Here is a 56,932-nt window from a genome sequence, read left to right as displayed (position 1 = left end):
CGCTGACTCAATTTTGGATCGGCCGAAATAGCCCACCAAGAATGCATAACAGGCCCACGGCCATCCATCGGAAAAAACAAGATTCAGAGTGTCGCAAACGGGATTGTCCCATTTTTCTGTAAGGGGACCCGCTAGTCCAAGTAGCAAACCTGCCCCGAGGGACACTGCGAGCGGCGCAACGCGAGGGCGCGGAAAGTGTGCGATTTCTCTTCCCTGTTCCGTGATGAACTCAAAGTAGGAAGTGGCGCCACTCAGAGCCTGCGCGGGCGACCGAACAAGACCCGAGTGGCGCACCAACCCACCAATACCGAAGGGTTGACTCCAGAACCTAGGCAAGACTGTAGTACGTGGAGCAGGTGTAGGCAGCGCCCGCCGTCATGTGGGCGTAGGAGGTCTCGCCAGCACGCGCCCCAGCGGTATACGAGCCTCCGGCCATCTTCACCGTGGACCTGTGGAGCTTAGTGGAGTGGTAATAGTTCGAGTAGCAGTACTTACCATCCGTGGTCAGGTCGTAGCCGTAGCACCATTTTCCGCCACTGGCACCGATGCAGGCCTGCGCCGTAGAGGCCGAACCCTCCACCTTGATCACCATCGCACCCCATTCAGAGGGGTTACCCAGCTCTGCGGGCGGCTTCGTATCGTCACCACGTTTGTGGAGGGTGACATGGCCGACCTCAGAACCATCCGCGACGACGATAGTGCCGTTCGCCGTAACGGTGGCAGCCCGAGTGGTATCCGCGGCGGCCGGCGTAGCGACGCTAAATACTACGAGTAGCACGCTCACAAAGCCGGGAACTATCGATCTACCGGATAAATTCACGGTATTCCTCCCCCAACTCCCCCAGTGAGAGTTTACGGAGCGATCTTGAACGAGGGGGGTGGTCGCAGTCAATGGCCTCGACAGGGATTGTCCGAAAAAGAACTGCCCCAATAAGGACTGTCCGAACAAGGGCTGTAGTACAGCATTCGGCGGGGTGTGGCCGGTTCGCTGTCCGGGCTGGGTGATCGCTAAGCTGTTGCCGTGGGGGAATCCGCCGAACCGGTGGTGAACAAGCCCGCGAAGAGGGCGGCCCCCGCCCGGTCACCGCGATCACGGGGGGCGACCGCCCGGCACGTCATCATCGCCTCACAGACGAGCCGACCGCAGGGCTTCGCCGTGCACCCGTGCCCCGGGAACGGCCGTGCAGAAGGTCACAGCTCGGCCACGGGACATCGTCTGCGAATTGCAGAAGCAATATTCCGTGACTCCTCCTTGTTCAGGGTTGCAGCCGGCAGTGAAGGAGGATCATGGCCCTTCCTATTTTTCCGCGGATGCCGAGGGGGCCGGTGACACGGTTGCGGGGGTACGGATGGGTCTGTCTGTGGGCGGTTCTCATCGCGGCGGTTCCGGTGGCCGACCACTTCCTGCCCCCGGACATCCACCTCGCCCACCTCCTGGTCGTCCCGCTGGCCTTCGCGGCCGTCCTCACCGACTTCCGCCGCACCGCGGTCACCGCGGTCCTCGCCGTGGCCGGTCTTCTCGCCGCCGCCGTCGAGCGGAACGCGCTCACCACCGAGAGCGTGCTCGTCGAGCTGCTGTCCCTGGTGCTGATCTCGCTGCTGCTCCTGCTCGTGGTGCGGCTGCGCGACGAGCACCGGATCCGGCTCGCCGCGGCCCGCCGTGTCTCCGAGATCACCCAGGCCGTGCTGATGCCGCAACTGCCGCGGCACGCGGGAGCGGTGTCGGTCGCCGCGACGTACGCCTCCGCCGACACGGAGGCGCGCATCGGGGGCGACCTCTACGCCATCGCCCGTACGCCCAAGGCCACCCGGCTGATCATCGGGGACGCCCGCGGCAAGGGCCTGGCGGCCATCGGGGACGTCGCCACCGTCCTCGGCGCCTTCCGCCTCGCCGCCCACCGCCCCACCACGCTGTCCCGGCTGGCCGCCCATCTGGAGGCCAGTTTCGGCCACGGCCTGGCGGCGGAGACGGCGGCCGGCGGGGAGGGCGGGACGGACGAGCGCTTCGTGACCGCGGCCCTGCTGGAGATACCGGACGACGCCCCCTACGCCCGCTTGATCAGCTTCGGCCACACACCGCCGGTACTGCTGCGGGACGGCACCGCGACGGCGATCGAGGTTCCCGACCCCGCTCCCCCGCTGGGCCTGACGGCCCTGGCCCCCGCCGTCCACGGCGCCCTGACGTTCCGCTTCGCTCCCGGCGACAGCCTGCTGCTGTACACCGACGGCCTCACCGAGTCCCGCGATGCCGCCGGCGCCTTCTACCCGCTCGTCGAGCGCGCCGCGGCATGGGCCGGCGAACACCCCGAGGCGCTGGTGGAGAGGATCGGCGAGGACGTGCGCGCCCATCGCGGCGCAGCGCAGCACGACGACATGGCCATCGTGGCCCTGCGGCGCAACCACTGCGTGGACGGGCACTGACGCGGGCGGCGGCGTGGCCGCGGGGCCGGCGCCGCCTCCGGTGCGCCGCCATCCCGGTTCCAGCGCCTGTCCGGCCCCGCGCGTGCGTCGCCGCGGGGCGGCAGGCGCGGCGTCGCCCGCGGGACCGCAGGCACGGCGTCGCCCGCGGGACCGCAGGCACGGCGTCGCCCGCGGGACCGCAGGCACGGCGTCGCCCCGCGGGGCGGCGGACGGGAGCGGCCGGGCGAGCGCACCGGGCGGGCGCTACCGGCGAGCCGTGCGGAAGCGGCGCTGGTAGGCGGTGGGGCTGAGGGACAGCTCCCGTGCGAAGACCCGGCGCAGGCTCTCGTAGCTGGGGAAGCCCGCCAGGGCGGCCGCCCGGGTCGCGGTGTGTCCCTGGACGAGGAAGGCCTTCGCCAGGTCGAACCGGATCGACTCCACGTACCGGGCCGGTGTGGTGGACAGCTCCTCACGGAACAGCCGTGTGAGGTGGCGGGCGCTGAGGTTGAGGTGCCTGGCGAGGCCGCTCGGCGAGTGGTCGCCCGCGGGGTCGGCCTGGACCAGCTCGACGACCCTGCGCAGTGCGGGCGAGCGCGGCGGCGGGGTCCGCAGCGGGGCGGAGAACTGCGACTGGCCGCCCGCGCGCTGCAGGTAGACCACCAGGGCCCGGGCGACCTCCCGGCTCACCTCGCTGCCGTGATCCTCCTCCACGAGCGCGAGCGCCAGGTCGATGCCGGCGGTGACGCCCGCCGACGTGTACGTGCTGCCGTCGCGTACGTAGATCGCGTCCGGCTCGACCCGGGTCGTCGGGCAACGGGCGGCGAGTTCGTCCGCGACCTTCCAGTGGGTGGTGGCCCGCTTTCCGTCCAGCAGGCCGGTGGCGCCGAGGACGAACGCCCCGGAGCAGACGGAGGCGACCCGGCCGGAGCGGGCCGCCAGGTCCTTCGCGGCCCCGGCGAGTTCGGGCGTGACGGGAGTGCGCGGATAGACGTCCCCGCCCGGCAGCACGAACGTGTCCGGGGCCGGCTCGTCCTCGGGGCTGCCGTCGACGGCGATCCGTACGCCGGCCGAGGACCTGACGTCGGCGCCGGTCGTCGACAGCAGGACGATGCGGTAGTCCGCACCGAGACCGTTCGCTTCGGCGAACACCTCGGCCGGGCCGGCCACGTCGAGGAGTTTCACCCCGTCGTAGACGAGGACGGCGACGCGGTGGGATGCGTCGGTGTGCACTGCCGCCTCCTTCGGGCGTCGGGCGTCGGGCGTGGATCGTGCTGGGCGGGCCCGCGGCGCCGCTGCGGCGAGGCGGGCCGTCACGGTTCGCGGTCGGCCGGGGTCCGCTCGTTCGGCCGGGGCCCGCTCGCCCCCGGGGTCCGCTCGTCCGGCGGGGGTCCGCTCGTGCGGCCGTACGTGCCGCGCCCCGGCGCCGTGCGGAGGGCCGGCTCACGCCACGCCTACTCGGCCCACGGCGAGTCCAGGATGGTGCGGACGAAGTCGCCGCGCTCGAAGTCCGGCACGTAGTGCTCCAGCACGTCGGCCTTGACGTTGCCGAAGGTGCTTCGCGGCCTCGGCCGGATCCCTTCGGTGAACGCGGCGAGGATGCGCCGCTTGAAGTCGGGGCGCGGGTGCAGGGCCACGATCTCCCGCCGGTCCGCCTCCGACAGGTCCTCGTAGCCGATGCCGAGCACGTCGTACTCCACCCCGGCCGTCACCAGCGCCACCTCCGGCTCCATGAACTGCGGGACGCCCGGTGTGGTGTGCAGCGCGATCGCCGTCCACACCCGGCGCACGCTGTCCTCCGGGACGCCGCGCTGCCGCAGGAAGCGCCGGGCCTCGTCCGCGCCGTCCACCTCGAAGCGCCGTCCACCTCGAAGCGCCGTCCACTGCCGCGGAACTCCTCGTTCAGCCCGAGGTCGTGGAACATCGCGCCGATGTACAGCAGCTCCGGGTCGAAGCTCAGGTCCCGGTTGCGGCCCTGGAGGCTGCCGAAGAAGAAGACCCGCCGCGAGTGGTGGTAGACCAGCTCGCTCGTGGTGTCCCGGACCAGTTCCGTCGCCTCGCGTGCCAGGGCGGTGCCGGGCACCCGCACCCCGGCCGGTGCGACCGCTTCTGTGGTCATGAGCTGCTACCTCTGCTTTCCGTCCCGTGGGACTGCCACTGTCCGGCTCACTGTCCGGGCTGTGCCGCCCAGTCTTCTCCGGGCGGCGCCGGTCCGGTCACGCTCACCGGGCCGTACCTCCCACGGATACGGACATCCGCGGGCCGCCTTCCACCCGGAGACCCCGTCGAGGGCGTGGCGGTCCGTCAACGGGCCGGCGCACCGCCGCGGCACAGAGGGACGGGGCCTGCCCCGCACGCACCGTGCCCGGGTGGGACCGACGGGTGGGCGGGGACCGCCTCCCGATGCGCGGTGGAGCTCGCGGTCCCATCCTGAAGTGGCCGGATTCGAGGGACTCGCGGCCGGACCGGTGCGGCGCCCGGGGCCGTGTGGTCGGCACGGTGGGGAACGGACGCACGGTCCACTCGCAGCAGATCGCATCGGAAGGCGCGGAAGATGTCCGACACCATCGCCGGGGTGGAGATTCCCGGCACAGCGGCCGTGGCGCAGGCCACGCACCACATCCGGGAGACGACCCCGCCCCTCCTCTTCGACCACTCCGTGCGGGTCTTCCTCTTCGGCTCGCTGCACGCCCGCGCCCTGGGCCTGCGGCCCGACCCCGAGCTCCTCTACATCTCCGCTATGTTCCACGACACGGGGCTGCTGACGCCGTTCTCGGACGCGGAGCAGCGGTTCGAGGTCGACGGCGCCGACCACGCCCGGAAGTTCCTGCTCGAGCGCGGATTCCCGGACAGCGCCGCCGAGGTGGTCTGGACGGCCGTCGCCCTGCACACGACGCCCGGGATCCCCGGCCGCATGGGCCCGGAGATCGCCGCGACGAACTACGGCGTCCTCACCGACGCCCTCGGCTGGGGACTGGACGCCCTGGAGGGCGATCAGGTGGCGGAGATCGTCGCCGCCCATCCGCGCGGGGACTTCAAGAACGAGTTCCTCCAGGTGTTCGTCGAGGGGCTCAAGAACCGCCCGGACACCACCTACGGGACCATCAACGCGGACGTCCTGGAGCACTTCGTGCCCGGCTTCCGCCGCGGGTCGATGGTCGAGCGGGTCCTCCAGGCGCCCTGGCCGCGATGAGGGGCGGCGCCCACCGATGCGGGCCGTTCCCGCCCTGTCCACCCACTTCCTGAAAGGACTCTTTCGTGCGAGCCATCACTGTCCGGGACCGCGAGGCCGGGATCAACGGGCTGTCCCTGGAGGACCTGCCCCACCCGCACGCGTCCGAGAACGACGTCATCGTGCGGGTGCACGCCGCCGGCTTCACCCGGGGGGAGCTCGACTGGCCCGCGACCTGGACCGACCGCGCCGGCCGCGACCGCACCCCGAGCGTGCCCGGGCACGAGGTCTCGGGCGTCGTGACCGAACTCGGCTACGGGACCACCGGTCTCACCGTGGGCCAGCGCGTCTTCGGGCTGACCGACTGGACCCGCGACGGCTCGCTCGCCGAGTACGTCGCCGTGGAAGCCCGCAACCTCGCCCCGCTGCCCGCCGACGTCGACCACCCGACGGCGGCCGCGCTGCCGATCTCCGGCCTGACCGCCTGGCAGGGCCTGTTCGACCACGGGCGCCTCGTGACCGGCCAGTCCGTCCTGATCCACGGCGCCGCGGGCGGCGTCGGCTCGATCGCCGTCCAGCTCGCGCGCGAGGCCGGGGCCCGCGTCGTCGGCACGGGCCGCTCCGCCGACCGGGAGACCGTCCTCGGCCTCGGCGCGCACGCCTTCCTCGACCTGGAGGGCGACCGGCTGGAGGACGCCGGGCAGGTCGACGTGGTGTTCGACGTGATCGGCGGCGACGTCCTCGCACGCTCGGCGGCGCTGGTACGGGCCGGTGGCACCCTCGTCACGATCGCCCACCCGCCCACCGTGCGCCCCGACGACGGGCGGGCCGTGTTCTTCGTCGTGGAACCCGACCGGGTACGCCTCGCCGACCTCGCCCGGCGGGTGCGGGAGGGGCGGCTCGAGGTGCGCGTCGGCTCCGTCCGGCCGCTGGCCGAGGCGGCCGACGCCCTCGCCCCGGGACGGCGGGTGTCCGGCCGCGCCATCATCCGCGTCGCCGCGGGGTGAGACCGCGGGCGCGCCCCTCGCTGGACGGCGTCGCCCGGCTCAGGACGGCGTCACCTGGCGCGGGGCGGCCTCGCCCGGCGCGGCGGCACCGCGGGCGCAGGGCGTGGGCCCTCCGCCCGCGGTGCGCGGGGCGTTGCCGGTGGTGCTCACCCGCTCAGCGGGTGTTCACCGTGCCGTTGTTCACCGGGACCGTGTTCCCGTTGCCGATGACGATCACGACGTTGCCGGTACCACCCCCGCGACTGTCACGGTCGCCGTGACGACCGTGGTGCCAGTCGCCCCGGTCGTGGTGGTGTCCATGGCCGCCGTGGGCGACGGTCCTGGTCGTGGTGTGCGTCGGCTGCGGGGCGGCGAAGGCGGACGCGGGAACGAGCGCCCCACCCGCGGCAAGAACGGTCGTCGCGGTCAGCATCGCGAAACGCCGCGGGTGAGAAATGAGAGCCATGAGATATCTCCTTCGGATCAACACCTGAACGGTGGACATAACACTGGGCGGAAAAACCGAGGGAACGACTCGCTCGAACCCATGACTCCATCAAACGCGGCGCGAACAGCTCCGTCATGCCCCCGGAATTCGGGGCTTGACAGGCGGCGGCCGGCAACGTAAAAGCTGCCGGCCGCGGAACGGGAACGACGCCGCGGGACCCGCCTGCGGCGACGCATGTCATCTGCCGGGTTGGCGGACCGTGACCTCCTGCAGCAGCCAGCTGTTCCCATCGGGGTCGGCGAAGGCGGCGTAGGAGGCGTAGCTGCGGCGGTCCGGGTCGGGGCCCGGTACTCGTTCCTGGGCGCCCGAGTCGTAGACGTAGTGGAAGGTCTCGCTCACCTCCACGCCCCTGCCCGCCAGGTCGCCGCGGGCCTTCTCCAGGTCGGACACCACCAGGTAGTTGTGCGCGGAGCCCGGCGGCGCGGGGGTGAGACCGCGGCCGATGTGGATCGAGCAGGGGGAGCCCGGGGGCGTCAGCTGGACGATCCGGAACGGCGGGCCGGCCTCGTAGTCGGCGTCCAGGCGCCATCCGAGGCGTTCGTAGAACGCCCGGGACCGGTCGACGTCGGCCACCGGGACGACGGTGACCTCGAGTCCGAAGTCCACCGCCGGTTCAGGCATCGATTCCGTCGTATTCATGCGCGTCCTCCTTGGTTTTCGCCCGTACGGCTGTGGTTTTCGCCCGTACGGCTTTGGATTTCGCCGTACGGCTCAGGTGGCGGGCGTGTCGCGGAGGGAGGGCGCCGAGCGGAGCTGTCTGCGGGAGGTGACTCCGAGCTTGGCGAACACGTTGCCGAGGTGCCATTCCACCGTGCGCGGGCTGATGAACAGCCGGGCGGCTATCTCCTGGTTGGTGTGCCCGTCCCGGGCGAGCCGGGCGATCTGGGCCTCCTGGCCGGTCAGTTCGGTGCCGGCGCCGGAGGTCCGGGTCCGTACGGTCTCCCCGGTCGCCGCGAGTTCCTTGCGGGCGCGCTCGGCGAAGCCGTCCGCCCCGAACCGGGTGAAGGCCTCGTGGGCGGCACGCAAGGGGGCACGGCTGTCCTGGCGGCGGCCCCGGCGGCGCAGCCACTCGCCGTGCAGGAGCCGCGTGCGGGCCAGTTGGACGGCGATCCGGCAGTGTCCGAGGTGTTCGACCGCCTCCTGGTAGAGGGCGCCCGCGGTCTCGTCGTCGCTCAGCAGCGCGCGGCAGCAGGCCTCCGTGCCGAGAGCCCATTCCGTACCGCTCGCCCGGGTGCGTTCGGTCAGCCGGTCCAGCGCCGCGGCGGCGGTCTCCGGGTGCCCGCTGCGGGTGGCCGCCTCGATCAGTTCGGTCAGCGCCCACCCGAAGAAGCCCAGGTCCTCGTGGCGGCATGCGCGTGTCGCGGCCGCCAGCGCGGCGTCGTAGCGGCCGAGGCCGTTGTGCAGCAGTGCGCGCGCGTACTCGGCGAGGCTGAGCGAACGCCCCTCGCCCCTGGCGCGCACCTCCCGGACGGTGGTCTCCATGAGGTCCAGCGCCTGGGGTTCGCGTGCCCGCCAGGCGGCGAGCAGCAACGACGTGGACATCATCGGGACACCGCCCGCGGCCTCGGAGAGCGCCGTGGCCTCGTCGATCAGGGTCTCGGCGGTGCCGAACGCCCCGGTGTGCAGCTCGAAGCAGGCCTGGTAGGTCAGCGCCATCGGGAGCACGGCCAGCGCACCGGCTTCGCGGGCGCTGCGGACGGCTCCGCCGGCGAGCTCGTGCCAGGCCTCGTCGTCCCACAGTTCCGGCGCGATGGGCTCCGGGATCACCCGGAACGCCGGCCACAGCCGGCCCGGGTCCGCGTGCCCGTCCCCGTCCCCGTCCCCGTCCCCATCCCCGTCCCGGGCGCGGATCGCCCGCAGTGCCCGGCGCAGAGCGTCGGCGCCGGTGGCGCATCCGTCCAGAATGCGGCTGACCACGCCGTCCAGCAGGACGTCGAGCTCCCGTGGCGGGGTGGGCGGCGGTGGTCCGGCGCGGGCCGCCTCGGCCACCTCCCGCTCCTGGGGCCCCTCGCTCAGGCCGCCGGCGAAGATCGCCGCGCCGATCGCCTCCAGCAGCGTCTCCCGGGCGAGGGCGGCGTCGAGGGGGGCCAGCCGGTGTGCGGCGTCGAGGAGCAGCCGGGGCGCGTCGCCGCCGCGCGACTGGACGAAGACGAGCCCGGCCCGCAGCCGTTCCAGCCGGGCGCGCTGCAGGGCGTCCAGGGGGGCGGCCTCCGCGGCCGCCAGCAGGGTGCGGGTCTGCTCGGCCGCCCCGGCGTCGGTGGACGCCTGGGCGGCGGCCAGGAGGCGGGCGGCGCGGCGCGCGGGATCGGGCGTCAGTTCCGCCGCCCGCCGCAGGAAGGAGGCGGCAGCGGCGGCTCCGCCCCTGCTCCCGGCCCGGCCGGCCGAGCGTTCCAGGTCCGCGGCGACGCTCTCGTCGGGCCGGGTCGCGGCGTGCGCGCGGTGCCAGGCCCTGCGATCGGGATCGAGAAGGGGATCGGTGGCCTCGGCCAGTGCGTGATGGGCCGCGCGGCGGTCGGGCAGCGACGCCCTCCCGTAGACGGCCGAGCGCGCCAGGGGGTGGTGGAACCGGACCTTCGGACCGAACTCGGCGAAGCCCGCGGCCTCGGCCGGGGTCACGGCGTCCAGGGGTATCCGCTGCGCATGGGCCGCGCGCCGCAGCAGGCCCACGTCTCCGGTCGGCTCGGCCGCGGCGGTCAGCAGCAGACGCCGGCTGTCCGTCGGCAGGGCGCGGAACTGCCGGTGGAAGGCGGCCTCGATGCGGTGCGCCAGGGGACGCCGCCCGCCGGGAAGCCAGAATCCTCCGGCCAGTTCGGCGGGGGCGCGCGGCAGATGGAGCAGGGCCATGGGGTTGCCGTGGGCCTCGGCGACGATCCGGTCCCCTACCGACGGGTCGAGCGGCACTCCGACACGCGCGGCCAGCAGGGCGCGCGCGTCGGGCTCGGCGAGGCCGTGCACGGCCAGCTCCGGCAGGCCGGCCAGTTCCGGCACACCTGCCGGATCACGGCGGTCGTCGGACTCCCGGTCGGCGTCGGACTCCCGGTCGGCGTCGAGCCACTGCGCGTCGTCGGGCTGCCGGTCGTCGTCGGGCTCCCGCACGGCGAAGAGCAGGGCGACCGATTCCGCCGTCAGCCTCCTGGCCGCGAAGGCGAGCACCTGCCGGGATCCGTCGTCGAGCCACTGCGCGTCGTCCACGAGGCAGACCAGCGGCTGCCGCCGCGCCGCCTCGGCCAGCAGGCCCAGCGCGCCGAGGCTCACCAGGAAGCGCTGCGGCGCCTGCCCGAGCTCGCCCTGCCGCAGTCCGAAGGCGACGGACAGCGCGTCGCGCTGCGGTGGCGGCAGCCGGTCGAGCCGGTCCAGCAGCGGAGCGCACAGCTGGTGAAGGCTCGCGAAGGGCAGTTCCATCTCCGACTCGATGCCCGCGACGGCGGCGACGCGGAATCCAGTGGCCCGGGCGGCCGCGTGGTCCAGCAGCGCCGTCTTGCCGATGCCCGCCTCACCGCGCAGGACCAGGACCGCGCTGCCACCGGCCCGTGCCCGGGCCAGCACCTGGTCCAGCGCGGCCAGCTCCCGCTCCCGGCCGTGCAGTGCCGGCCGCGCGTCGACGGGGGGCACGCCCATGGTCGTCGCCCTTCCTGGTCCGCTGCCGGACGGAACCAGTTTAGGCCGGTCGGGCGATTTGACCGCTTATGGGTACTTCTCGGGCCCCGGGGCCCCTGGGGGTCGCTCCACGGGGTGATTGCCCGGGGTTTTCCCTGGGCCCGGGGCGGTGCGTCCGGGCGACTGTGGGTGAGCCGGCAACGCGAGGTCGCCGGCGACAGCAAGGAGAACGACAATGTCCCCCACTCCGGGAAACGCGGCGATCAGGCCGTTCACCTTCGATTTCCCCGAGGCGGAACTCGATGACCTGCGCGCGCGCATCAAGGCGGCGCGGTGGCCCGACAAGGAGACCGTCGCGGACCAGTCGCAGGGCACCCAGCTGGCGACGATCAAGGAGCTCGCGCGGTACTGGGCCGATGAGTACGACTGGCGCAGGACCGAGGCCAAGCTGAAGGCGCTGCCGAACTTCATCACCGAGATCGACGGCCTGGACATCCACTTCCTCCATGTCCGGTCGAAGCACGAGGACGCCCTGCCGCTGATCATCACCCACGGGTGGCCGGGCTCCGTCGTCGAGCAGCTGAAGCTCATCGAGCCGCTGACCGACCCCACCGCGCACGGCGGGAGCGCCTCGGACGCCTTCCACGTCGTCATCCCGTCGATGCCGGGCTACGGCTTCTCCGGCAAGCCGGCCGGCACCGGCTGGGGTCCCGAGCGCATCGCCCGCGCCTGGGGCGAACTGATGCGGCGGCTCGGCTACACCAGGTACGCGGCGCAGGGCGGCGACTGGGGTGCGATCGTCGCCGACTTCATGGGCGTGCAGGAGCCCGAGGGCCTGATCGGCATCCACACCAACATGGCCGGTGTGGTTCCGCCCGCCCTCGACGCCGCGCTGATCGCGGGCAATCCGCTGCCCGAGGGACTGTCGCTGTCCGACGAGGAGAAGGCGGCGGTGGAGCAGCTGGACTTCGTGTACCGGCACGTCTACTACGCCTATCTCATGGGGTCCCGTCCCCAGTCGCTGACCGCGCTGGCGGACTCCCCGGTCGGGCTCGCGGCGTTCCTGCTCGACCACGACAAGGCCAGCCTGGCCATGATCTCCCGGGCCTTCGCCGGCGGGAGCGAGGGGCTGAGCCGGGACGACGTCCTGGACAACGTCACGCTGTTCTGGCTGACGAACACCGCGATCTCCGCCGCGCGTCTGTACGCGGAGAACTCGACCTCGTTCTTCGGCGTCAAGGGGGTCCGGCTCCCGGTCGCCGTGAGCGTGTTCCCCGACGAGATGTACCAGGCCCCGAGGAGCTGGGCGGAGCGGGCGTACCCGAACCTCGTCCACTACAACCGCGTCGCCAAGGGCGGTCACTTCGCCGCCTGGGAGCAGCCGGAGCTCCTGGTGGGCGAGATCCGGGCGGGCCTGCGCTCCGTGCGGTGACCGGCCGGGCCCGACGCCCGCCGGAGCCCGGACGGGCGGGGCGGCCGGGACAGTCGGGGCGGCCGGGCGATCCCCTTCCGGGACGCCCGGCCGCCCCGCGGCTGTCGCGGGACGTCTCGGTCACCCGGGCCGTCGCCGTGTGCCACGACCGCCGCTCAGGGTCGTGACCGCCGGCTCTTGGCCGTTCGCGCCGGCCGGCGCACGGACCGGGTGACTCGCCTCCAGCATCGCGCACCGCTTTGCACGGGAATTGCAGGAGCGAATAGGTGTGGGGGGGCGTCGGGGGGCCGGCGGACGGTGGCAGGTGCGGTGCGAGTGCGGTGCAAGAGCGGTGCAAGGGGCGGCGGGATGGTCCGGTGCGGGTGCGCCGCTCGGGCCGGCGCGGGTCCGTCCCCCGGTTCGCGCCGGTGGCGACGGGGCCCCCGGGTCCCACGACGCGCGGGCTCCCGGGTACCCGGGTCTTCCGACACCATCACGAGGTTCACCGCATGCGCAAGGTTGCTTCGCCGCACAGGGCCGTGGTCGTCGCCGTCCTCCTGGCCGTGGCCGCGGTGCTGGCAGCAGGCATGCTGCCGGTGCCGCTGTCCGGGCCGGGCGCCGGGTCGCCGCGCGGGACACGGACGCCGGGATCCGCGCCCGGCCCGCGCGAAACGCCTTCGCGGGCCTCGCGGGACACCGCGGCACTCCTGCACGCCTACTACCGCGCGTTCGCCGACGGGAACATCTCCGCCGCGCGGAGGCTCGTCGGCGACGATTTCGTCATGCATGTGCCGGGGAAGGGTCTCAACGCCGGTGAGTACCGAGGGAAGGAAGGCCTGCGGGGGTTCATGGCGCCCCTGCTCGGCTACGGCGGCGGCAGGTTCACCGTGCGCGTCCGGCACTTCGCGGTGCACGGCGGCACGGCGTTCACCCGGGAGGTCGTCACCCTGAACCGCGCGAAGGACCCGGGCCGGACGTGGACGTTGCGGCTGGCCATGGAGTACCGGGTCCGGCGCGGGCGGCTGGCGGAGGCGTGGACCGTACCCGAGGAACAGGAGGTCTACGACGCGTACTGGACGCCGTCGCGCGACACCCCGACGGGCACACCGGCGCCGTCGCGGCCGGCGCCCTCGCAGCCGGGTCCCGCGCTGCCCGGGCACGCCGGTTCGCCGCGGAACACGCGCCTCCTGATCACCTTCTACGGCAGGCTCGCGCGCGGCGACCTCGGCGGGCTTCACCGCATGGTGTCCGACACTGTCGAGGTTCGTGTCCCCGGGCACTCCGCCCTGTCGGGCGTGTACCGGGGGTGGGACGGCTTCCTGGAGCTCCGCGGGCGTGTGGCGGCCGCGGCCGGCCGCCGGTACCGGCCCGGGGCGCGGGCGGTCGCGGGTGACCGGTCCGGCGGTTTCGTCCGGGAGGCCGTCCCGATGGGGCCCGCCCCGGGCCGCGCACGGAACGCGGAGGCCGAAGCGGAGGGATCGGCGGACATGACCGCGTACTGCACGGTCCGGCGCGGCAGGATCGTGCGGGTGGAGGAGTTCCCCGTCGACTCCGGTGCCTGGCAGCGCTTCTTCGGGGACGCGCGCGACCGGAGGTGATGCCGCGTCCGGCCGCGTCGGTGGGCCGTATGCGCGGCGCGCTCATACGCGGAGTTCCGCGGACGGCACCGCGGCAAGGGCCGCGGACGCCGGGGCGGAGGGCGCCGCGGGCGCCGGGGCGGAGGGCGCCGCGGACGCCGGGGCGGAGGGCGCCGCGGACGCCGGGGCGGAGGGCGCCGCGGACGCCGGGGCGGAGGGCGCCGCGGGCGCCGGGGTGGACCGGCGCAGGTGGGCGGTGAGGCCGGCCCGCAGGGGCGCGGGCACCGCCCGGTACAGGGCGGTGTGCAGCAGCTCGCCGTCGAATACCAGGTCGTCGCCGTCGGTGGTGAGGATGCCGGCGCCCAGAGCCCGTTCCACCTGCCGGGCGGCGCGCCAGCCGTCGGTCGTCGTGGTGGCGAGCAGCTGCTCGAAGCGGAAGCGGGGGCCGATCAGGGCCGCCATGCGCAGCAGGTCCACCGTCGGCTCACCGACGTGCCGCACCAGGTCGAGCGCCGCGTCCACCAAGGTGCCGGGAAGGTCGTCCGCGTGTTCCAGGCGTACGCCCTCCTTGGCGGCCCGAAGCGCCGCGACGACCAGTGCGGGGCGGCCGGCCGTGAGCCGGTGCACCCGGTCGGCGAGCCGCGGCGCCCACGGAACCTCGAGGCGGGCCGCAAGCTCCGCGACGGCGTCGGGGGTGAGCGGCGGCAGGGGCACCTGGGCGGAACCGGGGAGGCGTGCCGCGACGCGGCCGGTGCCGTCCTCCCGTGCGCCGAGCACCACCATCAGACGGTGCCCGGCGGCGCCCTGGGACACCTGGCGGACGGCGCGCAGGGTGGCGGCGTCCGCGCGGTGGGCGTCGTCCACCGTCAGCAGCACGGGGTGGTCGGCTGACAGCCGCAGCAGGAAGAGGGCGATCGGGTCGCCGGATTCGTCCGCCGGCGGCCGGGTGTGCCGGTCGCCGGGCTCGCCGTCGGGCGTCCCGGTGTGCGGCAGCACGGCGCGCAGCCGGTGCTCGAGGCCGTCGGCGGCGCGGGCGACCTCCTCGGGCCGCGCGGTGCGGCAGTAGTCCCTGACGGCCTGCTCCAGCACGGGGGCGGCGGGGGCGAGTTCGGGCCGGGGGCAGTGCGCCGCGAGGACGGTGGCGCCGTGGTGCCGGGCGTGCCGGCCCAGTGCGGCCAGCATCGCGGAGGTGCCCGCTCCCGCCCCGCCGCGCAGCACCGCGGTCGCCGGCCGGCCGGTGAGGGCCCCGCGCCACAGCTCCCGCAGACGCTCCAGTTCCCGCTCCCGGCCGACGAGGTGCCGGGGCGTGGTGGTGCCGTCCGGAGGCAGGGGCGGCGCCGGCGTGGCGGCGGGAGCGGGACGGCCGTGCAGGATGGCGCTGTGCAGCGCCGCGGAGCGCGGATCGGGGTCCGCGCCCAGTTCGGCGCGCAGGGTGCGGCGCAGCCGGCCGTAGGTGTGCAGTGCGGCGCCGGCCGAGCCCAGGCGGTACTGGGCCGTCATCAGGGCGCGCCAGGCCGGCTCGTCGTACGGGTCGTCGTGCGCGGCCGCCCGGGCCACCCGGGCGGCCCGCTCGTGGTCGCCGAGGTGGTGGGCCGCCTGCCAGGCGCTCTCCCGGGCGCGGCGCAGCAGGCGCTCCAGGGTCCGCCCGAGGTCCTCGCTCCACCCGGCGGGCTCGAACTCCTCGACCGCCTGCCCGGCCGACAGCAGGCCCAGGGCGCCCCGGGCGGCGGCGTCCGCGAAGGCGGGTTCACCGGCGCGCAGATGACGCTCGGCCGCCCGGGTCAGGCGGGCCGCCTCGTCGACGTCCACCTGCCAGTCGGTGGTGTTGAGCCGGTACCCGGTGCCCGCCCGCTCCAGACACGTGCCGACCACTCTGCGCAGCCGGCTGACCAGCGAGGCGACCGTCTGCGGGGCGGTGGGAGGCGCGTTCTCGGGCCAGAGCGTGCCGATCACGGTGTCGAGGCCGACGACCTGGTTGCGGTGGGCGGCCAGCAGGGCGAACAGCAGCACCGCGCGCCCCCGGGGCAGGCCGGGCGGGCCGCCGGGCCCGGAACCCAGCAGCGTGAGGGGTCCGATGAGCCGCAGACGGACGGGCTCACCGAGGACGGGTGCGGTCGTGCAGGGCGGCATGCGGGTGGTGCTCTTTCGTGGCGCGGACGGGGGACCGTTCCAGCCTCGCCGCGCCACGCGCCCGTCCGCCAGCGGCCCTTGGGACGGCTGTCCCTCGATTACGGCCATGTCCGCGCCGCACGGCCTCGCGGCGTGGGGGCGGGCCCGGGCTGCGGCTCGTCACGCGGTGTGGCCCGCGGGGCGCGCCCCACAGCTCGGCACCCGCTGTGGTCCCCGGGCCCACCCCACGGCTCGCCATCCGGTGTTGCCGCCAGGGGCCGCGCGGTGCGGGGCCGGCCCGCCGTGGCCCCCGGTCCACCGGGTGATGCGGGGTGGCAGCAAGGCTCCCACCGACTGTGGCCCGTGGGGGCCACCCGATGCGGGGGCCGGCCCGGCGCGCCCGCCGGCCCGCGTGTGCCGGCTCGTGGGCACGTCGTCGCCGTGCTGCGCCCGCCTCCCCGGCCGGATCGCTCCGTACGGATCACTCTGTAGCGGATCGCTTCGGGCGGATCGCTCCGGGCGGCCCGTCGCCGGCGTGCAACAGCGGTGCAAGCCGCCGCGCGAGTGTGGGCGGCGCGTCAGGGCCCGGCGGGCGCTCGTCCCCGGCGCCCGCCGTGGCGGACCGCGCATTCGGTGCCGCGTAACGGTGCCGTGCAGCGGTGCCGTTCAGCGGCGGTGGGCCGATCGGTGGGTCACGCGTCCGTGCCCACCGGCACACCGCCGGCCGTGGCGCGGGTCGACGGTCCTGTGCCCGGTGCACCGGTCCTCGGTGCACCGGACCGGACCGTGCCGTGCGCGGACCGGTGCGCCGCACGAGCCGTGCGGGTGGGCGAGCGGCGTGGCGTGCGGACCGTGCATCGCGCCGACCGGCGCGGCGTACGCCGTGGACGGTGCCCGGCGACGCCCGGGCGGGCGGGCCGAGCCCGGCCGGCGAGGCGCGGCGGGTGGCGCCCTGGCCTCTCACGGGGGCCCGTGTACCCGGACGACCTGGAAGACCTGGAAGTGGAGGACGGTGTGGGAGCAGGGAGCCGGAGCGGTCGCGGCCGGCGCTGGAGGGCGTGGCTCAGCGAGTTCGCCGCGACGGCGGTGCTGCTGCTGGTCATGGTCGCCGTGTTCAACTGCCTCTTCGGCAGCGGCGGTTGTGCGGCCCATCTGCTCACCGGTCCCGGGCGCCGGCTGGCCGCGGACGCCGTGGCCGGCGGCGTCACCGTCGGCCTGCTGATCGTCTCGCCGTTCGGGCGGTGCTCGGGCGGCCACATGAACCCGGCGGTCTCCCTGGCCTTCTGGCTGATGGGTGCCCTGCCGGGGCGGGACGCGGCGGGGTACGCCGTGTCCCAGCTGGCCGGTTCGCTCACCGGCGTGGCGGTGGGCCGGCTGCTGTGGGGGGAGCCGGTCGCCGATCCCGCCGTGGGCTTCGCCACCGTACGGGCGGCCGCCGGTATGCCGTGGTGGGCGGTGTTCGCCTCCGAGGCCGCGGCGACCGTCCTCATGCTCGCGGCGGTGACGTTCGTGGCGGCGCGGCCCCGTGCGGCGGCGCTGCTGCCCGCGGTGGCCGGAGCGGCGATCACCGTGCTGATCCTGCTGACCGGCCGCTGGACCGGCGGAAGTTTCAACCCCGCCCGGCAGTTCGGGCCGGAGCTGTTCTCCCACGACCTCGGGTGGCTGTGGGTGTACCTCGTCGCCCCGCTCGTGGGCGGCGCGCTGTTCGCCCTGGTGCGCAGGCGGCTGCCGCACGCACCGCCGCTGCCCGGGGCCCCGCGGCCGGACCCGGACGGCGCGCCCGGGACGACGGACCGGACGGCGCCCCGGCCCGAACGCGCGTGGAGGGCCGCCGATGGCCGGATCCGTGGGCAGCACGGCCCGGCGCACGGCCATGAGAGCGCGTGCGGCCCCCGTTGACGGCTCGTGCAGGCGCTGCTCAAGCGCCGTACCAACAGCCCGGACCCCGGTCCGGATCGTTCGAGAAAGGCCTGTGATGACTGCCTTCACTGCTGGGGAGCGTGTGCGATGACCACTTCGACGTCCTCCGCCGCCAGGCAGCGGCCGGAGTTCCTGGTCGCCCTGGGACTGGCCGCCGGTCCCGTGGTGGCGCTCGGCTTCACCCGGTTCGCCTACGCCCTGCTGCTGCCGGCGATGCGGGAGAAGCTGCACTGGAGTTACGCGGCGGCCGGCGGGATGAACACCGCCAACGCTCTGGGCTACATCATCGGCGCCGCCACCGCGGCCTGGTGGTCGCGCCGTTTCGGAGCCCGGGCCGCGTTCGGCTGGGGCATGGCCCTGAGCGCGCTGACCCTGCTCGCCTCCTCGGTGACCGGTGACTTCACCGTGCTCACCGTCCTGCGGTTCATCGGCGGCCTGAGCACCGCGGTGACCTTCGTGGTGGGCTCGGCGCTCGCCTCCCGCGTCCACACCGGCGGCCGGCAGGCCCGCTCGGCCGCCATGGTCGCCATGTATATGGCGGGCGTGGGCATCGGAGTGGTGCTCTCCGGCATCGCGGTTCCCGCGGCTCTGACCGCGTGGGGCCCGGCGGGCTGGCGGGCCGGATGGCTGCTGATGGGGCTGCTCGCCGTACTCGCCGTACTCCCGGCTGCGTGGGCGGCGCGCCACGTGCCCGCGCAGGCAGCCGGTAGCGGCTCCTCCGGCAAGGGCGCCGGTCTGAAGTCGTTGACGCCGGTCTTCGTCTGGTACGTGCTCTTCGGCGCCGGCTACGTCTCCTACATGACCTTCGTCATCGCGCTGCTCCACGGCCAGGGCATGAAGGTCTGGGGCACCGCCGCGTTCTTCATCGCGCTCGGCGTGGCCTCCGCCGCGGCGACCCTGCTGGTGTGGGGCCGGGCGATCGGCCGGCTGCGCGGAGGCGCGGCGCCCGCCCTGGTGTCGGCCGTCGTGCTGGTCGGTGTGCTGCCCGTGCTGCTGTGGCACGGGACGGTCGCCGCGATCGTCTCGGCGGTCGTCTTCGGCGGCTCGTTCATGGCCGGTCCCACCGCCGTGACCGTACTGGCCCGCAGGATGCTGCCGGCGCACGCCTGGACCTCGGGCATCGCGTTGCTGACCGTCGCCTTCAGCGTCGGCCAGGCCGTCGGTCCGCTGATCTCCGGCCTGCTGTCCGACTCCGCCGGGGGCATCGCCAAGGGCCTGTGGCTGTCCGTGATCCTGCTCGCCGTCTCCGCCGCCGTCGCCCTCGTCCAGCGGGAGCGGGCCGTGGAGCACCGCCACCAGGAGGCACCGTCCCCCGCCACCGCCACCGCCCCCGCCACCGCCCCCGCGGCCCCCGGCACGGCCGAGCGCTGACCGCGTCGTACAAGTCGCACAAGTCCTACAAGACGCACAAGGAGATCACCGTCATGTTCCACCGCATTCTGGTTGCCGTGGACGGCAGCCCCGCCGCGCGGGGTGCGGTCCGCACCACGGCCGAACTGGCCTCCATGACCGGGGCGAAGGTCCGGGTGCTGCACATCGACCCTTCCGAGGTGGTGTACGACACCGTGGTCGGCCTGGAGGACGACTCCACCGCCCACCAGGTCCTCGATTCCGCAGTCGCGCTGCTGCGCGGGGCCGGCGTCGAGACGGACGGCGAGCTGCTGGACGGCCTGGTGCCGGATGTGGCGGCGGCCGTGCACCGGGCCGCCGAGGACTTCGACGCCGACCTGGTCGTCGTCAGCCCGCACCACCGCGGCCGCCTGGCCGCCTGGCTCTCCCCCAGCGTCAGCGACGCCGTGGCCCACAGCAGCAGGGTCGCCGTGCTCCTGGCTCGCGGAGAGGCGTGACGTCGCCCGGCCGCCGGCGTCCCCCGTCGCCGCCCCCGCCACCGGCGGGGGCGGCGGGCGCCCGCGGTCCGGCCCCGTTGCTCCCGGAAGCGGGGCGGCCCGCGAGCGCAACGGTGCACCGCGCCCCACGAGGAAGGCACGACGGCCGATGACCGAACACACCGGGCGGACCCGGAAGGCCGAGCAGGCGGAACAGGCCGGGCGGCTCCGGCAGAGCGAGCTGCGCAGACAGTCCGAGCGGCCCGAACAGCCCCCACAAACCCAACAGCCCGAACAACCCCAACAGCCCGAACAGCCCGAACAGCCCGAACAGCCCGAACAGCCCGAACAGCCCGGACAGCCCGAACAGCCCGGACAGCGGCAGATCATCCTGGTGCGGCACGCGGAGACCGCCTGGAACCGCTCGCGCCGGTACTACACCGGGCGGGACGATCCCGGCCTGACCCCCGACGGGGAGCGCGAGGCCTCACTGCTCCGCCCCCACCTGCGGCCCTTCCGGGACGCCCACGTGCTGTGCAGTCCGGCGCTGCGGGCCCGCCGCACCGCGCGGCTGGCCGGGCTGCGGCCGGACATCAGCCACGACCTGCGCGAGTGGAGCTTCCAGCTCCCCGGCGGCCACACCGTGGGCGAAGGCTGCGCGAGCGGGCCGTGCCGCCACGACGTGTGGGACGGCGCTCTGGGCGACCGGGCGTGCGCCGGAGAGTGCCTGCCGGAGGTGACCGCCCGGGTGGACGGGGTGCTCGATCTCGCCCGTCGTCTCCTGGCCGGCGGGCGGCCCGTCGTCCTGGTCTCGCACGGCAACCTCATCCGCATGATGACCGCCCGCTGGCTCGGCCTGCCCGCCGCGGCGGGCGCCCACCTGGCGCTGCGCACCGCCTCGATCGCCCGTCTGGCCCCCTACGACGGCCGGCCCAGTCTGCTGGGCTGGAACTTCGCCCCCGCCTTCGACGCCCGCCCGGCCGCCCCGCGTCCGCTGCCGCCGGCCGGGGCAATCCCTCACCCGTACGCGCCCCGCCTCCCGCGCCGGCCGGTGGACCGGCCCGTCTACTGAGGCACTGTTCATCCTTGGAGGAACCGTTGGACACCAGTGTGCCCCTGCGCCTCGACCCGTACGCCGAACGCTTTCTGGCCGCGCTGGAGGCGGCCGGCGCCCCGCCGCTGGAAAGCCTGACACCCGCCCAGGCCCGGGAGGCGGCCGCGGAGGGCGGGCGCCTGGTGGGAGCGGTGCTGCCGCCCGCCGCCGTCCAGGAGCACCGGCTGCCCGCCGGGCCCGGCGGTGAGGTCCTGGTGCGCATCGTGCGGCCCCAGGGCTCCCCGGGCCCGCTGCCGGCGGTGATGTACTTCCACGGCGGCGGGTGGGTGCTCGGCGACCGGCACTCCTACGACCGCAAGACCCGCGACCTGGCCCTCGCCGGGGACGTCGCCGTGGTCTTCGTGGAGTACACCCGCTCGCCGGAGGCCCGCTATCCCGTCGCCCTGGAGGAGGTTTACGCGGCCACCGCCTGGATCGCCGACCACGGACCCGAGGTGGGCGTCGACGGCACCCGGCTGGCCGTCGCCGGTGACAGCGCGGGCGGCAACCTCGCCGCCGCCTGCACCCTGCTCGCCAAGAGGCGGGGCGGTCCCCGGCTGCTGCAGCAGGTGCTGTTCTATCCGTCACTGGACGCCGGTTTCGAGACCCCGTCCTACGAGCGGTTCGCGGACGGCTACTTCCTCACCCGCGCCCAGATGAAGTGGTTCTGGGACCACTACGCGCCGGACCACTCCGTGCGCACCGAACCGACCGCCGCACCCCTGCGGGCCACGACGGAGGAACTCACCGGACTGCCACCGGCCCTGGTGATCACGGGCGAGGCGGACGTCCTGCGCGACGAGGGCGAGGCGTACGCCCGCAAGCTGCTGCGGGCGGGCGTGCCCGTGGTGGCGGTCCGCTACCTGGGGGCGATCCACTCGTTCACCGCGCAGGACGCCCTCGGGGCCAGCCCCGTCGCCCAGGCGGCCATCGACCAGGCCGGACTGGTGCTGCGCCGGGCCCTCGCCGCTCGGGGCGACGGGACGGACCGGTGACGTCGACGGCGCTCGTCCTCGGCGGAGGCGGCGTGACGGGCATCGCCTGGGAACTGGGAGTGCTCCGGGCGTTGCAGGAGGCGGGGGCGGACCTCACCGCGGCCGATCTGGTGGTCGGCACGTCGGCCGGGTCGGTGGTGGCGGTCCAGGCCACCGGCGGCGTGGGCCTGGACCGGCTCCTCGCCGAACAGCTGCGGGACGCCGGTGGATCGCGGGAGGTCAAGGCCGCGTTCGACCCCCAGGGCACGGCGGCGGCCCTCAACCGGCTGATCGAGGGAGCCCGTGACGAGCGGGAGGTCCGGGCGCGGATCGGTGCCATGGCCCTGGCGGCACCGACCGTTGCCGAGGACGAGCGGATGCGGACGATCCGGGCGCGCCTGCCGGTGGACACCTGGCCCGCCCGGCGGCTGCTCATCACGGCGGTGGACGCGGAGACGGGCGAGCCCGTCGTGTGGGAGCGCGCCTCGGAGGTACCGCTGGCGTCCGCCGTGGCGGCCAGTTGCGCGGTGCCCGGTGTGTGGCCGCCCGCCACCGTCGCAGGGCGGCGCTACGTCGACGGCAGTGTCCGCTCCGCGACCAACGCCGATCTGGCCCTGGGCCACGACGTGGTCGTCGTGCTCGCTCCCGACACCGGGCCGGGACTCAACCCGGCCTCCCCGGGACTGACCGCCGAGATCCCGCTGCTGCGCGCGCACAGCCGTGTCCTGGTCGTCGCGCCCGACGAGGCGGCGGTGGACGCCATCGGCCCCAACCCGCTCGATCCCGCCCGGCGCCCGGCAGCCGCCCGCGCGGGACAGCGGCAAGGACGCGAACTGGTGGACCCGGTGCGCGAGCTCCTGTCCCCCGGCACCTGACGGACCCGCCGCGGCCCTCACGCCGTCGGCCCGGGGCGGCCCCCGGTCGCCCGGCCCGCTCCCGGGTGGACCGCCCGGGGCAGGGCGGGTCACCTGCCCGCCGGCCGGGCGGGACCGTACCGGCGCACGAGCCACCATGCGCGGCGCAACGCTGGGACGCCGTACGCCGAGGACCGGCACGCCGTACGCCGTGGCACCAGGACACCGTGGAGCCGTAGCGCGGTGCGCCCGGGACGCCGGGCGCCGTGAGACGGGACGGTGCGACGGTGTGCGGCACCACCCCGCGCGCGGCCGGACGGACGGGCAGACGGCCGACGGCGGACGGGCAGAAGGCCGGCCGGCAGAAGGCCGGCCGGCAGGCGGCGGACGGGCGGGCCGGCGGTCGCCGGCCCCTGCCGGGCACCGGCACGCCCGTCCGCGTCCTGCCGGCGGCACCGCTCGTCTGCGCCCTGCCGCCGGGCGACGTAACGTCGGAAGCGTGCTCCCGGAAGAGGCCACCGCCAGGTCGCACGCGTCCGCCGAGGCTCAGCGCATCCCGCCGCACGGGGCGGCCGACGCCGCCCGGGAGTTCGCGCTGACGACGGTCCTGCTGTTCTGCGTCGTCACCGCCGTCCGCTGGCTCGCCCCACCGAACTCGCCGCCGGCCGTGCCCGGTCCCCGAGGCGCGGCGGCGGCCGTGGGAGTGCTGACCGGGGTCCTTCTGGTGCTGCTGATCACCTCCCCGCCCGGACGCCGTTCGGGGGCGCACATGAATCCCGCCATCACCCTCGCGCTGTGGCTGATGGGGACGTTCCCCGGCCGCGTCGTGCCCGCCTACGCGGCCGCGCAGCTGGCGGGCTCCGTGGCCGGCGCCGCGCTGGCCCGGCTGTGCTGGGGACCGGTCCTCGAGGGACCGGCCACGCGCTACGCCGCCGTGCACCCCGGCCCGGGCTGGAACGCGGCCATGCTGCTGCTCACCGAGAGCGGCTGTCTGGTGCTGCTGGTCCTGATGATCGGGTGCTTCCTGTCCCACCCCGGGCTCAGCCGCCGGCTCCCCTACGCGGTCGGCGTCGCCACGGCCCTGATCATCACCGGGCTGGCGGGGCTGAGCGGTGCGTCGGCCAATCCGGCGCGCCAGCTGGGTCCGGCGGTGCTGTCCGGCGCCACCCAGCTGCTGTGGGTCTATCTGGTCGCGCCGCTGATCGGGGCGACGGCGGGGGCCGCGGCCCATCGCCTGCTCCGGCGCCGTCCGGCGGCTCCCGCACCGCGCACCCACCGGCTGTGCGGGGACGACGACGCGGTGCGCGACCGCGCCCGGCAGGGCGCCGCGCCGCTGCCGCGGGCCGGGACCTCCCCTTAGCGCCGGGTGGGCGCTGTGGGCAGGGCGAGTCCCGTGTCGTAGGCGAGGATGACGGCCTGCACGCGGTCGCGCAGGTGGTACTTCTCGAGGATGTGGGCGACGTGGGTCTTGACGGTCGTCTCGCTGACGAAGAGTTCGGCGGCGATCTCCGCGTTGGACAGTCCGCGGGACAGGACGCGCAGCACGTCCAGCTCCCGGTCCGTGAGCGCGTCGAGGCCCGGCGGGGCGGGCGTGGGTTCCGGCAGCGCGGCGAACCGCTCCAGCAGCCGGCGGGTCACCCTGGGCGAGATGACCGCCTCCCCCGAGGCGACGGTGCGGATCGCCTCGACGAGGGAGGTGGCGGGGCCGTCCTTGACCAGGAAGCCACTGGCGCCGGCGCGCAGGGCGTCCAGCACGTGTTCGTCCAGGTCGAAGGTGGTCAGGATGATCACGTGGGTGTCCGGCTGGACGTCGAGGACGCGGCGGGTGGCCTCCACCCCGTCCAGGCGGGGCATGCGGATGTCCATGAGCACGACGTCCGGTTGCAGGCTGCGGGCGTCCTCGACGGCCGCCAGGCCGTCGCCGGACTCGCCGACCACGGCCAGATCGGGTTCGGCCTCCAGGATGAGCCGGAACCCGGTGCGGATCATGGGCTGGTCGTCGACGAGGAGGATGCGGGTGGCGGTGGTCATCGGGGGCAGTCCGTTTCGTTGTCGCAGGGCGGGTCGAGGGGCAGCCGGGCGCTGACGAGGAAGCCGCCCTGCGGCAGCGGCCCGGTGTCGAGGGTGCCGCCGGCGGCGGTGACGCGTTCGTGCATGCCCACCAGACCGTGGCCGCCGCCGGGCGGCACGGCGTGGGGGGCGGCGTGGGGGGCGGCTCCGGTGAGCGGGCCGTCGTCGCGCACGCTGACCGCCAGGTGGTCCGGCTGCCAGTCGAGGGCGACGACCGCACGGGTGTGCCCGGCGTGTTTCAGCGTGTTGGTCAACGCCTCCTGGACCACGCGGTAGGCGGTGAGCTCGGTGCCGGCGGCCAGCCGGCGGGCGGCCCCCGTGGAGGTGGCCCGCACCCGCAGGCCGGCCTCCCGCAGGGCGTCCAGCAGCCGTGGCAGGTCGGCGAGGACCGGCTGCGGCGCGCGGCCCTCCATGGCCTCGTCGTCGTCGGTGCGCAGCAGTTCCAGCAGGCGTCGCAGTTCCGCGACGGTGGCGCGGCCGGTCGCCTCGATCGCGGCGTGCAGCTCCCGGGTCTTGTCCGGGTCGCTGCTCTGCACCCGGTCTGCGGCGATGGCCTGCACGACCATCAGGCTGACGTGGTGGGCGACGATGTCGTGCAGTTCGCGGGCGATCCTGGAACGCTCCTCCACCACGGCGGTGCGGGCGAGGGCGACCTGCTCCCGTTCGAGCGCGGCCGCGTGCTCCACCGCCTCGGCCGCCATGGCGCGGCGGGCCCTCACCAGGCAGCCCAGCGCCCAGGCGGCCACCACGAGCACGTCCACGACGACGGCCGAGCCGATGGCCTCGCCGTGGCCGATCAGTGCCTCGGTGGCGCCGGCCACCACGACCATCGCGGCCAGCAGCCGGTAGCTCGGGCAGTGCGGGAGGCGGACGGTGGTCAGGAACACCGCCACCCCCACGCCCAGCAGGACGGTGCCGATGGTGGCGCCGGCGCCGGTGACCGGGGCGGGCACGGAGTGCCGGGCCTGGAGCAGCGCCGCCGAGGCGGCGACGACCACCAGCACGGGCGTGGGCCAGCGGCGGTGCACCGCGAACGGAACGCCCACCATCAGGGCGAGGGCCGTGCCCACCGCGTCCGCTCCGGAACCGCCGCCCGGCGCCCGGTCGACGACCTCGGTCAGCGCGGCCGCCGCCAGCAGCGGGGCGAGCAGCAGGTCGACCGCGGCGCGCGGCACCCGGCGCCGGGCGAGGGCGTCGAAACGCCCGTGCGCGAACGCCTCCTTCAGAGCGACGAGACGCCGGCCGACGACAGCCACAGGGGTCCCCCTTGATCGGGTCATGGACTCGGCAACAGCCGGAAAGCCCGTCCCGATTTCCGTATCCGCGGCGAAAACGACGACTTGGCCCGTTGTGGGGAGGGCAGGGCCCGATGTGCGGGTGGGACCGGCCGCGAGTTGCCGGAGGCGTACTGCGGCGGGGAGCCGGGCCGGCCGCGCACGGGGCGCCCGGGGGGCCCGAGGCCGTCTCCTGCCGGCCGCCGCGGACGGCGATCACGGCGAGTGGGCGGTCGAGGCGACGGCGGACTTGGCCGACCGGGCGGTCGGCCCGGTTCCTGCGGCGGTGTGCCCGGACGCCGGCCGTCGCGCTCCTCGGCCGGCCGACCGAGCCCCCGCGCGGTACTCCTCCGTCGGGCGGAGCTCACGGGTGGTCCGGCGGCAGGACGCCCTGCGCCGCGGCGGCGCGCAGGCTGGTGGCACACCGATCCGCCAGGGCCGCACAACGGCCCTCTCTTTCTGGAGCCGTCCCATGACCCGCGACACCGCCGCCCTGGCGCGCCCCGCACTCCGGCGCGCCAGGCGGGCCACCGCCCTGCTGTGCGCCGTGGGCGCGGCCGGAGCCGTCCTGGCCTCCGGCGCCGGCGCCTCGGCCGCCGACCGCACCACCCCTTCCGTCCGCGGCGCGCGTCCCGGCCCGGCACCGGCCCCCGCCTGGAGCGGGGACGATGCCGCCCGCCAGGCCGTCCGCCGGCTGACCTCGGCGGGGCTGCCCGGAGCGATCGCGCTGATACGGGACCACGGCCGCACCGCGACGGCGGCGGCCGGCTACGCCGATGTGGCGGCCAAGCGGCGCATGAGCAGGGCGGACCACCTGCGCGTCGGCAGCAACACCAAGGCGTTCACCGCCACCCTGGTGCTGCAGTTGGCGGCCGAAGGGCGGCTGCGCCTCGACGACAGCGTGCAGCACTTCCTGCCGGGCATCGTCCACGGCGGCGACCGCATCACCGTGCGCCACCTGCTCAACCACACCAGCGGCCTGTTCCCCTTCGAGCAGGATCCGTCCTTCTCCGCCCCCTACTTGAAGGGGCACGCGGGCCACTACTGGTCACCGAGGCGGCTGGTGGCCCTGGCCGACGCGCACCCCCCGCTGTTCCGGCCCGGCGCCAGGTTCTCGTACTCCAACACCAACTACGTGCTGCTGGGTCTCATCGTCGAGAAGGTCACCCACCACTCCTACCGGCACGAAGTGGAGCGCCGCGTCATCCGGCCGCTCGGGCTGCGCGACACCCGGCTGCCCGTGCGTTCGCTCACCGTCCAGAGCCCGGCCGCACACGGCTACCTCCTGGGCCGCAACGGCAGCGCGCCCAAGGACATCACCGGTGCCATGAGCCCCTCCACCACCTGGGCGGCGGGGGCGCTGACCTCCACCGTGAACGACCTCGCCCGGTTCGACCGGGCCCTGCTCACCGGACGGCTCCTGCCCCGGGCCCAGCTGGCCGAGATGATGAAGGCCGGCCCCTACAAGGTCGACCCGGCCGACCCGGACAAGGGCTACGGGCTGGGCCTGGAAAGGGTGCGTCTGTGCGGCGTCACCATGTGGGGGCACACGGGAACCGTGCTGGGCACCCAGACCAACGCCTTCACCAACGCCGACGGAACCCGCCAGCTGGTGCTCGCCACCAACGCGGACCCCGACAGCTGGGTCTCCGGCCAGATCTCCGCGTGGCTCACCGCCTCCCGCCAGACCCTGTGCGCCACCCACTGACCCGCACACCCGCCACCCACTGACCCCGTCCGCCACCCACTGACCCGCACGTCCGCCACCCGCTGACCCGACGGTCCGGACCCGCTCACCACGACGGCCCGGCGCGACGGCCACGGCCCCGGCCCTCCATCGGGCCGGGGCCGTTGTCGTCGCGGGTCGGCCGTCCGAGGGAGGGGCGGGGTGTTCTCCTCCGTGCGGCGGAGAGCGGAGACCGCTCCTGCGGCAGAGGCCGGGAAGGCCGCGGACGGCGAGGCTGGAGTGGCCACGCGGCGGGTCACCAGGAGGGCCCTCCGCACGTCGAAAGGGCGCGCCATGCCTGTCCGTTCACTCTTCGCCCGCTCCCGTACCACTGCTCCGCGTCGCGCGACGGCAGTGACCGGAGCGGCCCTGGCAGCGGGTGTGATGCTCGCGTCCGGCACCGGCGCACACGCGCTGACCGCGGCCCCGGGCACCGCCCCGTCCGCCCCGTCCGCCACGGTCACCACCGCCGCCACGGCCACCACGGCCGCCACCGCCGCGGACGTCGGCGGCCGGCCGGTGATGCGGCAGCTGACGCCGCGGGTGCGGGCGGAACTCGACCGCGCCGTCCGGAAGGTGCTGCGCTCCACGCACACCCCCGGGGTGACGGTGGGTCTGTGGGCACCCGGCAAGGGCGGCTACGTCCGGGCCTTCGGCACCGCGGATCCGGCGACGGGCGCGCCCATGTCGTCCCGGTTCGCCATGCGCGTCGGCAGCGTCACCAAGACCTTCACCGTGACCGCGCTGCTGCGGCTGGTCGATCGCGGGCAGGTGCGGCTGGACGACCCGATCTCCCGGTACGTGCCCGGCGTCCCGAACGGCGACCACATCACACTGCGTCACCTGGCCGAGATGCGCAGCGGACTGTTCAACTACATGCTCGACGAGGGTTTCATCAAGGCGTACGTGACCGACCCCCGGCGCCCCTTCGGCACCGCCCGGTTGCTGGCCTACTCCTTCCGCCATCCGGTCGCCTTCGCCGCGGGCACCGCGTTCCAGTACAGCAACACCAACACCCTGCTGCTGGCGCGGGTGGTGGAGAGGGTGACCGGGCAGTCCTTCGACCGCTACGTGGCGCGGCACGTGCTGAGGCCGGCCCATCTGGAGCACACCTTCATGCCCCGGGGTACGGAGTTCCCCGCGCCGCACGCGCACGGCATCACCAACCAGACGGCCGACGGCTCGGTCGCGGACGCGACGTACTGGAACCCGCGGATGGGTGCCCCGGCCGGGGCGATGATCTCCACGCTCGCCGACCTGCGGTCCTGGGCGTCCACCCTCGCCGACGGGACGCTGCTGTCACCCGCGACCCAGGCCGAGCGGCTGCGGACGAAGGCCACGGGCATCAAGGGCGTCGGCTACGGCCTGGGCGTCTTCGACAACCACGGGTGGGTCGGCCACAACGGCTCCCTGCCCGGCTACCAGACGGTGATGGTGCACCTGCGCTCCGCCCACGCCACACTCGTGGTGCACACCACCAGTGACATCAACGTGCACGGCAAGGCGCTGAGCACCGAGTTCGCCAAGGCGGTGACCAGTGTGGTGACGCCGGGGAACGTCTACGCCATCGAAGCCCCCTGAGACGACGGCGCCGGCGGACCGGCCACCTCCTCACTGCCTCACTGCCTCGCTTCCTTGACGAGGGCGGCGCCGTGCTGCCGGACGGTCATCCGGTGCAGCCGGCGACGGCCCCGGCCGGTGAGCAGTTGTCCGGCTGGTTCGCGGTGACGCTCGTGCCGGTCAGGGTCACCGAACCGCCCTGGCGGAGGATGCCGCCGCCCGCGTCCGTGGCCACGTTGCCGGTGACACCGCCCCTGATCAGCTGGGAGCTGCCGGCGTACTGGTAGAGGCCGCCACCGCCGCCGAAGGCGCGGTTGTCGCGTACGGCCGTGTCGTTCAGCCGCAGAGTGGCGCCGAAGTTCGCGATGCCGCCGCCGTCGGAGTGGGCCGTGTTGCCCGAGATCTCACCCAGGGTGGTGGTGAGCGTCCCGGCGCCCGCGTAGACGCCGCCGCCTTCGAAGTTCTGGGTGGTGTTGCCGCGGACGACGGCGTCGTCGAGCTGTGCGCCACCGAAGGTGGCCAGTCCTCCGCCGGTGGAGACGGCGGTGTTGCCGGTGATCGAGCTCCGGCTGAGGTTCAGGCTCGCGGAGGCCGAGACGTGGATGCCGCCGCCGTCGGACGCGGTGTTCTCCGACACGGTGGAGGTGGTCAGCTGTGCGGTGCCGCCGGACGCCACCTCGATCCCGCCGCCCGTACCGGTGGCGGTGTTGCCGGTGACCCGGCTGTTGACCAGGACCAGCCGTCCGCTGGTCAGGATTCCGCCGCCGGTGGTGCCGTTGTCGGTGTCCGCGCTGCCGCCGGAGACCGTCGTGCCGTTGAGGTTGAGGGTGCCCTGCGGGGCCACTTCGGCGATGCGGAACGGCGTGGCCGCGCTGCGCAGGATGGTGGCGCCGGAGCCGCTGATGGTCAGGTTCCCGGTGACGACGGGCAGTCCGTCGGGTCCGCCCGGCTGGGCCGGGGCGGTGAGCCGGTAGACGCATCCGGAGGACAGGACGATCGAGCCGTAGCCGCGGGTGTTGCCCTCGGTGATCTGCCGGACCAGTTCGCCGACGTCCCCGCAGGGGACGACCGGCTCCTTGGACGGCGCGGCGACGCGGGCGACGGCCGGTGTGGTGATGGCCGACAGGGTCGCGCCCAGCAGTGCGGCCACTGCCAGGCCTCGGATGTGCAGGGTCAACTCGATCTCTCCCTCGGTTCGTCGATCGTTGATGCGGTCGCGTGGGCGGATGTCCTTCGGCGCGTCCCGGGCGGGCCGCACGCACGGCAGCGAGAAGGCCGGCTTCGTCCGGCCGGGCTCGCCGCGCACGGCAGTCCCACTGTGATCAGGGGCGCCGGTGGTGTGCACGCAGGGCAGTCCGGACGGGTGAGGGCGCCGGCGGGAGTCGGACGGGTGAGGGCGCGGGTGGGAGTCGGACGGGTGAGGGCGCGGGTGGCGTCCGGACGGGTGAGGGCGCCGGTGGGCGGCCGCGGTCGCGGGGACCGGCACGCGAACCGGCGTACGCGCTGGACCGGCAAGGCCGGTCGCGCGCCCGCGCCCGCTCGCCGCACGACTCGGGGCACGGGGCGCGCCCGGCGGCGCGGGTCCGTCCTGGCCTGCGCGCTTCCGGGCTGGGGAAAACGGCCGTCGGTGGCCGCGGTCGCCGGCCGCCGACCACCGGCGTTACTCCATTCGGGTGAGGTCGGCTGACCGGTACTTGTCACCCGCCTGGAGTCATGGGTCACTGAGAGTGTGAACCGGCGGGCTGCCCATCCCGTGCCGGGGGACGTCGAAACGGGCAGCGCTTGCCGGTTTTCTCCATGCCCAGGGGGAGAGGCACAGGGCTGTGCAGGGCCGCGGCGGGTGAAACCCGCCCGCAGGCGCCGCCTCGCCTCGACGCTCACGGTCACCGCACCCGGCCGCCCCCGCCGGTTCCTCGCAACCGCCTTCGTCCAGCGAGGAGCTTCCCCATGCCCATTTCTCCCAACCAGGGTTCCACCGGCGGCGGAACGCTGGTCACCATCACCGGCACCAACCTGTCCGGCACCAGTTCGGTGAAGTTCGGCGGCAAGGCCGCCACCAGCGTCACCCAGGTCTCCCCCACCCAGGTCACCGCGGTGTCGCCGTCGGGCACCGGCACGGTGGGCGTCACCGTCACCACCCCGGGCGGAACCAGCAACCCGGTCTCGTTCTTCTACGTCGGCGCCCCCTTCAAGTCCTCCCTGGGGACGACCGCGGGCCCGCTGGCCGGCGGCAACACCATCACCCTGTCCGGCACCGGCCTGTCCACCGCCACGAGCGTCTCCTTCGGTGGAGTGACCACGACCCCCACGGTGGTCAACGACACCCAGCTCACCGTCACCGTCCCGGCCGGCACGGTCGCGGGGCCGGTGGGCGTCAGCGTCACCACGGCGGGCGGCACCAACAACGGCCTGACGTACACCTACGTCGACGATCCGGCCATCACGGCCATCACCCCGACCTCCGGCCCCGCCTCCGGCGGCACCGCGGTCACCGTCACCGGCACCAACCTCGACACCACGGATTCGGTCACCTTCGACGGTGCTCCCGCACCGTTCGCGGTGATCAGCGCGACCACGCTGTCCGCGGTGACCCCGCCCGGCACCGCCGGTGCGGTGGACGTGGTGGTCACCAACCCGGCCGGGTCCGACACCGCGACCGGCGCGTTCACCTACGTCGCGAGCCCGGGCATCTGACCCCTCCCGCGGTCCCCGGACCGCGGGAAGCCATGAACCCCGCCCGGGCGACGCCCCCCCTGCCGCCCGGGCGGCACCACCCCCACGCGCGCCCGCGAACCGAAGGAGAACGTCCTTGGCCGCCCCTGTTGTCTCCTCGGTCAGCCCCAGCCAGGGGCCGGCCTCCGGTGGTACCACCGTCACCGTGACCGGCACCGGCTTCACCGGCGCGACCACCGTCAGGTTCGGCACCAGGACGGCGACCTCGTTCACCGTCGACAGCAGCACCCGGATCACGGCGGTCGCCCCCTCGGGCACCGGCACCGTGACCGTCACCGTCACCACCGGCCAGGGCACCAGCAGTCAGACGGTCACCTACACCTACACGACCGCGGCGGTCCCCACCCTGACCGACCTGACCCCGAGTCAGGGCCCGGTCTCCGGAGGCACGGCCGTCACCCTGACCGGCGCCGGCCTGTCCGGGGCGACGGCGGTGCGCTTCGACACCGTCCCCGCCGCCTCCTTCACCGTCGACTCCGCCACCCGGATCACCGCGGTCACCCCCGCCCACACCGCCGGCGCCGCGGCCGTCACCGTCACCACCCCCGGCGGCACCAGCAGCCCCGACGCCCCGCAGGCCCGCTTCTACTTCGTCGCCGCGCCCTCGCTCACCGACCTGACACCGTCCTCCGGGCCGACGACGGGCGGTACGACGGTGACGCTGACCGGCAACGATTTGTTGGGCGCCACCGCGGTGCGCTTCTCCGGGACGGCGGCCACCTCGTTCACCGTGGAGTCCGCCACCCAAATCACCGCGGTGGCCCCCGCGCAGTCCGCCGGCGCCGCGGCCGTCACCGTCACCACCCCCGGCGGCACCAGCAACGCCCTCCCCTACGCGTACCTGGCGGCCGCCACCCTCATCTCGCTCACCCCGGACCGGGGCCCCACCCGCGGGGGCGCGGTCATCACTCTCACCGGCAGCAACCTCGGCATCGCCACCGGCGTCCTGTTCGGCTCCACTGCCTGCCCGTTCACCGTCTTCTCGCCGAGCCAGATCACCGCGGTGGCCCCGGCGGGCAGCGCGGGCCCGGTGAGCGTGACGGTCACCACACCGGCCGGGCCCAGCAACTCACTGACGTACACCCGTGTTCCGGCGCCCTCCATCTGACGTCCTGGCCCGCCGCGTCGGCCGAACGGCCGACACCGGGCGCGGGCTCCTCCCCTCGGTGGACACCGCGGTTCACCACCGCGGCCGAGGCCGCGGGGCCGTGACCCGGCCTGCAATGGACGGCAGGTCCGGCCGGCAGCCGGGCGTGGCCGAGGAGGAGACGAGCACATGAACCGCTGGACTGGTCAGCCGCACGGCGCGGCGGCCGGAACGCCCTGGGCGGTCCGGCTCCGGGACGTGACCAAACGCTACGGACAGGGGCCGCGGTCCGTCCTGGCCCTCGACCGGGTCAGCACGGACATTCCCCAGGGCACCTTCACCGCGCTCATGGGGCCCTCCGGGTCCGGCAAGAGCACCTTCCTGCACATGGCGGCGGGGCTGGGCCGCCCCACCTCCGGCTCGGTGTGGCTGGGCGACACCGAACTGTCGCGGTTGAAGGAGACGCCGTTGACGCGGTTGCGCCGCGGCCGCACGGGATTCGTCTCCCGGACGTCCGATCTCGTGCCGGCGCTCACGGTGCTGCAGAACATCACGCTGCCGCTGCGGCTGCAGGGCCGCAGGCCGGACGGTGAGTGGCTCTTCGAGGTCGTCGCCCGGGCGGGCCTGACCGGGCATCTGAAGCGTGTCCCGTCCGAGCTGTCCGCCGGCCGGCGGCAGCGGGTCGCGATCGCCCGCGCCCTGATGACCCGTCCGGACGTCGTCTTCGCCGACGAGCCGACCGGCGCCCTGGACCCCGGGACCGCGCGGGACATCCTCGGCCTGCTGCGCGAGGCGGTCACCGATCTGCACCGGACGGTGGTGATGGCGACCCACGACCCGGTCGCCGCCGCCCATGCGGACAGCGCGGTCCTCCTCGCCCACGGCCGCGTCGTCAGCGCGCCGGCCTCCCCGGCCGCCGGCGGCGCGACGGCCCCGACGGCCGCGACGGCTGCGACGGCCGCGACGGACGGTCTGCGCAGGACCGCCTGAGCCCGCGCCGGGCCCCGTGACCGGGACCCCGTGGCCGGCCGTTCCCGTCGGGCCTGTGCGGCGCTCGGCACAGCGGCGGCGCTCCACCGTGACGGCGCCAACGTGACACCCACGCGGATCGCGCCGCCTGCTCCCGCGGCGCGGGCCGTCGACGACGCGCCACGGCAGGGCGGACACCCGGATGGAACAGGTGTCCGCCCTGCCGTTCTCGGCCGCGGGGAGGAGAACCGGGCCGGCTCCTCCCCACGGCCGAGCCGGAAGTTCGTCACCGGTGCCGAAGGTTCGAACGCGCCGCGGCCCAAGACTGGACCCGTGCCCTGACCAGGGCGCTTTCCTCACCTGAGAGCAACACCGACGCGAAGCGGAGCACAGGCGCGTGGCCTCTTTTCTCTACAGACTGGGCAGATTCTCCTTCCGGCACCGGTTCGCCGTCGCCCTCGTGTGGGTCGCCCTGCTCGCCGTGGCGTCGGTCGCGAAGTCCGCGGCGGAGCCTCCCGCCCCGAGCTCCTTCTCGATGCCGGGAACCGAGGCCCAACGCGCCGTGGACCTGCTGAAGAAACGTTTCCCCGGTACCGACGCCGAGAACGCGACGGCGCGCGTGGTGTTCCAGGCGCCGGCCGGCCACAAGGTCACCGAGCGGGCGTACCGGGCGCGGATCACGCGGACCGTCGTCGCGCTGCGCCACAGCTCCCCGCACGTCGTCTCCGTGGCCGACCCGTTCGCCGCCGGCACCGTCAGCGGGGACCGCACGGTCGCCTACGCACCCGTCGCCTACGACGCCAGGGCGGTGGCCCTGAGCCCACGGACGAAGGAAACGCTGGTGCACACCGTGGACGAGGCCCGCACGGGCGGGCTCACCGTCGAGGTGGGCGGCAGCGCCGTACCCGTGGCGCAGGAGGGCTCCGGCGTGGAGGTGCTGGGCATGGCCGTCGCGGCGGCGCTCCTCGTGATCACCTTCGGATCGCTGGTGGCCGCCGGCCTGCCGCTGATCACCGCGGTGCTGGGTGTGGGCATCGGCGTCATGGTGATCGGAGCCCTGGCCGGCCCCCTGGACCTCGGCGACACGACCTCGACCCTGGCGCTGATGCTCGGCCTGGCGGTCGGCATCGACTACGCGCTGTTCATCGTCACCCGGTACCGGGCCGAACTGGCCGAGGGACGGGACCGGGAGGAGGCGGCCGGCCGCGCCACCGCCACGGCCGGCTCCGCCGTCGTCTTCGCCGGCCTGACCGTCGTCATCGCGCTGGCGGGCCTGTCGGTCGTCGGCATCCCGGTGCTCACGAAGATGGGGCTGGCCGCCGCCGGAACGGTCGTCCTCGCCGTGGTCGTCGCCCTCACCCTGGTCCCGGCGCTGCTGGCCATGGCGGGCCGGCGGATCGTCGGACGGCGGGCCCGCAAGAAACCCGCCCACACCGCCTCCCCGAAGCACACCGCCGGTGGCCGCTGGGCACGCTTCGTGCTGCGCCGGCCGGTCGCGGTGATGGTCGTCGCCGTCGTCGGACTCGGCGCCCTGGCCCTGCCGGCCGCCTCCCTGGAGCTCGGCGTGCCCGACGAGGGCGCCATGGCCGCCGGCACCACCCAGCGCAAGGCCTACGACCTGCTCTCCCAAGGATTCGGCCCCGGTATCAACGGCCCGCTGACCGTGGTCGTCGACGCCCGGGGCAGCGCCGACCCCAAGGACGCGGCGAGGGAGTTCAGGGCGAGGGCGGGACACCTGGACGGCGTCGCGGCCGTGGGCCCCGCCGCCTTCAACAAGGCGCACGACACCGCGGTCGTCACCGTGGTCCCCGGCACCAAGCCGGGCAGCGCGGCCACGGAGGACCTGGTGCGCACCCTCCGCGACTCGGGCGCCGACCTGAGGAGGACGACCGGAGCCCGGACCCTGGTGACCGGCCTGACCGGCATGAAGGTGGACTTCTCCCACAAGATCAACGGTGCGCTGCTGCCCTATCTGGGCGTCACGGTCGGCCTGGCGTTCCTGCTGCTGACGCTCGTGTTCCGGTCCGTGCTCGTCCCGCTCAAGGCCGCCGTCGGCTTCCTGCTGTCCATCGGGGCGTCGCTGGGCGCGCTGGTCGCCGTCTTCCAGTGGGGATGGCTGGCGGACCTTCTCGGCGTCGGCCAGACCGGGCCGATCATGAGCACCATGCCGATCTTCATGGTCGGCATCGTCTTCGGACTGGCCATGGACTACGAGGTCTTCCTGGTGACCCGGATGCGCGAGGCGTACAGCGCGGGACAGGCGCCCCGTGAGGCGATCGTCACCGGCTTCCGCCACGGCGGACGCGTCGTGACGGCCGCGGCGCTCATCATGACGGCGGTCTTCGGCAGCTTCGTCGCCTCCAGCGACCAGTCGGTCAAGATGATCGGCTTCGGGCTGGCGGTCGCGGTCCTCCTCGACGCCTTCGTCGTCCGTATGACGATCGTGCCGGCGGTCCTCACACTGCTGGGCCGGGCGGCCTGGTGGCTGCCGGAGCGGCTGAGCCGCGTACTGCCGGACACCGACGTCGAGGGCACGGCACGGCGCGGCGCGGCCGCCGGCTGACCGGCCCGCGCCGGTGCCGTACTAGGCTGGAGAGGAGAAGTGAGCAGCCCCGCGACGGGGTGAGCGGCCCTTCGGCGACTGCCGCCTCCCGCCCGCGCGAGGACCCGTGTCCCGGCGAACCGGCGCACGGGACGCGGCCGGCCGGCCGAGGAGCCGCGGGGCGTTTGCTGGCAGGCACACCGATGGGACGTGCTGCGGTGGCGAAGTCGTCCGGACACAGCGGGGCCCGCCGGGGACAGCTTCCGGTGCTCGCGGCCGTCGCCGTGGGCGGATCGCTGGGGGCCTGTGCCCGGTTCGCGGCGGCGTTGCTGTGGCCGACGGACGCCTCGCAGTTCCCCTGGACGACGCTGGGCGTCAACGCCGTGGGGTGCCTGGTCATCGGTGTGTTCCTGGTGGCGATCACCGAGGTGTGGGCGCCGCACCCGCTGCTGCGCCCCTTCTTCGCGACCGGGGTCCTCGGCGGCTTCACCACCTTTTCCACCTACTGCGCCGACATCGAACGCCTGGTGCGCCTCGGCAGGCCCGGCCCGGCGCTGCTCTATCTGGCCGGGACCGTGGTCGTCGCGCTGGGCGCCGCCGCGATCGGCATGGCCGGCACCCGGCTTCTTCTGGTGAGGAGGGGATCGTGAGGGCACTCGAGGGACGCGCGCTGTGTCTGACGGTCTACGTCGAGGACACCGACACCTGGCATCACAAGCCCCTGTTCACCGAGATCGTGCACCGCGCCCACGCCTTCGGGCTGGCCGGGGCGTCGGTGTTCCGCGGGGTGGAGGGCTTCGGCGCCACGTCGGTCGTGCACACCGTACGTCTGCTGTCCATGGCGGACGACCTGCCGACGGCCGTCGTGATCGTCGACGAGGAGGAGCGGATCCGCTCCTTCCTGCCGCGGCTGGAGGAACTGTCCGTGTGCGGCCTGATCACCCTGCACGAGGTCGAAGTGGTCCACTACCGGGGCCGGGAGGCCGCCGCCCGATGAGATTCCTGCTCGTCGCGCTCGGCGGCGCCGTGGGCGCCCCGCTGCGGTATGTCATCGACCGGACCGTCCAGTCCCGCCACGACACCGCCTTTCCCTGGGGCACTTTCGCGGCCAATATCACCGGGGCGGTGATTCTGGGGGGCCTCACCGGGGCGGCCCTGTCGGGCGCCGCCTCACGGCCCGTACAAGATCTCCTGGGCACTGGTCTGTGCGGCGCATTGACCACGTACTCGACCTTTTCCTACGAGACGCTGGCCCTTCTGGAGACGGGAGCCCGATTCTTCGCGGTGACCAACGTACTGGCGTCGGTCTTCGCCGGTCTGGGCGGCGTGTTCCTGGGTCTGACCTGCGCGGAGGCCGTCTTCGCCTAGGCCGGCCGCCGGGGCGTCGCCGCCGGTGCGGGAACACCGCGCCCGCCTGCGGGATGCGCTGCGCCCGTGCCGCACGGCGCCGGTCCCGCGCTTATCGGCGGATACGTAAACCCGGTGAACCCTTGTGATTGACTTCACCGGTGAAACGCTGGATCGATCTTTATCGGGGACTTTAGCCTTCCTGCATAGAGTGCAAGCCTCACGGGCGATCTCCTCGCGCGGCCACCGCGGACACCACGGAGCGGGCCGGCCGGCACTCGGGGTGGACGGCCACTGTTTCCGGACACTTCACAGCGTGTGAGGAAGATGCGGCGCCTTCGTCGCCGGCATCGCCAGAGGGCAATTCGAGCTCGGAAGGCAGAAGAAGTGAGCGAAGACGCCGTATGGGTCCGGGGCGTGACAGGAATCCAACTGCACCACGTCACCGACCTTCAGGACGCCCGGCGGTTTCTGGGCAACGCCGTGATGGCGCTGCGGGCCGCCCATGTGCGGACCGGCGACGACAGGTTCTCCGGTCTCGCCGAGGAGCTCAAGGGCATGGTCGGCACGACGCGTGACCTGGAGGGAGAGGCGCGGGAGCGGATGCAGCAGCTGCACGCCGCCGACCCCGAGCGGTTCGTGCGCTGCCGGGAGGGCGAGGAGCCCTGGCCGGACGAGCACCAGGCGGGCTTCGTCCCACGTCACACCTGCCGCGACCAGTGCCTGTACCACGACCACGATGTGCTGGACGCCATCATGCAGTGCACCTGCGGCCGGCCGCCGTGCCGCGCCTGCGCGATCGCGGGAGCGCCTTCCTGACGCCTGACCGCCCCCAGCCGCTCTCCCGCGGGACGCCCGGCGCGGCTTTTCCCCCGGCCGCGCACCGCTTTCTCCCGGCCACCCGGCGCGCATTTGGTTGAAGGCGTTCCCCATTGACATCCCGGCGTACCGGGCCCGGCCGCACTCGCGTGGCCGGGCCCTTGTATTTCCCCGGTAAGTGCCTCGTCTCTTCGCCGCCCGCGCAGGTCCGGCCCGCCGCGTCACCGGGCGCGCGGACCGCGCCCGGGGCGGCGGACCCCGGCTCGCCTTGACACGCCGCCGCCCCGGGGGTTGCCTGGAATGAGGACGCGAGTCGACTTGTGCGGCGTCCCGCAGAGGGCCCCTTTATGCACGCCCACAACAGAAGGCGGGGCGGAGGCTTTATGGCGACGTATGAATTTTCCTGCGGCCGCTGCGGATTGTTCGAAGTAAAGCTCCCCATCGGCACCGCGCCGGCCGAGCGGAGCTGCCCGCGGTGCGGGGACTTCGCGCGGCGCGTGTACTCCGCACCGGCGCTCGCCACGACGCCGCCCGCGGTGGCGGCCCTGCACGGGCGGGAGGAGAAGTCCCGGGAGAACCCCGAGGTGGTCACGCGGATCCCGGGCAGGAACCCCAGGCAGAGTTCCCCTCATCCCGCGCTGGCCAGGCTTCCCCGGCCCTGAGGGGCGGCGAGCCGCACACCGCTCCCCGGCCGTGCGAGGCGGGGAACGGCCCATCGGCGGCGAGGCCGGCCGTGGTGCGTGCGGACCGCACGCACCGGTTCGTGGCCGCACGGCTCCTGGCAGGCGCACCGCCGCCGGGAGCGGAACATCGGGAGGTGTGTCCTCTTGGCCAACGTCGGACTGCTCTTCGTGGGCGCTGTGCTCTTCATGAACGGGCTGATGCTGCTGGGAAAGGTGGACAGCCGGTCGGCAGCCATATTCAACCTGTTCGTCGGAGGACTACAGGTCTTCACACCCATTTATCTCATCATCGCCGCAGGCGATGATTCCAGGGCCATCATGCTGGCATCGGGCATCTTCCTCTTCGGATTCACCTATCTGTATGTCGGCATCGGGCTACTCATGGGACTGGACACCACGGGAGTGGGTTATTACTCGCTGTTCGTGGCCATCGTCGCCCTGGGGTTCTCCTTCGCCAGTTTCCGGCTGGTGAACGACAAGCCGTTCGGCGTGATATGGCTCTACTGGGCCTTCCTCTGGTTCCTCTTCTTCCTGCTGCTGGGCCTGAAAATCGAGGCGCTGACGACCTATGTGGGCTGGGTCACCGCCATCGAGGGCTGGGTGACCGGTGTCATCCCGGCGTTCCTGCTGCTGACCGGTTACTGGGTCACGGAGAACTACAACGAGACGGCGATCGCCCTCGGCGCCTTCGGCGTGCTGGCCTTCGCGTCGCTGTGGTTCGTCACGCGCAACCGGCACCCCGGGCGGCCCGCGGAGGACTACGGGGCCTCGGGCTATGTGGCCGGAAGCCACGGCTGACCCTGCCGGCTGACGGAGCGGGGAGGTGGTCACCGAGACGCGAGCAGCAGCACGACCGGCACTCGGGCAGCGGGCGCCGTGCCACTCGGAGCATCAGCAGCAACACGAGGAGTTGACATGCCTGAGGTAGTCTTCAGCGTCGATCAGTCCCGGTCGATGCGCGACCAGGACACGCCCGGACACAACAGGTGGCATCCGGACATCCCGGCCGTCGCCATGGTCCGCCCGGGGGACGAGTTCCGCGTCGAGTGCCGCGAGTGGACCGACGCGCAGATCGGCAACAACGACTCCGCCAACGACGTGCGCGACGTCGACCTCATGCGGGCCCACATGCTCAGCGGGCCGATCGGTGTCGAGGGCGCGGAACCCGGCGACCTGCTGATCGTGGACATCCTCGACCTCGGGCCGGTGCCGCAGCAGACCGGGGACGCCCCCGGCCAGGGCTGGGGGTACACGGGCGTCTTCGCCAAGGCCAACGGCGGAGGGTTCCTGACCGACTACTTCCCGGACGCCTACAAGGCGATATGGGACTTCCACGGGCAGGTGGCCACGTCCAGGCACCTTCCCGGCATCCGCTTCACCGGCATCACCCACCCCGGTCTGTTCGGCACGGCTCCGTCCGCGGAGCTGCTGCAGCGGTGGAACCGCCGTGAGCAGGCCCTGGTGGACACCGACCCGGACCGCGTCCCGCCCCTGGGGCTCACACCCGACCCGGACCAGGCCCTGTGCGGCACGGCGTCCGGCTCGGACGCCGAGGCCATAGCCCGGGACGGAGCACGCACCGTGCCCGCCCGGGAGAACGGCGGCAACCACGACATCAAGAACTTCACCCGCGGAGCACGCGTCTTCTACCCCGTCCACGTCAAGGACGCCAAGCTGTCGGGTGGTGACCTGCACTTCAGCCAGGGAGACGGCGAGATCACCTTCTGCGGCGCCATCGAGATGGGCGGCTACATCGACTTCCACGTCGATCTCATCAAGGGAGGCATGGAGAAGTACGGCATCACCACCAACCCCGTCTTCATGCCGGGCAACGTCGAGCCGCGGTACTCGGAGTTCATGTCCTTCATCGGGATCTCCGTGGACCACGACACCGACACCAACTACTACCTGGACGCGACGGTCGCCTACCGGCGTGCCTGCCTCAACGCCGTCGAGTACCTGAAGAGGTTCGGCTACAGCGGCGAGCAGGCCTACCTGCTGCTCGGCGCCGCCCCGATCGAGGGACGCGTCAGCGGGGTCGTCGACATCCCGAACGCCTGCTGCTCCCTCTACCTGCCGACCGACATCTTCGACTTCGACGTCCGTCCCACCGCGGAGGGCCCGAAGGCCGCGGACCGCGGCAAGTGCGCGGTGTCCAGCTGAGGACACGCCGGCCGACCCGTTCCCGGCCCCCGCGGCGCCACCCGGCCTCCACCCCGGCTGCCGGCGCTGCGGGGGCCGGGAGCTGCGCGGGGCCGGGCGGACGGGGGCCGGGAGCTGTCGGGGGCCGGGCGGAGAGGCGCCGGAGCTGTGCGAGCCGGGCGGACGCGGGCCGGGAACTGTGCGGGACCGGGCGCATCAGAGGCCCGGCAGCGGCACCTCAGGCGAGTGCGTTCACCGCCGTCGCGAACAGGCGCGGCAGGCGGGCGGCCGTGGGCACGATGCGCGGCGAGAGGGCGGGCTGCTGCCGGGCCCTGACCAGCAGGTCGGTGAGGAGGCGGTGGCCGCGGGTGGCCCGGCTCCAGTCGGTCTCGTAGCGGGCGGGCGTGCCACGGCGCAGGTTGGCGACCAGGAGGCGGGCTCCGGTGAGGGCGAGGGAGACGCCCTCACCGGTCAGCGCGTCGATGTAGCCGGCGGCGTCGCCGACGAACAGCACCCGCCCGTGGGCGCGGGTGCGGGCCCGCCGGCGCAGGGGCCCGGCGCCCCGCACAGGGGTGACGGCCGCCTCCGGCGGGAGCCGGGCCGCCAGTTCGGGGAAGCCGTCCAGCTGGTCGGTGAAGGGGGCCCGGCGGCCGGTGAGCAGGGCGACGCCGACGAGCCGGGGACCGAGCGGGGTGATGTACGCCTCCGCGTCCGCCGCCCAGTGCACCTCGACGCAGGACGACCAGGGCGGCACCGCGTAGTGGCGGCGCAGCCCGTACCGGGGCGGGGTCCGGGTCCTGACGTCCAGGCCGAGGGTGCGGCGCACCGGTGAGTGCAGGCCGTCCGCCGCCACCAGCCACCGGGCGCGCAGTCCCGCGCCGGGTACGGTCACACCCGTCGCGTCCTGGTGCACGCGCTCGACCCGGTACGGCAGGACGGGTACTCCCGCGTCCAGCACGGCCCGGTGCAGGGCGCCGTGCAGACCGGTGCGGCGCACCCCGAGGCCGCTGCCGTGCCGGAACGCGGCCTGGACCCGGTGGCCGCCCTGGACGTAGCGGACGCCGGTGAGGGGGTGGCCGGGGACGTCGAGGCCGAGGGCGGTGAGGGCGCGGACGGCGGCGGGCATCAGTCCCTCGCCGCACGCCTTGTCGATGGGCGCCGGGCGTGGTTCGGCCACGACGGTGTCGAGGCCGGCGCGGGCGGCGTACAGGGCGGTCGCCAGGCCGGCCGGTCCGCCACCGACGATCAGCAGGTCGTGGCGGGCGCTCACGCGGGCACCGCCTGGGCGAGGGCGGCGTTCTCGCAGCGGATGCGGACGGCGAGCAGCGCCGCGTTGGCGAGGGTGAACACGGTGGCCGTCAGCCAGGCGCCGTGCACCAGCGGCAGCGCCGCGATCTCCACGACGACCGCGAGGTAGTTGGGGTGGCGCAGGAAGCGGTAGGGCCCGGTGCCGACCAGGCGTCCGCCGGGAACGACGATGACCCGGGTGTTCCAGTACGGCCCGAGCGAGGTGATGCACCACCAGCGCAGGGCCTGCGCCGAGGCGGCGAGCGCCAGCGCGGTCCAGCCGAGCGCGGGCAGGAACGGCCGTCCGGCGAGCGCGGGTTCCAGCAGACAGCACACGAGCAGGCCCGAGTGCAGGGCGACCATCACCGGGTAGTGGCCGCGGCCGTGCTCCACTCCGGCGCGGGCGAGGGTCCAGGCCGCGTTGCGCCGGGCCACGAGGAGTTCGGCGACGCGTTCGGCGCCGACGGCCAGGACGACGAGCGTGTACCACGGCATGGGCACCCCTCACCAGCGCAGCAGGACGAACTCGGAGCAGAATCCCGGGCCCATCGCCATCAGGAGCCCCCAGGTGCCGGGCCCGGGGCGACGGGAGTCCCGGATGCCCTGGAGGATGTGCAGGACGGAGACGGACGACATGTTCCCGGCCGACGCCAGCGAGCCCCGCGCCCGGTCCAGGGCGGTCGCCGGCAGCGCGAGGGCGTCGGTCACGGCGGACAGCACCCTGGGGCCTCCCGGGTGGCACACCCAGGAGCCGATGTCGTCGGCGGTCAGGCCGTGTTCGGCGAGGAAGGCGCGCAGCTGCCGGCCCAGATGCTCGCGCACCACGCCGGGGACGCCGGCGTCGATCACGACGCGGAATCCGCCGGCGCCGATGTTCCAGCCCAGCAGCCCTTCGGTGTCCGGGTACAGGCAGCTGCGCGTGGCGACCACCCACGGCCCGGCCGCGCCCGTTCCCGCCCGGTGACGGCCGCCGCCGCCCGGCGCCGTGCCCGCGCCCCGGGCGATGAGCGCGGCGGCACCGTCCCCGAACAGTGCGCCGGCGACGAGGTTGGCGCGGGAGCCGTCGCCCCGCTGGAGCGTGAGGGAGCACAGTTCGACGGTGAGCAGCACGGCGGTGCCGTCGGGGTGCCCGCACAGGTAGTCGTGCACCCGGGCGAGGCCGGCGGCGCCCGCCACGCAGCCCAGGCCGAACACGGGGAGCCGCTTCACGTCGGGGCGCAGGCCCACGCGTCCGGCCAGGCGGGCGTCGAGGGACGGCGCGGCGACGCCGGTGATGGAGGCGCACACCAGCAGGTCGATGTCGGCCGCTACGAGTCCCGCCTGCTCCAGCGCGCCGCGAAGGGCCTCCTCGCCCAGGTCCAGGCCCGTCGCCAGCCAGGTGTCGTTGCTCTGCCCGAAGTCGCCGAGTGCGGCGTACTGCTCGATCGGCAGGGCCAGATGGCGCGTCCGCACCCCGGCGGACGCGTGCAGACGGCGCAGTACGTTGCGGTCGGCCCCCGGCGGCAGGCACAGGTCGCCGATGGCCTCGGTGAGGTCCTCCTGCGCGTAGCGGTGCCGGGGCAGCGCGGTACGGACGGCGGCGATCGTGGTCGCCGGGGTGGGTGCTGTCGTCCGGAGCGGTGCGGTGGACGGGGCGGGGGCCCGGTCGGCGATCGTGGGGACACGCATGTCCGTAATGCCTTCCTCGCACCGGATGCGGGATTACCGTGCAGGGGTGTCCGTCCACCCGTCTGGGGTCCTCGCGCGCACCACACGCCGGGTGCCGGTGCTGCTGCGCTGCTGTCATGTGGAGCCGGCGCTCGCGGTGACCGTGTTCGCGACGGCCCTGGCCGTGGCGGCCGGCCGTGGCCGGGCGGGGTCGGCGGCGGTGGCCGCGGCGGTGCTGGCCGGGCAGCTCTCGATCGGCTGGTGCAACGACGCGGCCGACGCACAGCGCGACACGGCCTGTGCCCGCACCGACAAGCCGCTGGCCACCGGGGAGCTGGCGCCGCGGGCCGCGGCGGTCGCGGCCGGGGCGGCGCTGGTGGTGAGCGTGCCGCTGTCCCTGCTGAGCGGCGTCGCCGCGGGGGCGGCGAACCTGGCGGTGGTCGCCTCGGGCTGGGCGTACAACCTCCGGCTCAAGCACACGCTGCTCTCCCCTCTGCCGTATGCGGTGGCCTTCGGCTCCCTGCCGGCCTTCGTCACCCTCGGTCTGCCCGCCCCGTCCTGGCCGGCCTGGTGGGCCGTGACCGCCGGGGCGCTGCTGGGCGTGGGCGCGCACCTGGTGAACGTCCTTCCGGACATCGACGACGACCTCGCCACCGGAGTGCGCGGGCTGCCGCAGCGGCTGGGCCCGCGGGCCTGCCGCCGGCTGGCGCCCTTCGTCATGCTGACGGCCGTGGGCGTGGTCGTCGCGGGACCGCCGGGGGCGGTGACGGCGTCGGGCCGGGTGCTGGCGGCCACGGCCGGGGCGGTGGCGGTCGCGGGCACGGCCCTGCCCCCGCGGACGGCCCCGGGCCGCCGGCCCTTCCGTGCCGCGCTCGCGGTGGCGGGTCTGGCGGTGGCCCAACTGCTGCTGGGAGGCGCGGACATCGCGGGACGTGGGTGAGGTGTCGCGGGGCGCGGTGACACGCACCCGGGACAGGGGTGAGGCACCGCGGGACAGGGCGCGGGGGCCGGGCCGGGACCCGGAACCGGGGCCCGCCGGCCGGCGCCCGCCCCCGCCGGCAGCGGTTGCCGGAGGGCGAAGGGCCCCCGCGGCTGGTGCGATGCCGCTCCCATGTGGTTACCTACGTCCATGACCATGCTCGTGACGCGCCGCCACGTCGACTACGTGCGTGTCACCACCATGCGTTGTCCCGCCGCGAGCTGAGTCCGCGCTCCGGCCTTTCGTTTCACCCCTTTCCCACCGCACCGCGCTGAACGCCGCCCTTTTCCGGGCCCGGCTCGCAGCCCCGCGGCATCCGCGCCTACGCGCATCCCCTCACCCCCTCACCCCCTCACCGCGAGCATCTCCGCATCCGCACAAGGGAGCACCACCATGAGTCAGCCCGTCGACTCGGTCACCGCCGGCCACACCCCCGAGGACGGCTCCGCCGGTCCCGACACCTCCGCCTGGTCCTTCGAGACCAAGCAGATCCACGCGGGCTCCGTGCCCGACCCGGCGACCGGCGCCCGGGCCACGCCCATCTACCAGACGACGTCGTTCGTGTTCCGGGACACCCGGCACGCCGCCGACCTGTTCGCGCTGGCCGAGCCCGGCAACATCTACACCCGGATCCACAATCCCACCCAGGACGTCTTCGAGCAGCGCATCGCCGCACTGGAGGGCGGGGTCGCCGCCGTGGCGCTCTCCTCCGGGCAGGCGGCGGAGACGCTGGCGATCCTGACGCTGGCCGGCGCCGGCGACCACATCGTCTCCAGTACGTCGCTGTACGGCGGCACGTACAACCTGCTCCGGCACACGCTCCCCCGGTTCGGCGTCGAGGTGTCCTTCGTCGACGACCCGGACGACCTCGAGGCGTGGCGGGCGGCGATCCGGCCGGACACCAAGGCACTGTTCGCGGAGACCCTCGGCAACCCGCGCGGCAACGTGCTCGACGTGCGGGGCGTCGCGGACGTCGCCCACGCGGCCGGGCTGCCGCTGATCGTGGACAACACGGTGCCGACTCCCTATCTGCTGCGGCCCGTCGAGCACGGCGCGGACATCGTGGTGCACTCGGCGACCAAGTTCCTGGGCGGGCACGGCACGACCATTGCGGGCGTGGTCGTCGACGGCGGAACCTTCGACTTCGGGGCGCACCCCGAGCGGTTCGCGGACTTCTCCGAGCCCGATCCCAGTTACCACGGGCTGCGGTACTGGCCCGCTCTGGGCCCCGGCGCGTTCGCGGTCAAGCTCCGTGTGCAGCTGCTCCGCGACCTCGGGCCGGCCCTCTCCCCGCACTCCGCCTTCCTGCTGCTGCAGGGCGTGGAGACGCTCAGCCTGCGGATCGAACGGCACTCCGCCAACGCCCGGGCCCTGGCCGAGTGGCTGGAGCAGCGGGACGAGGTGGCCGCCGTGCACTACCCCGGGCTGGCGAGCAGCAGGTGGTACGAGGCGGGGCGGAAGTACCTGCCCCGGGGCGCGGGGGCCGTGGTCTCCTTCGAACTGCGGGACGGTGTGGAGGCCGGCAAGCGGTTCGTGGACGCGGTCGAGCTGTTCAGCCACCTCGCCAACATCGGTGACGTGCGCAGCCTCATCATCCACCCGGCCTCCACCACCAACAGCCAGCTCGACGAGGCGCAGTTGGCGGCCACCGGCGCCTCCCCGGGGCTGGTGCGGCTGTCGGTCGGCCTCGAGAACCTCGCCGACCTCAAGGCCGATCTGGAAGCGGGCTTCCGCGCGGCGAAGGGCGCGTCCTGAACACCGTGCCGGCCCCCACCGCGGCTCCCCTCCCGCCGGCCACCGGGGCCTGGCGGGAGGGGGACCCGCCCGGGCGCCGCCAGTGGTACGAGCGCACCGCGGCGCTTCCCCTGGAGGCGGGGGGCGAACTCCCCGGTGTGCGGCTGGCGTTCGAGACGTGGGGGCGGCTCGCCCCGGACCGCTCCAACGCGGTCCTCGTGCTGCACGCGCTGACCGGCGACAGCCACGCGGCCGGCGCCGCGGAGCCGGGCCACCCCTCCCCCGGCTGGTGGGACGGGCTCGTCGGCCCGGGGCGCGCCCTCGACACCGACCGCTGGTTCGTCGTGGCCCCGAACGTGCTCGGCGGCTGCCAGGGCAGCACCGGGCCGTCGTCGCCGGCCCCGGACGGACGCCGCTGGGGCGGCCGGTTCCCCTTCCTGACACCGCGTGACCAGGTGGCGGCCGAGGCGGGCCTGGCCGACGCCCTCGGCATCGAGCGCTGGGCGCTGGTGGCCGGCGGGTCGATGGGCGGGATGCGGGCGCTGGAATGGGCCGTGTCGTACCCGGAACGCACGGGGGCGCTGCTGGTGCTCGCCGCGTCGGCGGCGGCGAGCGCGGAGCAGATCGCGTGGGCGAACGTCCAGCTCCACGCCATCCGCGGCGACCCGCACTGGCGTGGCGGCGACTACCACGACGCCGGGCCCGGACTCGGCCCGCACGCGGGGCTCGGCCTGGCCCGCCGCATCGCCCACGTCACCTACCGCAGCGAAGCGGAGCTGCACGTGCGCTTCGGGCGCGCGCCGCAGGACACGGAGGAGCCGTGGCACGGCGGCCGGTACCAGGTCGAGTCCTATCTCGACCACCACGCCGCCAAGCTGGTACGCCGCTTCGACGCGGGCAGCTACGTCACGCTCACCCAGGCCATGAACAGTCACGACCTCGGCCGTGGGCGCGGCGGCACGCGGGCCGCCCTGAGCCGGGTGACGGCCCGGACGCTCGTCGCCGGTGTCGACTCCGACCGCCTCTTTCCCCTGTCCCAGCAGGGCGAGTTGGCCGCCGGTATCCCCGACGCGGACGGCCTGCGGGTCGTGAAGTCCCCGTACGGGCACGACGGCTTCCTCGTCGAGGTGGAGCAAGTCGCCGCACTGGTACGGGAACTGGTCGGGTAGGCGGGCCCACCTGGGGCCCGCCCCCCGTCCGGCGCGACAAGGTGTCCTGTCTCGAGGTCTCGAGGTCTCGAGGTCTCGAGGGGAGTTGCCGTTCGGGCCGGCGCGCGTCGTCCGTCAGTCGGTTCCCAGCGCGGCGCGCAGGACGGACGTGGCCTGGGTGACGGCCGCCCGCGCGGCCTGGGTCTCGCTGAGCGCGTCGAGCAGCATGAAGTCGTGCACGGTGCCGTCGTAACGCACGGTGGTCACCGGGACCCCGGCCGAGCGCAGCTTGGCGGCGTAGGCCTCGCCCTCGTCGCGCAGCACATCGGCCTCGTCGACGCACAGATAGGCGGGCGGCAGGCCGGCGACCTGCGCGGTGTCGGCCCGGTTCGGCGACGCGGTGATCTCGGCGCGCTGTGCCGGGTCGGTGGTGTAGGCGTCCCAGAACCACTCCATCGCCTTGCGGGTGAGGTAATAGCCGGTGGCGAACTCCTCGTAGGAGGCGGTGTCCATCGCCGCGTCGGTGACCGGGTAGTACATCGAGTGCTGCACGAAGGTGACATCGCCCCGCTCCTTGGCCATCAGGGCCAGCGCGGCCGTCATGTTGCCTCCGACCGATTCCCCGGCCACCGCCATACGGCCGGCGTCCAGGCCCTTGGACGCCCCGTCGCGGGTGACCCAGCGGGCCGTGGCGTAGCCCTGTTCGATCGCGGTCGGGTAGCGGGCCTCGGGTGAGTTCGGGTACTCCACGAACGCGAGCGCCGCCCGGGAGCCGACCGCGAGTTCGCGTACGAGCCGGTCATGGGTGGCGGCGTTCCCCAGGACCCAGCCTCCACCGTGCATGTACACGATGACGGGCAGCGTGCCCGTGGCGCCCTCGGGCCTGATGATCCGTACGCGTACGTCCCCGGACCCGGACCCGGAGCGGGACTCCGGCCCGGCGGGGACGGTGATCCACTCCTCGTCGACCGGGAGCTTGCGGACCGGACCGGACTGCGCGTCCTCGAGCACCTTCCGGGCATCGGCCGGCGTCATCTCGTAGAGGAACGGCGGCTTGGAGAACGCGTCGGCGAGTTGCTGGGCGGCCGGCTCGAGGACGACGGGGCTGGCAGAGGTCATGAGGGTGCTCCTCGGCGAGACATGGCACGGGAGCCTGGGCCGCGAACGGGCGGCGCCCGGCGGGCGCCCGGCCGTCGCGCACCCCTTCTCCCGGCCGATGAGGCGGTCCGGCCCGGTACCCGGCCGCCGTCCGCCTCCGCGTCAGTGACCCCTGGGTTCACGACGTTAGACCCGCCCCGGCACCGGCACAATTCCGCGGACGCGGGCCCCCCGTGGACGGCGTCCGGCGCCTCCCACGGACGTCCCGGACCCGTTCACACTGACGTCCCGCACCCGTGCCGGACGGCCAGCAGGGCCACGTCGTCGTCGTTGTCCTGGGGGCGCGCCCGTGCCAGCAGCTCGTCGACGAAGGACTCCAGGGGGCGGTGGGCCAGTAGCGCGGCGTTGCGGCGCAGGCGCTCCAGGCCATCGTCCAGGGCGTGGGTGCGGGACTCGACGAGGCCGTCGGTGTAGAGCAGCAGGGTCGCCCCGGGCGGCAGTTCCGCCGTCGCGTCGGGGCGGGACCGCTCGGGGGCGACCCCGAGCAGGATTCCGTGGCCGTCGGTCAGATGCCGGGCCGTCCCCTGCCGGGTGACCAGCAGGGGAGGCGGATGGCCTGCGTTGGTCCAGGACAGCTCGCAGCGGCCCGCGCCGTCGTCGGTCAGGCGGGCGAAGACCAGCGTGGCCAGCGGGACCTCCGCGATGTCCGGGGTCGCCCGGTCGAGGCATTCCACGATCCTGCTCGGCGGCTTCTGCTGGGCGAGGGCGTAGGCGCGGAGCATGTTGCGCAGCTGGGCCATGCCGGCCGCCGCCTCCAAGTCGTGGCCGACGACGTCGCCGACGGCGAGGGCGGTGGCGCCGTCCGGCAGGGTGAAGGCGTCGTACCAGTCGCCGCCGACCTGTGAGGCGTCCGGCGCGGGCGCGTAGCGGGCGGTCATGCCGCGGCCGGGCGAACGGGGCAGCTTCGGCAGCAGATGGCGCTGCATGGTCTCGGCGACCTTGCGCTGGCGCTGGAAGAGGCGGGCGTTGTCCAGGGCCAGACCGGCACGTCGGCCGATGTCCTCCAGCAGGGCGATGTCGGCCGGGGTGAACCGCTCGGGCTGGTCGGCGCGGCCGAGGGTGAGGGCGCCCAGGACGTCACGCGGGCTGCGGAGCGGGACCACGATCGCCGCGTGCACGCCCGTCGCCTCGAACAGCCTCCGCTGCTCCGCCGCGATGCCCGAGTCGGGCGGCCCCTGGTAGGTCTCCGGGCCGGCGCGGGAGGACGCGACGCCGCGCAGGGCCCGCGCCAGGGGCATCGGGGACCCCTCCGGCACCGGTGGCATCGGCCCTTGGAGATCCTCCCGGAACAGCACGGTTCCGCCCTCGGCGTGGGCGACGGCGAAGCGCCGTACCTCGTCCCGGTCGCCGAGGAGGTCGATGACGGCCCAGTCGGCCAGGCGCGGCACCAGCAGGCCGGCCAGACGACGCAGCGCCCTGTGGATGTCCAGGGTGGAGAAGAGCAGGGTGGTGCTCTCGGTGAGCAGCTCCAGCCGCTCCAGTTCCGTCAGCCGTCCGCCGGACGGTGAGCGCCGGGCATGCCGTTCGGGGCATCCGGGATCTCCGGGATCTCTGGGGCTTCCGGAATCTTCGGGGCTTCCGGGATCGGGATCGCTGGGGCTTCCGGGATCTCTGGGGCTTCCCGTGGGGTGGAACAGCACGAGTGTGGCCGACGGCCGCAGGCCGGTGTCGCAAGGAGTGGCCATCCACGCCACGGGCAGCAGTGTGCCGTCGCCGCGCTCGAGCCAGTCACCGCCGCCGTGGTCGGTGCGGCCGGCGAGGATGCTCTCCCTCATCCGGCACTGGGCCCGCGGTACGGGCTGCCCGCGGCTGTCGCGGTGCAGCAGGTCGTGGGCGTCCTGGCCGACCAGGCCGGAGGCGGGACGGCCCAGAAGCTGTGCGCCGCGCGCGTTCACGGCGACGATCGAGCCCTGTTCGTCGGCCAGGTAGGCGCCCGCGTCCAAGGCGTCCAGGGCTCTGGCAACCGCCCCCTGGGAACCGCCCGAGCCCGTCATGGCCGGCCTCCCGTCACCGGAGAGAAGACGCCTCGGCCACCCTTCCCGTTGCGGGTTCCCCCCAGGGCGTGGCCGATGCCCGCGGCGGGAGACGACGCCACCGCCGCGGCCCGGCCTGCCCCGGCGGCCGGACCGGGCAGCGGGACCGGGCAGCCGGTCCGCCTGCGCGGTCCGGGCGGCGGGCCCGGGTGTGCGGTCCGGGCGGCCGGTACGCGCGTGCGGTCCGGGCGGCGGTTGCACGCGTGCGGGCGGACCGTACGGCACCGTGTGCGGGAGGACCACTCACCACCGTGCCGGGCGGGTCCCGGGGCCGCGGGTCGCGGGCGGTGGCGAGACGGCCCGTGCGGGCTGAGAGACTGGTGCAATGGACATCCTTCGCAGGAACCACGTGACCGTCACCGGCAACCCGAACGGGCCGGCGGTGGTTCTGGCCCATGGCTTCGGCTGTGACCAGAACATGTGGCGGCTCACGGTTCCGGCACTGGCCGAGGACTACCGGGTCGTCCTGTTCGACTACGTGGGATCGGGCCGCTCCGACCCCTCGGCCTTCTCGGAGAGCCGCTACTCCTCGCTGGACGGCTACGCCCGGGACGTCGCCGAGGTCTGCGAGGCGCTCGACCTGCGCGACGCGGCGTTCGTGGGGCACTCGGTCAGCGCGATGATCGGCGTGCTGGCCGCCGGCCTGGCCCCGGAGCGGATCGGCGCGCTGGTGATGGTCGCCCCGTCCCCGCGCTACATCGACGACGACGGCTACCGCGGCGGATTCAGCGGCGAGGACATCGACGAGCTGCTGGCGTCGCTGGAGGCGAACTACCTCGGCTGGTCGGCGACGATGGCTCCGCTGATCATGGGCAACGCCGACCGGCCCGAGCTCGGCCAGGAACTGCGCAACAGCTTCTGCGCCACCGACCCGGACATGGCGCGCGTCTTCGCCCGCACCACGTTCCTGTCCGACTCGCGGGACGACCTCAAGGGCGTGCGGGTGCCGACGCTGATCCTGGAGTGCACCCAGGACGTCATCGCCCCCCGCGAGGTCGGCGCCTTCGTCCACACGGCGATTCCCGGCTCCACGCTCGTCACCCTCGACGCCACCGGGCACTGCCCGCACCTGTCCGCGGCCGGGGCCACCAACGAGGCGATCACCGCCTTCCTGGCAGGCCTGCGATGATGTGCCGCGGCGGCCGGCAGCCCGACCCGCGGGACGCCGACGACGACAGGGCCGCGGGGGCTGCGTTCGCCGCGCTGCTGGAGGACAGCGCCGAGGAGCTGTACGAGAACGCCCCGTGCGGATACCTGTCCACGCTGATGGACGGCACCGTCGCCAAGATGAACACCACCCTGCTGGGCTGGCTGGGCCTGGACCGGGAGGCCGTGCTGGGCCGGATGAGGTTCACCGACCTGCTGACCGTGGGCGGCAGGCTGTACCACGAGACCCACTTCGCGCCCCTGCTGCGGATGCAGGGCGAGATCAGCGGCATAGCCCTGGAGCTCAAGCAGGCCGACGGCGGCCGGATGCCGGTGCTGGTCTCCTCCGTCGTCAAGCACGGCACCACCGGGGAGCCGCTGCTGATCCGCACCACCGTCTTCGACGCCCGGGACCGCCGCGCCTACGAGGAGGAGCTCCTGCGCCGCCGGAAGGCGGCCGAGGAGGCGCACCGGCAGGCTGAGGCCGACCGGGCCCGGCTGCAGGAAGCGCTCGCCGTGCTCCAGCAGTCGCTGCTGCCGCACGCCCTGCCGCACGTCCCCGGCGTGGAGACGGCCGCCCACTACCACACCGCCTCCCCCGACCGGCTCGGCGGCGACTTCTACGACGTCTTCCCCGTCGACGGCAAGCGCTGCGCCTTCTTCCTCGGCGACGTGTGCGGCAAAGGCCCGCAGGCGGCCGCGGTCACCTCGCTGACCCGTTACACGCTGCGCGCCGCCGCCCTGCACGACCCCGATCCGCTGTCCGCCCTGTCGACCCTGAACAAGGTCCTGCACGAGCGCTACGCGAGCGGCGGCGACCCCCGCTACTGCACCACGATCTTCGGCACCCTGGAACCCGGCCCCGCGGCCGGACGGATCACCGTCCACCTGGCCTCGGGCGGTCATCCTCCGGCCGTGGTCCTGCGGGCCGACGGCACGGCGGGCTTCCTGCCCACGCCCGGGGGCCTGCTGGTCGGCGTCCTGCCGTCCGCGCAGTTCACCGGCGCCACGACCGTGCTCGGCCCGGGCGACACCCTCCTGCTCTACACCGACGGGCTCACCGAGGCCCGCACCGGTAAGGACCGTACGCAGCTGTACGGGGACGAAGGGCTGCTCGAGTTCGCCACCGGCCACGCCGGCGACAGCGCCCCCGCCCTCGTCCAGGCCCTGAAGGGGCTGCTGAACGGCTTCGGCGACGGCCTCGACGACGACACCGCCCTGCTCGCCCTCGGCGTCCCGGCCGCCGACCCCACCACCACGCACGGATCATGAGCCCACTGAAGATCACCACTCAGGATGCCGCGACGGGTCCCGTGCTGGCCGTCTCCGGCGCACTCGACTACGCCAACGCCGCCGAGCTGCGGGAACTGATCACCGCACTCGACCTGCGACCCGGGCAGCGCCTGGTTCTGGACCTGGCGGGGATGGAGTTCTGCGACTCCAGCGGCATCACCGCCCTGATCGCCGCCCGCGCCCACGCCCAGGCGGCGCGGGCGGACATCGCCCTCGCCTCCGTACCGGCGCGTACGATGCGCACCCTGCGGATCGTCGGACTGGACCAGATCTTCACCATCCATCCCGACACCGAGACCGCTGTCCGCTCCTGACGTCCGGTCGCGCACAGGCCGGCACGGACGCCGCGGGACCGGCGGAAGGGCGGGAGGCGCGGGGAAACGGGAGGCGCGTCGGAGCGGGAGGCGACGTGGAAGCGGGAGGCGACGTGGAAGCGGTGGGTGGCGTGGAAGCGGTGGGTGGCGTGGACGCCATGAGGATCGCGGGCATCGAGACCGCCAGGCTCAGTCTCGTCCCGCTGGCCGTGGAGCACGCGGACGAGATGGCCGAGGTGCTCTCGGACCCCGCCCTCCACCGCTTCACCGGGGGCGTGCCGTTGGCAGCGCAGGCTCTGCGGGCCCGCTACGCCCGTCTGGTGGCCGGCTCACCCGACCCGTCCGGCACCTGGTGGAACTGGGTGATCCGGCTCCGTGCGGAGGACGCCCTGACCGGAACGGTGCAGGCGACCCTCGGCTCCGGCGGGCGCGGCCCCGCGGCCGAGGTCGCCTGGGTGGTGGGCACCCCGTGGCAGGGGCGCGGCATCGCCTCTGAGGCGGCCCGGGCACTGGTGGCGTGGCTGCGGGAGCAGGGCGTGCGCGTGATCCGCGCCCACATCCATCCCGACCACCACGCGTCCGCCGCGGTGGCCGCCGCCGCAGGACTGGCCCCCACCGGTCACCGGCACGAGGGCGAGATCAGATGGGAGCTCGCACCGGAGCGCCCCGGCCACGGGTGAGGCGTACGACGGGCGCCCCGCCCGGCCGCCACACCGCCACCGCGCCAGCCCCGCCCGGCCGCCACACCGCCACCGCCCCGGCCGCCACGCCGTCACGGTGTGCGGCCGCCGGACGGCCCTGAGCGGCCGGCCGAGGTGAAGGCCTCCCAGTCGGCGCGGCCGCCCGCCCCGAGGACCCCGGTGTCCGCTCCCCGCACCGAAGCGGTGAGCGTGCGCATCTCGCGCCGGGCGATACGGGCCACCAGCGGGGGGAACAACGGCCGCAGCGGCCGGCACCAGCGCAGCCACGGCGGCGCGTACACGTGGTGGGCGCGGTGGACGACACCGGTGGCGAGCCGGCGGGCCACCTGCTCGGGGGGATGGACGCGCCGGGCGAAGGCGGGCTGGTGGCCGCGCAGGGCGCGCAGTACGGGGTGGTCGTCGATGCCGGCGATCATGTCGGTGCCGGTCCAGTGCAGATAGGCGATGCCGACGGTGACGCCCTGGGGCTCGACCTCGGCGCGCAGCGCCTGGGCGAAGGACTCGGCACCGGCCTTGGAGGCGCAGTAGGCGCTCATCAGGGGCGCCGCGCCGAAGGCCGCGGTCGAGGCGATCTGCAGGAAGTAGCCGCGGGTGCTGACGAGCTGGGGCAGGAAGGCCCTCGCGGTGTTCGCGGACCCCACCAGGTTCACGTCGATCACGCGCTGCCAGAGGCCGGCCTCGGTCTGGGTGAACGGCCCGCCGGCGGCGATGCCCGCGTTGGCCACCACCACACTGGCCGGTCCGAACTCCGCGGCCACCCGGCGCGCCGCCTCGCCCAGCCCGGCGGGATCGGTGACGTCCACTTCGACACACGTGCTGGGGCACGGCAGGCGGGCGGCCGCCCGGCGCAGGGTCTCCTCCTCGCGGCCGAGGAGCGCGACGTGCATGCCCATCGCCGAAAGCCGCCGGGTGAGGGCCTCGCCGACTCCCCTGGCCGCACCGGTGACGACGGCGACCCGTCCCGCCAGTCGTGCCTCCGCGTCCTCGACGGCGGTCGCCCTCGCACTCGCGGCTCGCATGTCCGGCTCCTTCCCGGCCTTCAGGGCCCCGACCTCGGGCCCCGGCCCTCCAGACCCCGGCGCCCCGGGCCGCCCGCGCCGTACCGGCGCGCTCGCCGTACCGGCTCTTCCACGATCACCCCGCTACCGGCCACGCGCGACCAGAAGGGCCCCGGCGGGGTCCGCCATGAGCCGTGCGGGCCCCCGGGCGCCCGCCGGCAGGCGTCTCGGCGGGGCGGGCCCAGGCGGGGACATCGGCCACTCCCCCGTCGCGCTGCCGGGTATCGCCGCGCCGGACGACGCTTAGCTCACGCGAGCCGGGTACTCGCCCGCCGAAGCGATCGACACAAAAACGGACAAACGCTGGAGGTGATGGGCATGGCGACCGCTCCTCGGTCCGACATGGCGACCCATCCTGACATCATCGCGATGCGCGAGCGCCACGAGATGGCCGAGCGCACCGCGAGCACTCCCAAGGCCCAGGCCATCGAGACCCTGGCCCTGCTGACCGGGCTCTATCTCGCGGCTTCGCCGTGGATCACCGGCTTCAACGGCCTGTCCACCCTGACGGTCAACAACCTGATCATCGGCATCGCCTACGCGCTGCTCATGAGCGGCGGGTTCGGCCGGGCCTACGACCGGGTGCACAGCATGGCGTGGGCCGCCTGTGTGCTGGGTCTGTGGACCATCATCGCCCCGTGGGCCGTGGCCGGTGACGTCAGCACCACCAAGACCGTCGTCAACAACGTCATCGTCGGCGTGATAGCCCTGCTGCTGGCCCTCGTCGCCGCCTCGATCGGCAACGCGGCGGAGCACAGGGGCTCCTCCGGCCGTATGTCCGCACCGTACGGCGGAGGACGCGGCTGACACACCACACGCAGGGACGGCGCCCCGGCGACCGTGGCGAGGCCGTGAGGCCGCTCGCCGTGCCGGGGGCCGTCCTTTCGTATGCGGCAGGGTGAAGGGGTGGGCCGGGGCCGGCGAGAGGAAGGAACGAGAGGAAGGAAAAGGGGCGGGTACGGCCGGCGGTTTCTAGGAGTCGTCGCAACACGTGGTCGTGTTGATCAGGCCGCGAGCAGTTTATGCAGGCGCTCGGCTGGGGTTTCCCAGCCGAGCGT

At 74.3% G+C, this 56,932-nt stretch carries 48 protein-coding genes and 1 pseudogene; 33 read left to right on the top strand and 16 right to left on the bottom strand.

All coding sequences use genetic code 11. From position 1 onward, the window contains the following. Nucleotides 1-328: 328 nt before the first annotated feature. On the bottom strand, nt 329-784 hold the full coding sequence (locus ACI2LW_RS26115; protein WP_404733649.1) for a lactococcin 972 family bacteriocin: 456 nt from the start codon (nt 782-784) through the stop codon (nt 329-331). A 605-nt stretch (nt 785-1,389) separates the two neighbouring features. Between ACI2LW_RS26115 and ACI2LW_RS26110 the strand changes: the two genes are divergently transcribed. Further along, nucleotides 1,390-2,421, top strand: a complete 1,032-nt coding sequence (locus tag ACI2LW_RS26110; RefSeq protein ID WP_404733648.1) for a PP2C family protein-serine/threonine phosphatase — start codon at nt 1,390-1,392, stop codon at nt 2,419-2,421. Between the two features lie 243 nt (nt 2,422-2,664). Here ACI2LW_RS26110 and ACI2LW_RS26105 read toward each other — a convergent pair whose 3' ends face one another. Together ACI2LW_RS26105 and ACI2LW_RS26100 are read right to left on the bottom strand one after the other, a co-directional pair. Beyond that, entirely contained in the window at nt 2,665-3,630 is a 966-nt protein-coding gene (locus tag ACI2LW_RS26105) for a GlxA family transcriptional regulator (RefSeq protein ID WP_404733647.1), read from the bottom strand. A gap of 221 nt (nt 3,631-3,851) precedes the next feature. Then, a pseudogene (locus ACI2LW_RS26100) lies at nt 3,852-4,516 on the bottom strand (HD domain-containing protein). Between the two features lie 435 nt (nt 4,517-4,951). On the opposite strand from ACI2LW_RS26100, the gene ACI2LW_RS26095 reads away from it, so the two are divergent. Together ACI2LW_RS26095 and ACI2LW_RS26090 are read left to right on the top strand one after the other, a co-directional pair. After that, nucleotides 4,952-5,590, top strand: a complete 639-nt coding sequence (locus ACI2LW_RS26095) for an HD domain-containing protein (RefSeq protein ID WP_404733646.1) — start codon at nt 4,952-4,954, stop codon at nt 5,588-5,590. A gap of 65 nt (nt 5,591-5,655) precedes the next feature. Then, entirely contained in the window at nt 5,656-6,576 is a 921-nt protein-coding gene (locus tag ACI2LW_RS26090; RefSeq protein ID WP_404733645.1) for an NADP-dependent oxidoreductase, read from the top strand. A 154-nt stretch (nt 6,577-6,730) separates the two neighbouring features. Here the strand turns inward: ACI2LW_RS26090 and ACI2LW_RS26085 are convergent, their stop codons facing one another. From ACI2LW_RS26085 to ACI2LW_RS26075, 3 genes are all read right to left on the bottom strand, one after another. Next, nucleotides 6,731-7,021 carry a hypothetical protein gene (locus ACI2LW_RS26085; protein WP_404733644.1) on the bottom strand — a complete coding sequence of 97 codons (291 nt, stop codon included), beginning with the start codon at nt 7,019-7,021 and terminating at the stop codon, nt 6,731-6,733. A gap of 219 nt (nt 7,022-7,240) precedes the next feature. Continuing rightward, nucleotides 7,241-7,702 (bottom strand): VOC family protein, encoded by a 462-nt coding sequence (locus ACI2LW_RS26080; protein WP_404733643.1) that lies wholly within the window; start codon nt 7,700-7,702, stop codon nt 7,241-7,243. Between the two features lie 72 nt (nt 7,703-7,774). Beyond that, nucleotides 7,775-10,681: an AAA family ATPase gene (locus tag ACI2LW_RS26075; RefSeq protein WP_404733642.1), complete on the bottom strand. Its 2,907-nt coding sequence runs from the start codon at nt 10,679-10,681 to the stop codon at nt 7,775-7,777. Nucleotides 10,682-10,895: 214 nt separating this feature from the next. Here ACI2LW_RS26075 and ACI2LW_RS26070 point away from each other — a divergent pair, with 214 nt between their 5' ends. Together ACI2LW_RS26070 and ACI2LW_RS26065 are read left to right on the top strand one after the other, a co-directional pair. Then, complete coding sequence (locus tag ACI2LW_RS26070) at nt 10,896-12,092, top strand: epoxide hydrolase family protein (RefSeq protein ID WP_404733641.1); 1,197 nt, start codon at nt 10,896-10,898, stop codon at nt 12,090-12,092. Nucleotides 12,093-12,580: 488 nt separating this feature from the next. Further along, a complete protein-coding gene (locus tag ACI2LW_RS26065; RefSeq protein ID WP_404733640.1) occupies nt 12,581-13,669 on the top strand; it encodes a nuclear transport factor 2 family protein in 1,089 nt (362 codons plus the stop codon). Between the two features lie 42 nt (nt 13,670-13,711). On the opposite strand, the gene ACI2LW_RS26060 is transcribed toward ACI2LW_RS26065, so the two are convergent. Continuing rightward, nucleotides 13,712-15,778 carry a BTAD domain-containing putative transcriptional regulator gene (locus ACI2LW_RS26060; RefSeq protein ID WP_404733639.1) on the bottom strand — a complete coding sequence of 689 codons (2,067 nt, stop codon included), beginning with the start codon at nt 15,776-15,778 and terminating at the stop codon, nt 13,712-13,714. A 951-nt stretch (nt 15,779-16,729) separates the two neighbouring features. Here ACI2LW_RS26060 and ACI2LW_RS26055 point away from each other — a divergent pair. The 7 genes from ACI2LW_RS26055 (at nt 16,730) to ACI2LW_RS26025 (ending at nt 23,784) form a co-directional block, all read left to right on the top strand. Continuing rightward, complete coding sequence (locus ACI2LW_RS26055) at nt 16,730-17,656, top strand: MIP/aquaporin family protein (protein WP_404733638.1); 927 nt, start codon at nt 16,730-16,732, stop codon at nt 17,654-17,656. A gap of 108 nt (nt 17,657-17,764) precedes the next feature. Next, complete coding sequence (locus ACI2LW_RS26050; RefSeq protein ID WP_404733637.1) at nt 17,765-19,048, top strand: YbfB/YjiJ family MFS transporter; 1,284 nt, start codon at nt 17,765-17,767, stop codon at nt 19,046-19,048. Nucleotides 19,049-19,101: 53 nt separating this feature from the next. Continuing rightward, nucleotides 19,102-19,524, top strand: coding sequence for a universal stress protein (locus tag ACI2LW_RS26045; RefSeq protein ID WP_404733636.1), 423 nt, complete (start codon nt 19,102-19,104; stop codon nt 19,522-19,524). A gap of 148 nt (nt 19,525-19,672) precedes the next feature. Then, nucleotides 19,673-20,575: a histidine phosphatase family protein gene (locus ACI2LW_RS26040; RefSeq protein ID WP_404733635.1), complete on the top strand. Its 903-nt coding sequence runs from the start codon at nt 19,673-19,675 to the stop codon at nt 20,573-20,575. A 14-nt stretch (nt 20,576-20,589) separates the two neighbouring features. Further along, nucleotides 20,590-21,591: an alpha/beta hydrolase gene (locus ACI2LW_RS26035; protein ID WP_404733634.1), complete on the top strand. Its 1,002-nt coding sequence runs from the start codon at nt 20,590-20,592 to the stop codon at nt 21,589-21,591. Continuing rightward, nucleotides 21,588-22,445, top strand: coding sequence for a patatin-like phospholipase family protein (locus ACI2LW_RS26030; RefSeq protein ID WP_404733633.1), 858 nt, complete (start codon nt 21,588-21,590; stop codon nt 22,443-22,445). The genes ACI2LW_RS26035 and ACI2LW_RS26030 overlap by 4 nt, the downstream gene beginning before the upstream one ends. Before the next feature lie 478 nt (nt 22,446-22,923). Then, nucleotides 22,924-23,784, top strand: coding sequence for an MIP/aquaporin family protein (locus tag ACI2LW_RS26025; protein ID WP_404733632.1), 861 nt, complete (start codon nt 22,924-22,926; stop codon nt 23,782-23,784). Here the strand turns inward: ACI2LW_RS26025 and ACI2LW_RS26020 are convergent. Then, nucleotides 23,781-24,455, bottom strand: a complete 675-nt coding sequence (locus ACI2LW_RS26020) for a response regulator (RefSeq protein WP_404733631.1) — start codon at nt 24,453-24,455, stop codon at nt 23,781-23,783. The two genes, ACI2LW_RS26025 and ACI2LW_RS26020, sit on opposite strands and share 4 nt — an antisense overlap. Then, a complete protein-coding gene (locus tag ACI2LW_RS26015; protein ID WP_404733630.1) occupies nt 24,452-25,750 on the bottom strand; it encodes a sensor histidine kinase in 1,299 nt (432 codons plus the stop codon). Before ACI2LW_RS26015 ends, ACI2LW_RS26020 begins: the two co-directional genes overlap by 4 nt. 490 nt (nt 25,751-26,240) lie before the next feature. Between ACI2LW_RS26015 and ACI2LW_RS26010 the strand changes: the two genes are divergently transcribed. Together ACI2LW_RS26010 and ACI2LW_RS26005 are read left to right on the top strand one after the other, a co-directional pair. Then, nucleotides 26,241-27,476 (top strand): serine hydrolase domain-containing protein, encoded by a 1,236-nt coding sequence (locus tag ACI2LW_RS26010; RefSeq protein WP_404733629.1) that lies wholly within the window; start codon nt 26,241-26,243, stop codon nt 27,474-27,476. A gap of 312 nt (nt 27,477-27,788) precedes the next feature. Beyond that, the gene (locus tag ACI2LW_RS26005; RefSeq protein ID WP_404733628.1) at nt 27,789-29,075 is read left to right on the top strand and encodes a serine hydrolase domain-containing protein; all 1,287 of its coding nucleotides are present in this window, start codon (nt 27,789-27,791) and stop codon (nt 29,073-29,075) included. A gap of 85 nt (nt 29,076-29,160) precedes the next feature. On the opposite strand, the gene ACI2LW_RS26000 is transcribed toward ACI2LW_RS26005, so the two are convergent. Beyond that, nucleotides 29,161-30,360, bottom strand: a complete 1,200-nt coding sequence (locus ACI2LW_RS26000; RefSeq protein WP_404733627.1) for a right-handed parallel beta-helix repeat-containing protein — start codon at nt 30,358-30,360, stop codon at nt 29,161-29,163. Nucleotides 30,361-31,001: 641 nt separating this feature from the next. Here ACI2LW_RS26000 and ACI2LW_RS25995 point away from each other — a divergent pair. The 11 genes from ACI2LW_RS25995 to fmdA all read left to right on the top strand — a co-directional run bounded on the left by ACI2LW_RS25995 (nt 31,002) and on the right by fmdA (nt 41,397). Then, complete coding sequence (locus ACI2LW_RS25995) at nt 31,002-31,748, top strand: IPT/TIG domain-containing protein (RefSeq protein WP_404733626.1); 747 nt, start codon at nt 31,002-31,004, stop codon at nt 31,746-31,748. Between the two features lie 115 nt (nt 31,749-31,863). Beyond that, on the top strand, nt 31,864-32,895 hold the full coding sequence (locus tag ACI2LW_RS25990; RefSeq protein ID WP_404733625.1) for an IPT/TIG domain-containing protein: 1,032 nt from the start codon (nt 31,864-31,866) through the stop codon (nt 32,893-32,895). 168 nt (nt 32,896-33,063) lie between these two features. Further along, nucleotides 33,064-33,864 (top strand): ABC transporter ATP-binding protein, encoded by an 801-nt coding sequence (locus tag ACI2LW_RS25985; protein WP_404733624.1) that lies wholly within the window; start codon nt 33,064-33,066, stop codon nt 33,862-33,864. Nucleotides 33,865-34,240: 376 nt separating this feature from the next. Next, nucleotides 34,241-36,406, top strand: coding sequence for an MMPL family transporter (locus tag ACI2LW_RS25980; protein ID WP_404733623.1), 2,166 nt, complete (start codon nt 34,241-34,243; stop codon nt 36,404-36,406). A 182-nt stretch (nt 36,407-36,588) separates the two neighbouring features. Next, the gene (gene crcB, locus ACI2LW_RS25975) at nt 36,589-37,035 is read left to right on the top strand and encodes a fluoride efflux transporter CrcB (protein WP_404733622.1); all 447 of its coding nucleotides are present in this window, start codon (nt 36,589-36,591) and stop codon (nt 37,033-37,035) included. Then, the gene (locus tag ACI2LW_RS25970; protein ID WP_404733621.1) at nt 37,032-37,382 is read left to right on the top strand and encodes a DUF190 domain-containing protein; all 351 of its coding nucleotides are present in this window, start codon (nt 37,032-37,034) and stop codon (nt 37,380-37,382) included. Before crcB (ACI2LW_RS25975) ends, ACI2LW_RS25970 begins: the two co-directional genes overlap by 4 nt. Beyond that, nucleotides 37,379-37,753, top strand: a complete 375-nt coding sequence (gene crcB, locus ACI2LW_RS25965) for a fluoride efflux transporter CrcB (protein ID WP_404733620.1) — start codon at nt 37,379-37,381, stop codon at nt 37,751-37,753. The genes ACI2LW_RS25970 and crcB (ACI2LW_RS25965) overlap by 4 nt, the downstream gene beginning before the upstream one ends. A 396-nt stretch (nt 37,754-38,149) precedes the next feature. After that, nucleotides 38,150-38,551, top strand: coding sequence for a hypothetical protein (locus ACI2LW_RS25960; protein WP_404733619.1), 402 nt, complete (start codon nt 38,150-38,152; stop codon nt 38,549-38,551). Between the two features lie 383 nt (nt 38,552-38,934). After that, nucleotides 38,935-39,213 carry an FmdB family zinc ribbon protein gene (locus ACI2LW_RS25955; RefSeq protein ID WP_404733618.1) on the top strand — a complete coding sequence of 93 codons (279 nt, stop codon included), beginning with the start codon at nt 38,935-38,937 and terminating at the stop codon, nt 39,211-39,213. Nucleotides 39,214-39,378: 165 nt separating this feature from the next. Next, nucleotides 39,379-40,032 carry an AmiS/UreI family transporter gene (locus tag ACI2LW_RS25950; protein WP_404733617.1) on the top strand — a complete coding sequence of 218 codons (654 nt, stop codon included), beginning with the start codon at nt 39,379-39,381 and terminating at the stop codon, nt 40,030-40,032. A gap of 117 nt (nt 40,033-40,149) precedes the next feature. Then, complete coding sequence (fmdA, locus tag ACI2LW_RS25945; protein WP_404733616.1) at nt 40,150-41,397, top strand: formamidase; 1,248 nt, start codon at nt 40,150-40,152, stop codon at nt 41,395-41,397. A 217-nt stretch (nt 41,398-41,614) separates the two neighbouring features. Here the strand turns inward: fmdA and ACI2LW_RS25940 are convergent, their stop codons facing one another. The 3 genes from ACI2LW_RS25940 to ACI2LW_RS25930 are packed head-to-tail and all read right to left on the bottom strand — an operon-like array spanning nt 41,615 to nt 44,331. Then, nucleotides 41,615-42,646, bottom strand: coding sequence for an NAD(P)/FAD-dependent oxidoreductase (locus ACI2LW_RS25940; RefSeq protein WP_404733615.1), 1,032 nt, complete (start codon nt 42,644-42,646; stop codon nt 41,615-41,617). Further along, nucleotides 42,643-43,158 (bottom strand): isoprenylcysteine carboxyl methyltransferase family protein, encoded by a 516-nt coding sequence (locus tag ACI2LW_RS25935; RefSeq protein WP_404733614.1) that lies wholly within the window; start codon nt 43,156-43,158, stop codon nt 42,643-42,645. Before ACI2LW_RS25935 ends, ACI2LW_RS25940 begins: the two co-directional genes overlap by 4 nt. Before the next feature lie 9 nt (nt 43,159-43,167). Continuing rightward, complete coding sequence (locus ACI2LW_RS25930; RefSeq protein WP_404733613.1) at nt 43,168-44,331, bottom strand: type III polyketide synthase; 1,164 nt, start codon at nt 44,329-44,331, stop codon at nt 43,168-43,170. A gap of 7 nt (nt 44,332-44,338) precedes the next feature. Here ACI2LW_RS25930 and ACI2LW_RS25925 point away from each other — a divergent pair, with 7 nt between their 5' ends. From ACI2LW_RS25925 to ACI2LW_RS25915, 3 genes are all read left to right on the top strand, one after another. Beyond that, a complete protein-coding gene (locus ACI2LW_RS25925) occupies nt 44,339-45,250 on the top strand; it encodes a UbiA family prenyltransferase (protein WP_404733699.1) in 912 nt (303 codons plus the stop codon). 432 nt (nt 45,251-45,682) lie between these two features. Beyond that, nucleotides 45,683-47,044, top strand: a complete 1,362-nt coding sequence (locus tag ACI2LW_RS25920; protein WP_404733612.1) for a bifunctional o-acetylhomoserine/o-acetylserine sulfhydrylase — start codon at nt 45,683-45,685, stop codon at nt 47,042-47,044. Next, nucleotides 47,041-48,192, top strand: coding sequence for a homoserine O-acetyltransferase (locus ACI2LW_RS25915; protein WP_404733698.1), 1,152 nt, complete (start codon nt 47,041-47,043; stop codon nt 48,190-48,192). Before ACI2LW_RS25920 ends, ACI2LW_RS25915 begins: the two co-directional genes overlap by 4 nt. Before the next feature lie 114 nt (nt 48,193-48,306). Here the strand turns inward: ACI2LW_RS25915 and ACI2LW_RS25910 are convergent, their stop codons facing one another. Both ACI2LW_RS25910 and ACI2LW_RS25905 read right to left on the bottom strand, forming a co-directional pair. Then, nucleotides 48,307-49,290 carry an alpha/beta hydrolase gene (locus ACI2LW_RS25910; protein ID WP_404733611.1) on the bottom strand — a complete coding sequence of 328 codons (984 nt, stop codon included), beginning with the start codon at nt 49,288-49,290 and terminating at the stop codon, nt 48,307-48,309. 254 nt (nt 49,291-49,544) lie between these two features. Then, nucleotides 49,545-51,323 (bottom strand): SpoIIE family protein phosphatase, encoded by a 1,779-nt coding sequence (locus ACI2LW_RS25905; protein WP_404733610.1) that lies wholly within the window; start codon nt 51,321-51,323, stop codon nt 49,545-49,547. A gap of 364 nt (nt 51,324-51,687) precedes the next feature. Between ACI2LW_RS25905 and ACI2LW_RS25900 the strand changes: the two genes are divergently transcribed. From ACI2LW_RS25900 to ACI2LW_RS25885, 4 genes are all read left to right on the top strand, one after another. Continuing rightward, a complete protein-coding gene (locus ACI2LW_RS25900; protein WP_404733609.1) occupies nt 51,688-52,491 on the top strand; it encodes an alpha/beta fold hydrolase in 804 nt (267 codons plus the stop codon). Beyond that, entirely contained in the window at nt 52,491-53,780 is a 1,290-nt protein-coding gene (locus ACI2LW_RS25895; RefSeq protein WP_404733697.1) for a PP2C family protein-serine/threonine phosphatase, read from the top strand. The genes ACI2LW_RS25900 and ACI2LW_RS25895 overlap by 1 nt, the downstream gene beginning before the upstream one ends. Further along, complete coding sequence (locus ACI2LW_RS25890; RefSeq protein ID WP_404733608.1) at nt 53,777-54,115, top strand: STAS domain-containing protein; 339 nt, start codon at nt 53,777-53,779, stop codon at nt 54,113-54,115. The genes ACI2LW_RS25895 and ACI2LW_RS25890 overlap by 4 nt, the downstream gene beginning before the upstream one ends. Nucleotides 54,116-54,273: 158 nt before the next feature. Beyond that, a complete protein-coding gene (locus ACI2LW_RS25885) occupies nt 54,274-54,795 on the top strand; it encodes a GNAT family N-acetyltransferase (RefSeq protein WP_404733696.1) in 522 nt (173 codons plus the stop codon). Between the two features lie 92 nt (nt 54,796-54,887). On the opposite strand, the gene ACI2LW_RS25880 is transcribed toward ACI2LW_RS25885, so the two are convergent. Beyond that, nucleotides 54,888-55,835, bottom strand: a complete 948-nt coding sequence (locus ACI2LW_RS25880) for an SDR family oxidoreductase (protein ID WP_404733607.1) — start codon at nt 55,833-55,835, stop codon at nt 54,888-54,890. 357 nt (nt 55,836-56,192) lie between these two features. Between ACI2LW_RS25880 and ACI2LW_RS25875 the strand changes: the two genes are divergently transcribed. Then, the gene (locus tag ACI2LW_RS25875; protein ID WP_404733606.1) at nt 56,193-56,681 is read left to right on the top strand and encodes an SPW repeat protein; all 489 of its coding nucleotides are present in this window, start codon (nt 56,193-56,195) and stop codon (nt 56,679-56,681) included. Nucleotides 56,682-56,932 lie beyond the last annotated feature (251 nt).

The sequence above is a fragment of the Streptomyces sp. NPDC004065 genome (genome assembly GCF_044903565.1).
In the GTDB taxonomy this organism is placed as follows: domain Bacteria; phylum Actinomycetota; class Actinomycetes; order Streptomycetales; family Streptomycetaceae; genus Streptomyces.
This window is presented reverse-complemented; position numbering and strand designations above follow the sequence as displayed.

Bases quoted from the DNA above. Each gene is read 5' to 3' on its own strand.
- ACI2LW_RS26095 (WP_404733646.1), top strand. From the start codon at position 4,952: ATGTCCGACACCATCGCCGGGGTGGAGATTCCCGGCACAGCGGCCGTG.
- ACI2LW_RS25890 (WP_404733608.1), top strand. From the start codon at position 53,777: ATGAGCCCACTGAAGATCACCACTCAGGATGCCGCGACGGGTCCCGTG.
- ACI2LW_RS25985 (WP_404733624.1), top strand. From the start codon at position 33,064: ATGAACCGCTGGACTGGTCAGCCGCACGGCGCGGCGGCCGGAACGCCC.
- ACI2LW_RS25925 (WP_404733699.1), top strand. From the start codon at position 44,339: ATGCCTTCCTCGCACCGGATGCGGGATTACCGTGCAGGGGTGTCCGTC.
- ACI2LW_RS26020 (WP_404733631.1), bottom strand. From the start codon at position 24,455: ATGACCACCGCCACCCGCATCCTCCTCGTCGACGACCAGCCCATGATC.
- ACI2LW_RS26010 (WP_404733629.1), top strand. From the start codon at position 26,241: ATGACCCGCGACACCGCCGCCCTGGCGCGCCCCGCACTCCGGCGCGCC.
- crcB (WP_404733620.1), top strand. From the start codon at position 37,379: ATGAGATTCCTGCTCGTCGCGCTCGGCGGCGCCGTGGGCGCCCCGCTG.
- ACI2LW_RS25910 (WP_404733611.1), bottom strand. From the start codon at position 49,290: ATGACCTCTGCCAGCCCCGTCGTCCTCGAGCCGGCCGCCCAGCAACTC.
- ACI2LW_RS26070 (WP_404733641.1), top strand. From the start codon at position 10,896: ATGTCCCCCACTCCGGGAAACGCGGCGATCAGGCCGTTCACCTTCGAT.
- ACI2LW_RS26075 (WP_404733642.1), bottom strand. From the start codon at position 10,681: ATGGGCGTGCCCCCCGTCGACGCGCGGCCGGCACTGCACGGCCGGGAG.
- ACI2LW_RS25895 (WP_404733697.1), top strand. From the start codon at position 52,491: ATGTGCCGCGGCGGCCGGCAGCCCGACCCGCGGGACGCCGACGACGAC.
- ACI2LW_RS25880 (WP_404733607.1), bottom strand. From the start codon at position 55,835: ATGCGAGCCGCGAGTGCGAGGGCGACCGCCGTCGAGGACGCGGAGGCA.
- ACI2LW_RS26065 (WP_404733640.1), top strand. From the start codon at position 12,581: ATGCGCAAGGTTGCTTCGCCGCACAGGGCCGTGGTCGTCGCCGTCCTC.
- fmdA (WP_404733616.1), top strand. From the start codon at position 40,150: ATGCCTGAGGTAGTCTTCAGCGTCGATCAGTCCCGGTCGATGCGCGAC.
- ACI2LW_RS26060 (WP_404733639.1), bottom strand. From the start codon at position 15,778: ATGCCGCCCTGCACGACCGCACCCGTCCTCGGTGAGCCCGTCCGTCTG.
- ACI2LW_RS25955 (WP_404733618.1), top strand. From the start codon at position 38,935: ATGGCGACGTATGAATTTTCCTGCGGCCGCTGCGGATTGTTCGAAGTA.
- ACI2LW_RS25935 (WP_404733614.1), bottom strand. From the start codon at position 43,158: ATGCCGTGGTACACGCTCGTCGTCCTGGCCGTCGGCGCCGAACGCGTC.
- ACI2LW_RS25875 (WP_404733606.1), top strand. From the start codon at position 56,193: ATGGCGACCGCTCCTCGGTCCGACATGGCGACCCATCCTGACATCATC.
- ACI2LW_RS25920 (WP_404733612.1), top strand. From the start codon at position 45,683: ATGAGTCAGCCCGTCGACTCGGTCACCGCCGGCCACACCCCCGAGGAC.
- ACI2LW_RS25930 (WP_404733613.1), bottom strand. From the start codon at position 44,331: ATGCGTGTCCCCACGATCGCCGACCGGGCCCCCGCCCCGTCCACCGCA.
- ACI2LW_RS25905 (WP_404733610.1), bottom strand. From the start codon at position 51,323: ATGACGGGCTCGGGCGGTTCCCAGGGGGCGGTTGCCAGAGCCCTGGAC.
- ACI2LW_RS26045 (WP_404733636.1), top strand. From the start codon at position 19,102: ATGTTCCACCGCATTCTGGTTGCCGTGGACGGCAGCCCCGCCGCGCGG.
- ACI2LW_RS25995 (WP_404733626.1), top strand. From the start codon at position 31,002: ATGCCCATTTCTCCCAACCAGGGTTCCACCGGCGGCGGAACGCTGGTC.
- ACI2LW_RS26005 (WP_404733628.1), top strand. From the start codon at position 27,789: ATGCCTGTCCGTTCACTCTTCGCCCGCTCCCGTACCACTGCTCCGCGT.
- ACI2LW_RS26085 (WP_404733644.1), bottom strand. From the start codon at position 7,021: ATGGCTCTCATTTCTCACCCGCGGCGTTTCGCGATGCTGACCGCGACG.
- crcB (WP_404733622.1), top strand. From the start codon at position 36,589: ATGGGACGTGCTGCGGTGGCGAAGTCGTCCGGACACAGCGGGGCCCGC.
- ACI2LW_RS25885 (WP_404733696.1), top strand. From the start codon at position 54,274: ATGAGGATCGCGGGCATCGAGACCGCCAGGCTCAGTCTCGTCCCGCTG.
- ACI2LW_RS26040 (WP_404733635.1), top strand. From the start codon at position 19,673: ATGACCGAACACACCGGGCGGACCCGGAAGGCCGAGCAGGCGGAACAG.
- ACI2LW_RS26050 (WP_404733637.1), top strand. From the start codon at position 17,765: ATGACCACTTCGACGTCCTCCGCCGCCAGGCAGCGGCCGGAGTTCCTG.
- ACI2LW_RS25900 (WP_404733609.1), top strand. From the start codon at position 51,688: ATGGACATCCTTCGCAGGAACCACGTGACCGTCACCGGCAACCCGAAC.
- ACI2LW_RS26080 (WP_404733643.1), bottom strand. From the start codon at position 7,702: ATGAATACGACGGAATCGATGCCTGAACCGGCGGTGGACTTCGGACTC.